The organism is Halomonas sp. 72, assembly GCF_052379785.1.
GTDB lineage: Bacteria > Pseudomonadota > Gammaproteobacteria > Pseudomonadales > Halomonadaceae > Vreelandella > Vreelandella citrativorans.
In genome coordinates, this window is sequence record NZ_JBQSYY010000012.1 from 1 (window position 1) to 57,671 (window position 57,671).

Sequence of the window (57,671 nt, forward strand, 5' to 3'; positions counted from 1 at the left end):
TGCCCGCTACACAACCTACTACTGTCTTACAGAGAGCCCCTCCCAATAAGACTTGACCACCGCCACCAACAACGGTAGCGGTACGTGTCAACACATCCATACCCTCGTCTCGGATGAAGCGAGGTATCATTTTAGAATGAAACTTGATGGCTTCCCAAGCATTTAACCCTAGCGGATCCACCATCCCTGTTGGATTCGCCACATATCCATACAAATTAATCCCACCCAACAACCCAGTCGGATCTTGGCTAATAAACCGCCCCTGTTGCGGGTCGTAATACCGGTGGCGGTTGTAGTAGAGCCCGCTCTCTTCATCGTGCCACTTTCCTTGGAAGCGAATCGGCTGGTTGGTATTGCCGCGCTGATGTTTCACCGCCGCCCAGTCGTCAGGCTGAGCCTGCCATTAAGTTTTACTGTTAGCATGACTGAGACAAGCATGGTTTTAGTAAGCTACTAGCTTATTAGGAACTCGCTAGACGAATTGTTGCACTGTGAAAATTATTTAATAGTAACGATTCATACGAATGAAACAGCATTCCAACTAGTCTTGAATATAATTTAATATCTTCTTCTATTGTAAATCCAAAAACCAATAATAGGTAAAGCAACTGACAATAGAGATAAAAAAACTGAGGCAGTAGTCTTTTCGAAAACAAGCTCATTATGTACCGCATCAGCATTCAAAGCGGCTGTTATGGTTATAACTATGAATATAAAAGCAATCTTTTTCCTTTTAATCCTTTTAATCCTTTTGCCATTTGCAAGTAAAAACTTTATCAGCAAAGCTGTAAATACGAAAAAAAACAATGAATAGTATAAACCCATAATTTAATCCTCTTGAAGTAAATTGAGTTGTTTGTTTGCAGCATCACGTAAGCCAATACTCGATGGGACCGTTTCAAGCAATAACGAGTTTCGAGTTGCATTTTGATATGCTGGTATGAAATCCTTAGGCAAACTACGAAACAGCTTAAATGTTCCGGGGCTTTGTACAGGCCTTAATAACCCGCCAACTGAGGTACCCAAATTCGCACCGTCAACAGCTAAATTACCCCATTGTTCTCCAAGTTGATTTACAGCAGCTTCGCGTGCAAACCCATTTCCATTTTCTGAAAAGCCTTCTTGAATATTACTAACGCCAAGGCCTGCAATAGGCGCACCCGCTACACAACCTACTACTGTCTTACAGAGCGCTCCTCCCAATAAGACTTGACCACCGCCACCAACAACGGTTACGGTACGTGTCAACACAGCCATACCCTCGTCTCGGATGAAGCGAGGTATCATTCTAGAATGAAACTTGATGGCTTCCCAAGCATTTAACCCTAGCGGATCCGCCATCCCTGTTGGATTCGCCACATATCCATACAAATTAATCCCACCCAACAACCCAATCGGATCCTGACTAATGTACCTGCCTTGCTGCGGGTCGTAGTACCGGTGGCGGTTGTAATAGAGTCCACTTTCCTCATCGTGCCACTGGCCCTGAAAGCGGATCGGCTGCGCTGTGCTGCCGCGCTGATGTTTCACCGCCACCCAATCATTAGGCTGCGCCTGCCATTTCATTTCGCCATTAGGCGCAACCAACTGCATGGGCGTACCCAGCGCATCCGTGACGAAAGCGCTAAGCACTTGGCCCTGCTGGGTATCATCAATATGCAGCATGGGCACAAAACTGCCCGGCTCATACACGACCGTGGTGCGCTGACCGTCGCTTTCCTCGCGCACGATGCGGTCACCGTCCCATCCGTAGTGGGTGGTGGCGGTGGTACCGTTGGTGTGGCGGACGGTCTTGTTGATCCGGCGGCCCAGGCCATCGTAGCGGTAGGAGGCCTCCGTGGTATGGCCGTAGGCGCTGGTGTGGGTGAGGTGTACCAGACGGTTGGCGCCGTCGTAGCCCATTGTCAGGCGCTCGCCGTCCAGTTGTTGTTGCCCGCGCCATCAAAAAGGTAGCGGGTGCCGTTGAGTTGGCCCAGGCGGTTGTCGGAAAGCGCCTGCTGGCCATCCAGGCGGTTACCGGCGGCGTCTACTGTGTAGCGGTGGGCCTGGTCGCCATGCTGGCTGTCGGTGAGGCGCCCGGCGGCATCATAGCTGTATGCAACCACTTTGGCTTGATCGCCTTGCAGGGCGCGGAAGTTTATGCGGCCCAGGGCGTCGTACTGGTACTGCTGGCCGCCGCCTTGGGGCGCGCCGCGCAGAGTGAGGTGGTCCAGCTGGCCCAGTTCGGTATAGCCGCGCTCTAGAATGAGCGGCTGAGCCTGGTTGCTGCTACCCAAGGCCAGGCGGCGCTGAGTCTCTCGGTGCAGAGCGCCGGGCGTGAGTTCAATCTCGAAGTTTAGCTCGGGCGCGCTCAGGCCGTGCAGGTGGCCACTGCCGTAGGTGTGCCAGTTGAGCGCGGGCAGCTCGCCGAACTGGCTTTGTTGGGGTGCGCCGTTGGCGGTCAGGGTGTGGCGCTGTTGCCACTGCCAACCGCTGTCTCCCTCCATACTGACATGGTGCTGATGTTCACCGACCAGCCGTTGGGCATGATCGTATTGGAACGTTACTTCCCCATGGTCGTTGGTCACACTGACCAGTTGACCGTTGGCGCCCCAGCGGTAGTGTTCGCTGCTGGCCGGGGCGTGTTCGGTGGCCGGTAGATGGCGAGCGGTCAGGCGGCCAGCAGTATCGTAGTCGTAGTGCGTAGCCAGCGGCTGGCCGTCCGGACCTGTGCGGTGGGTTTCGGTGCGCTCGACCAACTGGCCCGCGTCGTCATAGCGGTACTGCTGTTCACGACCATCCGGACCGGTCTCGCTGGCCAGGCGGTCCATGTCGTCATAGGCAAAGCGATAGACTGCACCGTTGCCCAGGGTGAGTTCGTTCAGACGGCCGATGTCGTCATAGGCGGTATATTGATGGCTGCCGTCGGCCTCGATGCGCTGCACCGGGCGGCCGTGATCGTCAAAGAAGAACTGCTGGCGGAAGCCTTGCGGGCCTTCCAGCTCGACCAGCCGGCCCTGCGGGTCATAGTGATGGTGCCATCGGGCTGTTGAGTGGCAATACGGCGCTCTAACTCGTCGTGCTGAGTGCGGGTGGTTTCCCCTAGGGCGTTAGTGACACTGGCGAGAAAACCGTGGCGGTCGTAATCGTACGCGGTGCGCTGCTGGGAGCAGTCGATCTCGGCGGTGACCTGGCCCAGGGCGTTCCATTCGCGCTGGTGCGTCGCGCCCACCGCATCGGTGACCGTGGTAGGGCGGTCGGGCAGGCGTTCATCGTCATAGGCGAAGGCGGTAGTGCCTTCCGGCCCGGTGATCTCCAACTGCTGGCCGCGTTTGTTGCGGGTAATCTGCCAGCGCTGGTGCTCGGGTCCTTCGATACGCACGGTGTTGCCTAACGCATCGCGCTCCATCGTCCAACGCTGCCCATCCGGCGTGACCTGACCGATCACCTGGCCGTTCTCGTCGCGCTCGAACAGCGTCTCGCGGCCCAGCGGGGTGAGGGTGGCGATCTTGCGTCCGGCGCGGTCGTAGCGGAATTCGATCCGCGAGCCGCCCGGCCGACTCATTACTATTGTTTTTTGTTTTTTAAATCTGGAAGTAAAGCTTTTCAAACCCCTTTTTTCAAGCTATGAAATTAGGTTTATAATCTTGATATCAGCCAAAAATTAATCTTATTAAAACCAAGAGGATTTAAAGATAAATATCCAAAAACATATAAAGAAAATAAACATAATAACCCTAATTGTATCGTGCTTTTCTTTTACCAAGCCTCCCGAGTAAGTTAGCATCGGCATTACCCAGCCAAATAAAAAGGCGATAATTTGATAGTTGGCAAATGCGGCCATATAAAAATATTGCCAATGATCGATCAGGACTCGAAGTAATTGATCTTAAATCTCCAATTAACAGAAGGTTTAATAAAAAAATAGAAGAAACCCTGCGGCTTTTTTGTTTTTAATTGTCATAATCTTGCTCAATGTTACGTTCAGGTAAGACAAAAACATCATTAATCTTTTGGTTTACAAAGCCAACTCCAACGCCAGCTGCGTTACTGATTGAATCGCGGAAGAAAATACTTTTTTCATCATCAAGTTTACTACCTCAGAACCAACGATTGAACTTATGCCTGCAGAAGTATGCGTGTAATTTTCATCAGTAAAATCAATGCTAGCTGCAAAAATGCCAGTTGCTATAGAGGTTGTACCACATACAGTAGTCAGTGGTGGAACTAACGAGCATGCAGCAGCAAAGTTACTGATAGTTTCAGCGCTTTCTCGGGCAGTTGCTTTATCTACTCGCAACATTGCATCAGCAGCTTCTGCTTGTCTTCTGACCATATTCGATTGACTATTAGGCCCTCCCCCCAATCCGTAAGGGCCTGCGCTTCTTAATCCTAGTGCATCCACCATGCCCGTCGGATTCGTCACATACCCATATAAATTCGTACCACCACTTAACCCAATCGGATCCTGGCTAATATATACCGCCCCTGCTGCGGATCATAGTACCGGTGACGGTTATAATAGAGCCCACTCTCGTCATCCTGCCACTGGCCTTGAAAGCGAATCGGCTGCGCTGTATTGCCGCGAACGTTCTTCACCGCCGCCCAATCATCAGGCTGCGCCTGCCATTTCGTTTCGCCATTAGGCGCCACCAGTTGCACGGGCGTACCCAGCGCATCCGTGACGAAAGTACTAAGCACTTGGCCCTGTTGGCTATCGTCAATACGCAGCATGGGCATGAAGCTGCCCGGCTCGTAGACAATGGTCGAGCGCTGACTATCGCTTTCTTCCCGCACGATGCGGTCGCCGTCCCAGCCGTAGTGGGTGTTGGCAGTAGTGCCGTTGGTGTGGCGCACGGTCTTGCTGATCCGGCGGCCCAGGCCATCGTAGCGGTAGGCAGCCTCCGTGGTATGGCCGTAGGCGCTGGTGTGGGTGAGCTGTACCAGACGGTTGGCGCCGTCGTAGCCCATCGTCAGGCGCTCGCCGTCCGGTTGTTGCCGCTCGATCATGTTGCCCGCACCGTCGTAACGATAGCGAGTGCCGTTGAGCTGGCTTAGGCGGTTGTCGGAGAGCGCCTGCTGGCCATCCAGGCGGTTACCGGCGGCGTCTACCGCGTAGCGGTGGGCCTGGTCGCCGTGCTGGCTGCCGGTCAGGCGGCCGACGGCATCATAGCTGTACGCAATCACTTTGGATCGTTCACCTTGCAGGGCGCGGAAGCTCATGCGGCCCAGGGCGTCGTACTGGTACTGCTGGCCGCCGTTGGCTTGCGCGCCGCGCAGGGTGAGGTGGTCCAGCTGGCCAAGGTTGGTATAGCCACGCTCCAGAATCAGCGGTTGGGTCTGGTCGCCACTGCCGAGGCTGACGCGGCGCTGAGTCTCGCGGTGCAGGGCGTCGGGTTCCAGGGCGATGTCCAGGTTGAGGTCCGGGGCGCTCAACCCGTGCAGGTGGCCGCTGCCGTAGGTGTGCCAGTTCAGGGCGGGCAGGTCGCCGAGCTGACTCTGCTGCGGCGCGCCATTGGCGGTGAGGGTGTGGCGCTGTTGCCACTGCTAGGCTGTGTTTTCACTGATAGTGCCCTCCGGCATGCCACTGTTGCTCGCGATCAGTCGCTGGGCGTAGTCGTACTGGAACGTTACGTCACCATGGTCGTTGGTCACGCTGGCTAATTGACCGTTGGCGCCTCAGCGGTATGCTCGGTGCCGATCTGTGGCGAGCGATCAGGCGGCCCGCGGCATCATTACGCGTAGCGCGTCACCAGCGGTTGACTATTGAAGAAAATCTCATTTTTGCAATTTGCCTTTCATTTGGCAACCACTCACGGGACTAAAAAGAAAAACCACAATGTTTTACAACTCCTTGTTTTTAAATATTCTAATTCCAATCTTAATGAGTATCCATACACCAAAAACAATCACTGCTGAAGCTGGGATTATCCTTTCACTTCCCAATTGCATATTCTTGATCTCACCAGTTGCTAGTATATATATACCAAACATTATGAGAATAATGCTTATAAAAGCATTTAAAGTATTATCCTTAAGGGTTTTGCTCATTTTCCCCATTCCTCAGGGCTAAACACAGAGCCCATAATATAACCAACAATACCAGACTTGTTTGGTGAAGGTGGGACAGGCAAAGAGCTGCCTAAAACATCTAACGCCGCCCCTTGCACAGCCGGATTAGCTATTCCCACAGCCGCCCCTGGCGATACAGTTGCAACGCTACACATAGCTCTTAAGCTGAGTTGGTTAGCGCCAGTCGCTAATGCACTACCAGCACTTGGCGCTGCTAAAGCGGCTGATGCGGCAGGAAGAGTAATATCACTACGTGTTGCGCCCTGATACCTTAGTGCTCTTCCATGATTGGCATCTTTAGATAACGCTGACATGCGTGTTGGAAATATCGAGCCTAAAATACCTGGATTATAATCTCCACCTGTTATTACTTGGCCGCCTTGGACTGGCGAAGGGGATGGTGCAGCGTGTGCTAACGCTTGTCGGCCATATGCGGAACTGAAACTGCCCATGGCTGATTGAAACAACCCCAACGGATCAACCGCACCCGCCGGATTGTCGGGTCCCGCATGATTAATTACGCGCTTCCAAAATAATTCGGGCCTATCAGCCTGCCACTGCTTCATTGCACCAATCGGGGACCGATGGTGCAAGGCCTTTTGATTGATGTGGTGGTTGTACAGCCAGTTATAACGTTTGAGCGTGGTTTCCAGGTCTTCCAGAGAGTCGAACCGGTGTGTGTTCAGGACGTCGCTTATACGGCCATTAAAGCGCTCGACCATGCCGTTCGTTTGAGGCCGATAGGGCGTGATCAGCCGATGATCAATGCCATGCTGGCGACAGAACTTATCGACTTTATGCTTGTCACTGGGCTCCCGTTCACCGCCGGAAGTAAAGCGATCAGTAAATGTCTTGCCGTTATCGGTGAGCAGCGTCTTGATCTTGAAGGGCGCACGCTGATGGACATGGCGTAGAAAAACGTCGGCATCTTGTGCGGACTGATGTTGACGTACCTCAAGATAGACCCAGCGGGTAGCGCGATCGATAGCCACGAAAAGGTAACGCTTGCGGTTCTCGTCGGGCATTTGAGGAGGTGTTTAACGTCGACATGGATATATCCCGGCGTATAGGCCTTGAAAGGCTTATGAGTCGGAGCTTGATCCGCTTTCTCCTGCTTTTTCAGGGCCGCGAGACTGGGTAAGCCACGACGTTTCAACAGGCGCTGTAGGGCGGAACGCGAGAGATCCGGGTGCAGGAATTCTCTGGCGACCACCAACAGATCGTCGACGCTCAGCCGCAGGTATTCCCGCAGGGCCACGACAATTTCTTCCTGGGCAGGAGATAGCGTCGTGAGCAAGTTGTGCCGTGTGTGAGGCAGATCATGTTGCGTCTCTCGATAGCGCCACCGGGCAATCGTGGGGCAAGAAACACGATAACGCGGCGCTAATTCACTATCGCTAATCGAGGCGGGAGCCTGTTGGATCTCGCGGCGAATGCGTGGGGTAGTGGTCGCTGTCTTATGTAGCTTAATGTCCATCTCGCTGCTCCTGAATAAAGTAAGCAATGAGGTCACGTGCTGCCAACAGAGGATAGCTCTTATGATTTAATCTATCATCCGGCCTCTTACACATACCTATTGTTTAAGATATCGGGAAAATTTAACTATAATAGTCAAGTATCACCGATGCAAAAGCAGAAAAATAAAGGCTTATAAAAAATATTACTTTTCAAAAGCTATCATTTATCGGTACTCCCATTACTTGAGGATATAAGAATAAGATTATCATCCATGCCGCGAAATACTCTCTGTATAGAAATAAACCTGACCATAAAAAGAAACAGAAAACTGAGACTAATATTTTCACAGGGGGTTTGGTTTCCATGAAACATTACCTAAAGAGCCCGGTAAACAACGTTCCTCTTGCCTTTATCATATGATCCAAAGAGCTAAATTGCTCCATTCGTTTAAACCTCAGGCTAAACATGATACCTGCCACTTAGTAGCATTAAAAGAGTTGCTAATATTACGAATAAAGAAATAGCTACACAGGTTTTTAAATAGATATTATATTCTCCATGGAAATGCCAATGTGTTGCAGTTATTAATGTTACTCCAACCATTATGTATAAGGCTGCTAAATTTTTATTGATATAAATAACATATGAAAATGAGTTGAATTTTATAGCAAACCACAACCAGTGGAAAAGTTTATCTAAACCAAAATAGCAATATAAAATTAGAGTTAAGCAAGTGAGCAAGTGCGCAAAGTACATATTAATCATTCCCCATCACTGTGATACGACCATATCTTCTTAGTTGCTCTTTTCTTGGGCCAAATGGATTACGACTCTTGGAGTTTACTGTTACTGAGTCAGTTGCTGTAGAAAGTACAGCTTCTCTCACTGTCAACCAGTTGCTAGCATCAGTCGCTGCTATACAACCAATAGTCATGCCCGGCCTATGAAGTCGAAATAAATCTCTACCAGACTCTTCGTGAATATCATCGCCATAATTTGAATCTCGGGATTCTAAACGAAAAAAATCTGGGTCAGGATGTTCTAGGATGTCATACTCTCCATCGGGTATAGGCTTACCAAAAGGCTTTCCTCCGGATTGGAATACTCCCCTTGTTTCTATGCCAGTATTGCTATCAATTAGAACTAAATCACCAGTTGAAACGTCAAATGTCCCAACAACTTCTAACCCCAGCGGATCCACCATCCCCGTCGGATTGGACACATACCCGTACAAGTTAGTGCCACCCCTCAACCCAATCGGATCCTGACTAATATACCGCCCCTGCTGCGGATCATAGTACCGGTGGCGATTGTAGTACAGCCCGCTTTCTTCATCATGCCACTGGCCCTGAAAGCGAATCGGCTGACTCGCACTGCCGCGAACGTTCTTTACCGCCGCCCAATCATCAGGCTGGCCCTGCCACTGAATGTCGCCGTTAGCAGCCACGAGCTGCATCGGTGTACCAATCGCATCCGTGACGAAGGCGCTGAGCGCCTGGCCTTGTTGGGTCTCATCAATACGCAGCAGGGGCACAAAACTACCCGGCTCGTAGACGATGGTCGAGCGCTGACTATCGCTTTCTTCCCGCACGATGCGGTCGCCGTCCCAGCCGTAGTGGGTGGTGGCGGTGGTGCCGTTGGTGTGGCGCACGGTCTTGCTGATCCGGCGGCCCAGGCCATCGTAGCGGTAGGCGGCCTCCGTGGTATGGCCGTAGGCGCTGGTGTGGGTGAGCTGTACCAGACGGTTGGCGCCGTCGTAGCCCATCGTCAGGCGCTCGCCGTCCGGTTGTTGCCGCTCGATCATGTTGCCCGCACCGTCGTAACGATAGCGAGTGCCGTTGAGCTGGCTTAGGCGGTTGTCGGAGAGCGCCTGCTGGCCATCCAGGCGGTTACCGGCGGCGTCTACCGCGTAGCGGTGGGCCTGGTCGCCGTGCTGGCTGCCGGTCAGGCGGCCGACGGCATCATAGCTGTACGCAATCACTTTGGATCGTTCACCTTGCAGGGCGCGGAAGCTCATGCGGCCCAGGGCGTCGTACTGGTACTGCTGGCCGCCGTTGGCTTGCGCGCCGCGCAGGGTGAGGTGATCCAGTTGGCCGAGGTTGGTGTAGCCGCGCTCCAGGATCAGCGGTTGAGTCTGGTCGCCACTGCCAAGGCTGACGCGGCGCTGAGTCTCGCGGTGCAGGGCGTCGGGTTCCAGGGCGATGTCAAGATTCAGGTCCGGCGCGCTCAATCCGTGCAGGTGGCCACTGCCGTAGGTATGCCAGTTCATTGCGGGCAGGTCGCCGAACTGACTCTGCTGCGGGGCGCCGTTGGCGGTCAGGGTATGCTGCTGTTGCCACTGCCAGGCTTGGCCGCCCTCAAGGGACGTATGGCGCTGCTGCTCGCCGACCAGCCGCTGGGCGTGGTCGTAAGCGAACGTGACCTCGCCGTGATCACTGGTCACGCTTGTGAGCTGACCGTTAACGCCCCACTGGTACTGCTCGGCGCTTGCCGGGGCAGACTCGGTGGCGGGCAGATGGCGCGCTACAAGTCGTCCGGCGGCGTCGTACTCATAGCGCGTAGCCAGCGGCTGACCATCCGGGCCTGCTCGGTTGGTTTCAATACGCTCGACCAACTGGCCCGCTTCATCGTAGCGGTACTGCTGCTCGCGGCCGTCCGGACCGGTCTCGCTGGCCAGGCGGTCCATGTCGTCATAGGCAAAGCGATAGACCGCGCCGTTGCCCAGGGTGAGTTCGTTCAGGCGGCCGATGTCGTCATAGGCGGTGAACTGGTGGCTGCCGTCGGCCTCGATGCGCTGGGCCGGGCGGCCGTGGTCGTCAAAGAAGAACTGCTGGCGGAAGCCTTGTGGGCCTTCCAGCTCGACCAGGCGACCTTGCGGGTCATAGTGGTGGTGCCAGTAGAGGCCATCGGGCTGTTGGGTGGCAATCCGCTGCCCCCGCTCGTCGTGCTGGGTGCGGGTGGTCTCGCCTAGCGCATTCGTGACGCTGGCCAGGTAGCCGTGGCGGTCGTAATCGTACTCGGTGCGCTGCTGGGAGCAGTCGATCTGGGCGGTGACCTGGCCCAGGGCGCTCCACTCGCGCTGGTGCGTCGCGCCCACCGCATCGGTGACCGTGGTGGGGCGGTCGGGCAGGCGCTCGTCGGTGTAGGCGAACGTGGTGGTGCCTTCGGGGCCGCTAACCGTCACGGGATTGCCGCGTTCGTCACGTTCAACCTGCCACTGTTGATCGGCGGGGCCTTCCATGCCCACGGTATTGCCTAGCGCATCGCGCTCCATGGTCCAGTGCTGACCATCCGGCGTGACCTGACCGATCACCTGACCATTGCTGTCGCGCTCGATCAGCGTCTCACGTCCCAGCGGGTCCACCGTGGCGACTTTTTGCCCGGCGCGGTCGTAGCGAAACTCGATGCGTGAGCCGTCAGCACGGGTGTGGGCAGTCCAGCGCTGGCCGGGGCCACTGCCCATGAAGTAGTACTGCTCTTCACGGCCCAGGCTGTCGGTGACCTGGGTGTGATCGACGTGATAGGTGTAGCGTCGGGCAAGGCCGCCCACTTCCTGCTGGCCGACCACGCGGCCGTCCGGGGCGTGGCGGTCCCAGGTGTAGCGGGCTTCCATACCGCCGGGCACGCGGTGAGCAATCAGCATGTGATCCTGCCACTCGAACTCGCGCACCACTTCGCCATGGCGGTGGCGTACGGCGAGCAGGTCACCGGCTGCGCTGAACGAGTAGCGCACCAGCCAGTCGTCCTGAGCGCTGCCGTCATGGTCCTGCACCAGTGTGACGCCGGTCAGGCGCTGGCCAGCATCGTCGGCCTGCCTGGGCAGCAGGGCATCGTAGACGAACTGATAATGACGCCCGGCGCTGTCGATGGCGCGTACCAACACGCCATTGTCCCACTGGTACGCCGTGGTATAGCCGTTGCGGTCGCGCTCTTCGATTAGCGGCCAGCGTGTGCTGGCCTCCTCGGGGCGGGCAAACACGTAGTAAAGACCGCTGGTATCGCTGAGCACGATGCGTTCGGGGTCGTCGCGCAGCGTCTCGTCCAGCGCCTGCCAGCGGGGATCGTTATCCACTGCGTGGTCTTGAGACACTACTGTGCCCCCACGGCGTATCCACAGCTGTTCGGTGGGCGAGAAGCGCGCCTGACCGGGGTCGAGGGGGCCAAAGGTAATTTGTCGCCCCTGGGCGTCGTGGATAATGCAGGCGTCATCTTCCAGGGTAATGGCCAGACTTTCGCCGGGCAATGACCAGCCCTGGCCGAGTACGCCGATCCGTGCGTTGCTGGAGAGGTACCCACGGCTGAACACAAAAGGGCGTGGTGCGGGCAGCGCAAAATCGGTTTCGGCGGGGAGCAGCTTGGCGCCTAACAGCGGGTTCACCGGGCTGCCGACGGCGGGTTCACAGGCGCTACAGTCGTCGGCCAGGCCATCGGTGATGTCGATGTCCTCCAGCGCCAGGGGCGTGGCCGCGGCAATGTCGCTGCTCAGCAGTGGCGTCTGGTGCGGCTCGAGGGTGACGTCGTCGCTCTCTTCCGGCTCCGCTTCGCCCGGTAGGCGGGGCAGCACGATCGCCTGCCCCTGGCCACGGCCCGGGCTGCCGCCGGAGTTGATTTTCACCTGCGAACCCACAATGGTCACACCACTGGGATCGAGTTTTACAAAACTGCCGCCGGCCTTGAGGGTGATCTCCGCCCCGGCTTCGATCACGACCTGAGAACCTGCCTTGTAGTGCACTTCACGGCCCACTTCCAACAGCTGCGAATCGCCGTAGAACTCGTGGCGGGTCTGATCCACCTGAAGATGGTCATCGCCTTTTACCTGGGTAAAGCGGTCGTTGTGTACCGTCAGGTGGTCGTCGTTGTGAATTTCGGTCAATCGATTGCGGTGCAGCTTCAGATGGCTGTCGCGGCGAATTTCTTCGGTGCGGTCGTTGAGTGTCAGAAGCTCCAGGTCTTTCTGGGCGTGGAGCCAGATCTGTTCCTCGCCCGCTTCATCTTCAAAGCGCAGTTCGTTGAAGCCGTCGGCCTTGTGGCTCTGGGTGCGCAGCACCGTGCGCGTCTTGTGCTCGGGCAGCGGGTAGGGGGCGGTGTTGACGGCGTGATAGGTACGCCCGGTGACCAGCGGCTGGTCCGGATCGCCTTCCAAAAAGGAAACGATCACCTCGTGGCCGATGCGCGGTATGGCAATGCTGCCGTAGCCGCCCCCTGCCCAGCCCTGAGCCACGCGCACCCAACAACTGGCGGTTTCGTTGGGTTCGGCGTAGCGGTCCCAGGGGAACTGTACTTTTACGCGGCCGTGTTCGTCGCAGTAAATTTCCTCGCCTTCGGGGCCGACCACAAACGCGACCTGGGGGCCGTCCACGCGGGGTTTGGGATTGGGCGTGGGGCGCCAGGTCTGGTCGCGGGGCATCAGCTCGACGCTGTTGTGGTAGCGGGTCATTTGCTCGCCCGCTTGATCCGAGGTGGCGCTACCGCGCGCCATGCCGTCCTCTTCCAGCGCCTGGGGCTGCTCGCCAACATGCACTACACCCAGTACCTGCCAGTCCTGATTGAGGCTCTCCACGTCGTGGTCGGTCAGGGTGAAGCAAATGCCCGGCGCCAGTTCGGGCAGGTCGCTCTCGGCCTCGGCCACCAGTGCATCGGCGCGTAGAGATTCCAGTCGGTGGCGGGTAAACGGCTTGCCGGAGCCATCCTTCTTGTAGCGGCCCGGGTAGTCGAAGTGTTCGTAATCCTCACGCTGAGCGTGCTTGCCTAGCCCTGGCGGCTGATGTTCATGCAATTGGGCGTAGGCCGGGTTTTGAAAGGTGTAGTCCTTGAGCATGGCAGACGCCGGGCGTACCCGGCTGACCTGGCGCAGCTTACGCAGATGGCGCCGGGGCGGCGTGCCGCCCGCGCGGCTGTGGTAGGTGCGCTCACCGACGCTTGGGAGCACCGCGGTGGCATCGGCAAACACCAGCCGGTGGGCGCCGCCTTCGGCGTTTTCGAACTCGTGAAAATAGAAGCAGCCCTCTTCGGCAGCCAGGCGTTCGATAAACGCCAGATCGGTTTCCCGGTACTGCACCAGGTACTCCCGCTCAAGCGGGGTACGCGTGGTGGCAAAGCCGATATCCGTCAGGCCGCGCTCGTCGGCAAGCGTTGTGATCGCATCGTAAGGGGCCGCGTTCTGAAAAAAACGCGAATTGTGGCGTAAAGAAAGCCGCCACAGCGCCGGGCGAATCACCACGTGATAAAACGAGCGCCGGTGGCCGCGGTCACCCTGGGCAAACTCACTCACAATGCCGTGAATACGGCGCAGCGGCTCGCCATCCTGCCAAATAGTCAGGGTAGCGGTCTTATCCAGGCAGTTGACAGGCGAAAGGTCGTGAGCGCGGCTGGCAAACTCGACAGAGAGCGAAAACGGTTCGGAAAGGGCTTCGCGGTGGGTAAAGCGGACAACGGCGGTGTCGTCTGCCCCGGGCAGGGCAAGAGTAAATTGAAGGCCTGTACCGTCTGCCATTGCACCGCTCCCTGGATTCTTCGCTACGTATAAGACGGCTTAGAGTAGCGACATGAGTGGAGAGGGCAACCCCTGAGAGGCAAGTGGCGTTGATCTCTTACAGGGTTGTAAGAGATTGCTTACAAAATTACAGATATTGCGGTACAGGAACGGGACATGAAAACGCCGCCGGATGGTGGGCAGCCAACCATAAAGCTGCCCAACAAGAGCGCACTTGTCAAAACGATAGAGCAGTAAGCGTGCCGGTTAACGCTCATGGCCACGAGGAATAACAGGTGTGAGTCCTTCGGCACGCATTTGCTCGCGCATTTCTATCGGAGAGAGCGGAGGAAATTCAACGCCACGTTCGATCATCATATCGCGAAGCTGAATAAATTGGTCACGCATAGGGCCAGGCTGAATATCTTGAATTTTTAAATGAACGCCCCAGGCAGGTGTAACCCCCGTTCTTAAACGGATATTAGGATCAGCGCCTTGCTCGAGTAAATACATGGCTATTTCAGGTTTAGTGCCTGTTGTACTGCTATCAAAGGGACTGCTGCCTTTTCCATCATTTAGCCGGTAATGTATGTCGGCACCACGTTCCACCAGTAATTTGATATGCTCCAACGTACCACTTGTAATGGTGCTGAATATAAGCGGGTAGCCTGTATCGTTTCCATCGTTACCCGCTGAATCATTGGGAGATAACCCGCCGTCCAGCATGGCGTTGAGATACTCAGTGCCTGGTTTTCGAAGGGCTTGACCAAGAGGCGTGCCGCCGCCCTCAACGGGGCTTTCATTGGGATGTACACCTAGCTCGACCAGCGTTCGGATAGCGTCGGTATTTTCCTGTAGTAGCGCAAACCACATCAAGGTAATTTGCCTGTCGCCGCGAGCGTGAAGGTCGATGCCCCGCTCGACCCCTTGGCGTAAGGCTTCCATATCATTGCGTTCAATGGCTTCGGCCATTGCTAATTGGGGGCCCTGAAAGAAGTCGGTAGCGGTATAGGAACGGGTCATAAAAACGCCGTTGGATGGTGGGTAGCCAAACGTGAAGCTGCCCAACAAGAGCACGCTTATCAAAACGATAGAGCCATAAGCGTACCGGCTAACGGTCATGACCAAAAGGCACAACAGGTGTGAGTCCTTCGGCACGCATTTGCTCACGTACCTCTAGCGGTGAGGGCGGAGGAAATTCAACGCCGCGTTCGATCATCATATCGCGGAGCTGAATAAAGTGGTCACGCATAGGACCAGGCTGAATATCCTGGATTTTTAAATGAACGCCCCAAGCTGGTGTAACCCCCGTGCTTAAACGGATAGTAGGGTCAGCGCCCTGCTCAAGTAAATACATGGCTACTTCAGGTTTCGTGCCTAGTGTACTGCTATCAAAGGGATTGCTGCCTTTTCCATCGTCCAGCCGATAATGTATGTCCGCGCCACGTTCCACCAGTAATTTAATATGCTCCAATGTACCACTTATAAGGGTGCTGAATATAAGTGGATAGCCGGTATCGCGGCCATCGTTACCCGCTGCATCATTGGGAGATAACCCGCCGTCCAGCATGGCGTTGAGATACTCAGTGCCGGGTTTTCGAAGAGCTTGACCAAGAGGCGTGCCGCCGCCCTCAACGGGGCTTTCATTGGGATGCACACCTAGTTCAACCAGCGTTCGGATAGCGTCGGTATTTTCCTGTAGCAGCGCAAACCACATCAAGGTGATCTGTTTGTCACCTCGAGCGTGAAGATCAATGCCGTGCTCGGCCCCTTGGCGCAAGGCTTCCATATCATTGCGTTCAATGGCTTCGGCCATTTCCAACTGAGGGCCCTGAAAGAAGTCGGTAGCGGTATAGGAACGGGTCATAAAAACGCCGCTGGATGGTGGGCAGCCAACCATGAAGCTGCCCAATAAGAGCAGGCTTATCAAAACGATAGAGCCATAAGCGTAATGGTTAACGTTCAAGGCCACTGGGCACAACAGGTGTGAGTCCTTCGGCACGCATTTGCTCACGTACCTCTAGCGGTGAGGGCGGAGGAAACTCAACGCCGCGTTCGATCATCATATCTCGGACCTGGGCGAACCCTTCACGTACAGGGCCACTTCGATTTGAAAGACGATTATGAATTCGCCAAGCTGTTGTGACACCTGTAGGTAGTCGGATGTTTGGTTCTGCGCCTTGTTTAAGTAGATACATGGCGATTTCGGGTTTAGTGCCTGTTGCGCTACTATCAAAAGGGCTGCTGTCCTTTCCATCATTAAGTCGGTAATTTATGTCGGCGCCACGTTCCACCAGTAATTTAATATGCTCCAACGTACCACTTGTAAGGGTTCTAAATATAAGCGGGTAGCCTGTATCGTTGCCATCGTTGCCCGCTGAATCATTGGGGGATAACCCACCGTCCAGCATGGCTTTGAGATACTCAGTGCCGGGTTTTCGAAGAGCTTGACCAAGAGGCGTGCCGCCGCCCTCAACGGGGCTTTCATTAGGATGTACACCTAGCTCGACCAGCGTTCGAATGGCGTCAGTATTTTCCTGTAGCAGCGCAAACCACATCAAGGTGATCTGTTTATCACCTCGAGCGTGAAGATCGATGCCCCGCTCGGCCCCTTGGCGTAAGGCTTCCATATCATTGCGTTCAATGGCTTCGGCCATTGCTAATTGGGGGCCCTGAAAGAAATCGGTAGCGGTATAGGAACGGGTCATGGAAACGCCGCTGGATGGTTGGCAGCCAAACATGAAGCAGCCCAGCAAGAGCACGCTTATCAAAACGATAGGGCCATAAGCGTACCGGCTAACGCTCATGACCAAAAGGCACAACAGGTGTTAAACCCTCGGCACGCATTTGTTCACGTACTTCAGCAGGCGAAGGTGGAGGAAACTTTACACCGCGCTCGATCATCATATCGCGTAGTTGAATAAATTGGTCACGTGTAGGCCCAGATTGAAGATCTTGAGTTTTTAAATAAACTCCCCAAGCAGTGGTAGCACCTGTGCTAAGGCGAATGTTCGGCTCTAAGCTCTGTTCAAGTAAGTAAATAGCGATTTCAGGTCTTGTGCCTAACGTACTATGATCAAATGCACTTTTACCATTTCCTTCGTGAAGCCTATAATTTATATCTGCTCCGTACTCAATCAGTAATTTTACATGTTCCAGCGTACCACTCGTAATGGTACTAAAAATCAGTGGATAGTCAGTATCGTTTCCCTCATTATCCACTGAATCATTGGATGATAATCCGCCGTCCAGCATGGCCTTAAGATACTTGGTGTCGGTCTTTTGAATAGCCTGGCCAAGAGGCGTGCCGCCGCCCTCAACGGGGCTTTCATTGGGATGTACACCTAGCTCGACCAGCGTTCGGATGGCGTCGGTATTCTCCTGTAGCAACGCAAACCACATCAAGGTGATCTGTTTGTCGCCGCGGGCGTGAAGGTCGATGCCTTGCTCGGCTCCTTGGCGCAAGGCTTCCATATCATTGCGTTCAATGGCCTCGGCCATTTCTAACTGAGGGCCCTGAAAGAAGTCAGTAGCGGTATAGGAACGAGACATGGAAGCTCCGTTGAATGATTGGTAGCTAGCTACAGCTAAACCGGTCAACAATAGTGTTACAAGTAATATGAAACCTGATCGTATATTTTGGCCTGTAATGCGCATATCACTGTTTCCTCCGATCAGCAGTGATGTCCAGTGGCTTCGGCAAGATTGCGCTGATCGAAAGACTTTTGCACTTCAAGCCCTTCAATCACTTGCGCCATGCTATGGCGGTCGATGCGATTGATGCCGCGTCCTGGTAATTCATGCGGGGTTCCAACAGCGTTCGGAAGATTTTCAGCAAGTTTTTCGTGAATCCATCCTACAGGGTTCGGTATGGCGAAACCTGAGCTCAACCTGTTTTCTTGTAAGGAAGTCAGAACCTCGCCTTTAACTCGATAAGCAGTGATATTTTCTTGCGCGGAGGTATGCAATGGCCCCCCATACCGTTCAACAGTATTGGGATGCAGGCCAGCAGCATTAAAAGTAGTAGCATCCATGCCACTTGTACGCGAAGCAGCTGATGCTGTACCACCACCTAAAGAATGTCCAGTAATATGAACCTTTGCGCCAGAGCGTTTGATTGTATCTCCTAGCTCGACAGCCCGCTTATAATAATCGGAATATTGGTCACGTCCTTGGGCAATATTGTTGAGCCAATCCTCTCTTGATGTAGTGCCTTTAAAAACCAGCGCTGGTTCAAATACGTTACCAAAAACTTCTGAGTTGGCTACGTACATGCCTGCCCGAAAGTCGCTGTTATCAGGCTTTAACTCTTTAAGGGAACTAATGTCTGCTCGTTTAAGCACTTGTACATTATTACTCACATCTTCCCAGCCCACTGGCGGGGGCTGGCTAGGGTCATATATATGCTGAGCCAGCCTGGCGTGTTCGACGGCCAGATTATTACGTTCAAAGCGTGCTGCACTTGCCAGCAGAGAACTACGCTGGTCATTACGTTCAGGCAATGCAGAGGCTTGCTCCCTTGCAGCCGTTATTTGACCCTGGCGGCATCGCCAGCGTTGAGCTTTTTCGTGAAGCGCGGCGTCTAGCGTGGCCTCTTCTTCAATCTCTTCGTTCCCTTTAAAACTTGTTTCAGGCTCCTCGTTTTCATTTAGCGCTTGATTGGCTGCCCAACCCACTGAAGCGACTACGGCGTCTTCTAGAAGGGGGCTTTGATGAGGTTCCAGGGTGGCATCATCGCTTACCTCAGGGGTTGTTTCACCAGGACTCATGGGCGCTTTTGACTGTTGTCCACTACCGTTGCCTGGGCTACCCCCCGAATTGACTCGCACCTCGGGTCCTACGATGGTGACGCCGCTGGCATCTAGTTTGATAAAGCTACTGCCTGCTTTCAGTGTGATTTCATCACTGGCTTCCAGCACGGCCTTTTGGCCTGATTTTATATGCAGCTCACGACCACTTTCGCTTAGCCAAGCCTGGCCTGTGTTCACATGCAGGGAGCCTTCAATGCTGAAGTACTGTGCGCCTTTAATCTGCGTATGGCGGTTGCTATGCACCGTCAGGTGGTCGTCGTTGTGAATTTCGGTCAAGCGATTGCGGTGCAGCTTCAGATGGCTATCGCGGCGGATCTCTTCAGTGCGGTCGTTGAGCGTCAGCAGTTCCAGGTCTTTCTGGGCGTGGAGCCAGATCTGTTCCTCACCCGCTTCATCTTCAAAGCGCAGTTCGTTGAAGCCGTCGGCCTTGTGGCTCTGGGTGCGAATGACCGTGCGCGTCTTGTGCTCGGGCAGCGGGTACGGGGCGGTGTTCACCGCGTGATAGGTACGCCCGGTGACCAGCGGCTGGTCCGGATCGCCTTCCAGAAAGGAAACGATCACCTCGTGGCCAATGCGCGGTATGGCAATACTGCCGTAGCCGCCGCCTGCCCAGCCCTGAGCCACGCGCACCCAGCAGCTGGCGGTTTCATTGGGTTCGGCGTAGCGGTCCCAGGGGAACTGTACTTTTACGCGGCCGTGTTCGTCACAGTAAATTTCCTCGCCTTCCGGGCCGACCACAAACGCCACCTGGGGGCCGTCCACGCGGGGTTTGGGGTTGGGCGTGGGGCGCCAGGTCTGGTCCCGGGGCATTAGCTCGATGCTGTTGTGGTAGCGGGTCATCTGCTCGCTAGCCTGGTCTGACGTCGCGCTACCGCGCGCCATGCCGTCCTCTTCCAGCGCCTGGGGCTGCTCGCCAACATGCACTACACCCAGTACCTGCCAGTCCTGGTTGAGGCTCTCCACGTCGTGGTCGGTCAGGGTGAAGCAGAGGCCCGGTGCCAGTTCGGGCAGGTCACTTTCGGCCTCGGCCACCAACGCATCGGCGCGCAGGGATTCCAGCCGGTGGCGGGTAAACGGCTTGCCGGAGCCATCTTTCTTATAGCGGCCCGGGTAGTCGAAGTGTTCGTAATCCTCACGCTGAGCGTGCTCACCTAGCCCCGGCGCCTGATGTTCATGCAATTGGGCGTAGGCCGGGTTTTGAAAGGTGTAGTCCTTGAGCATGGCAGACGCCGGGCGTACCCGGCTGACCTGGCGCAGCTTACGCAGATGGCGCCGGGGCGGCGTGCCGCCCGCGCGACCGTGGTAGGTGCGCTCACCGACGCTTGGGAGCACCACGGTGGCATCGGCAAACGCCAGCCGGTGGGTGCCACCTTCGGCGTTTTCGAACTCGTGAAAGTAGAAGCAGCCCTCTTCGGCGGCCAGGCGTTCGATAAACGCCAGATCGGTTTCCCGGTACTGCACCAGGTACTCCCGCTCGAGCGGGGTACGTGTGGTGGCAAAGCCGATATCCGTCAGGCCACGCTCGTCGGCAAGTGTTGTGATCGCATCGTAAGGGGCCGCGTTCTGAAAAATACGCGAATTGTGGCGTAAAGAAAGCCGCCACAACGCCGGGCGAATCACCACGTGATAAAACGAGCGCCGATGGCCCCGGCCGCCCTGGGCAAACTCACTCACAATGCCGTGAATACGGCGCAGCGGCTCGCCATCCTGCCAAATAGTCAGGGTAGCGGTCTTATCCAGGCAGTTGACAGGCGAAAGGTCGTGAGCGCGGCTGGCAAACTCGACAGAGAGCGAAAACGGCTCAGAAAGGGCTTCACGGTGGGTAAAGCGGACAACGGCGGTGTCGTCTGCCCCGGGCAGGGCAAGAGTAAATTGAAGACCTGTACCATCTGCCATTGCACCGCTCCCTGGATTCTTCGCTACGTATAAGACGGCTTAGAGTAGCGATATGAGTGGAGAGGGCAACCCCTGAGAGGTATGTGGCGTTGATCTCTTACAGGGTTGTAAGACATGGCTTACAAAGCTCAAGATGCAATTGACGATCAGGATTGTGGAAAAACAACCTATAAAAAGAGCAATCGCCCCTAAAACGGCAAATGCAGCGAGGCGCTGAGTTGATTGAGATGGCTTAGCGTCGGCGCATCTACGCGCTCATATTCCAAGCGCGTGACCATCTGGTTAAGCGTCATGGTGGCACCAAAGCCTTGAAGCCAGGCGGTGCCGCCTTCGTCTGCACCCTGAAGCTCATGGGTGTCGCCGCGCCACTCGGTCAGGCCAGATTTAGCGTACATGCTAAAAGCGCCCATACGTACGCCCGCTACAATGGCACCGCCTAAACTAAGCGTATCCATAATCATTGGTGACATGCTGGAGGCAATCGGAACTTCTTCGCTTTCGCGGTAGGCGATTTCAGCGCCAAGATCCAATTGAGGGAGTTGCCAAGGGCTAAAACCAGCGGTTACTCGAAAGCCTGATGTGTAGGTGTCCAGGCTGCTTAAGTCGCTGCCTTCCAGCACCACACCATTGTCCAGTTGCAGGAGTTCACTGTTGGGTGAGGCATACGCGATCACCGGCAACGTGTCATTGGCGGTAGCGGTGAGTAAAGGTAGGGTTGAACCAACAACGCTGTACAGGAGTACCCCAGCCAAGCGTTTCATTGATGTTCCTCATCCTTGGTCTTGATTGTTATCTTAGGGTTTGTACGAAAAGTCGCTGAGCGAAGGCCAGACAAGGCAAAAATCAGCGAAAAAACGGAGTTTACATGAGTAAATGAGTATTTTGAGCTGATTTTTAACGCCGTATGGTCGAGCGCAAGCAGTTTTCGTACAAAGCCTAACCAGCATAGCAAGAGGCTTTAACTTCTACCAAATTAATTGCGCGGTTTTGGAGGTTAAACACCAGATTTTTGCCCATTTCTATAAAGCGCTCACCAAAGACCCATTGGGGGGACAAGACAGATGCCCGGGGCGTTTGCTCCTTTCTTCTCTGGCGTTCACGCCACTCCAGCGCTCTATCACTCCAGTCAACGTTATGCTCGACAATAAAACCACAGCAGCTTAATTGCTCAATGAGCGTTTCATGGCTAAGCAGGCAGGAGTGAACGGGCGTTGCCGCCCAGGGAACAGGGTAGCGCAAGGCCTCTGCATTTTGGCCGCTAACGACTTCGTGCATTACCAACTGCCCACCGGGGCGCAGTACACGGTAGCTCTCGGTAAGTGCCTCGTTAACGTTGGGCATGTTCAACAGGCTGTGCTGAAACACAAGCGCATCAAAGCTGTTATCGGCAAAGGGGAGGGCGCAAGCATCACCGGTTACCCAATTTAGCGAGGCGCTCTGAGAAGATGCCAGCGTGCTAAGCGTTTTATTAAGTGCGTTAAAACGGTGGGTGATGTCCAGGCCGGTCATGTGAAAACCTAACGCCGACCCTTGGCGCATTAATCCTCCCAGCCCCGAGCCAATATCCAATACCCGTAGATGAAGGGCTGGGTCCAGCAGGGCGAGCAGCCGGGCGGAGGCCGTTACGCCGCCTATATGAAGTTGGTCCAGCGGTGCTAACTGATGCAGAGTAGGCCCCGCAGGGTAATAGCGTTGAATCTGCGCTAGCACCTCGGCATCGCGTAGCCCTTGCTGATAATGCGCCGCTAAAGACATTGTCACAATGATGACTCGTCGCCCAACCCCAATTCCTGAATCGAGATTTCGCGCATCTTGAATTTCTGGATTTTGCCGGTCACGGTCATGGGGAATTCATCGACGAATTTAAAGTAGCGGGGGATCTTGAAGTGGGTGATCTTGCCTTTACAGAACTCACGTAGATCTTCACCGCTAATCTCTCCCGCCGTGGCGTTGGGTTTTACCCAGGCAACCAACTCCTCACCATACTTTTTGTCGGGTACGCCGGTGACCTGCACATCGGAAATCGCCGGGTGGGTATACAGAAACTCTTCGATTTCTTTGGGGTAGACGTTTTCGCCCCCGCGAATCACCATGTCTTTAATGCGCCCTACGATCTGAATATAACCCTCTTCATCCATGGTGGCCAGGTCGCCGGTATGCATCCAGCCGGATTCGTCGATGGCCTCACGCGTAGCTTGCTCGTTGTTCCAGTATTTAAGCATGACGCTATAGCCCCGGGTACACAGCTCGCCGATTTCACCGCGAGGTAAGATGGCACCATTGCCGGGATCAACGATTTTGCTTTCCAGGTGCGGCTGGGTACGACCCACGGTGGAAACCCGCTTTTCAATAGTGTCATTGGCACCCGTTTGGGTAGAGACCGGGCTGGTTTCAGTCATTCCGTAGGCGATCTGTACGCCCTTCATGTTCATCTTGTTGATGACTTGTTTCATGATTTCGGCCGGGCAAATCGAGCCTGCCATGATGCCGGTACGCAGTGAAGAGAGGTCGGTGTTGGCAAACTCGGGGTGGTCCAGCTCGGCGATAAACATGGTGGGCACGCCATAAAGCGCAGTGGCTTTTTGTTCGTGTACGGCTTTGAGTACTTTGCCGGGGTCAAAGCCTTCATCGGGGTAAATCATCGCCGCGCCATGGGTCATACAGCCCAGGTTGCCCATGACCATGCCGAAGCAGTGATAAAGCGGCACCGGGATGACCAAGCGATCTTCGCTGGTAAAGCCCATGCTTTCGGCCACAAAAAAGCCGTTATTGAGAATATTGTGGTGGGAAAGCGTGGCGCCTTTCGGAAAGCCAGTGGTGCCCGAGGTGTATTGAATATTGATCGGGTCATCAAACTGAAGGGTGCTTTGCAGATCGTTGACGTCGGTTTGGCTAACCTTGGCCGACTCCAGCATCAAATCTGACCAGCGCCACATGCCGGGATGCTTGTCGACGCTTAAGTTAATCACGCACTCAAGCTGGGGCAGCTTTAGCGATTTAAGCGCGCCTTCCGTACTGGTTTTAAGCTCCGGCGCCAGTTCATAGAGCATGTCGCGATAGTTAGAGTTTTTAAAGCTATCCGCGCTGACCAAAAAGCGCGCGCCGGATTGGTTAAGTGCATACTCAAGCTCATGAGTGCGGTAGGCCGGGTTGATGTTGACTAAAATGGCACCGATTTTGGCGGTGGCGAATTGGGTTAATGTCCACTCGCTGCAGTTAGGCGCCCACATACCGACCCGATCACCACACTTCACGCCAATGGCAAGCAACGCGCGGGCGCAGCGGTTCACCTCTTCGTGAAGCTCGCGATATCGCCAATGAATGTTCTGGTGCAGCACAATCAGAGCGTCGTTATCGGGATATTGCGCGGCGATTTGGTCAAATTTATCGCCGATAGTCATGCCAATCAGCGGTTTGTCAGCGGTACTGCTGGCATAGCTGGGCAGGGCTTGGGTAGATAGGCTGGGGTCATGTAGCGCCATGATGTCTCTCCGTATTTTTTATTGTCTGATCGAACAGGTCGCGTTGATTGGTGTTAGGTTGAGTGTCTGCCTCTGGCCAAGGCAACGTTTGAGGTCGGCTTGCGGCCCAGGGCCTGGGTAATCCAATTGCCGGTATCCAGCACGGCCTGCAAATCAATCCCCGTTTCAATACCTAAACCTTCCAGCAGGTAGAGCACGTCTTCGGTAGCGACGTTGCCGGAGGCACCTTTGGCATAGGGGCAGCCGCCCAAACCGCCGGTCGCGGCATCAATCACGCTAATGCCTTCTTCCATCACCGCGTAAAGGTTGGCAATAGCCATACCGTAGGTGTCGTGAAAATGTGCCGCCAGCTGATCGATCGGCACCTGCACGGATACGGCTTCAATCATTCGTTTGGCCGCCAGCGGCGTACCCACCCCGATGGTGTCGCCGAGGGAAATTTCATAGCAGCCCATGTCATAAAGGGCCTTGGCTACCTGAGCGACTTTCTCAGCAGGAATATCGCCTTCATAAGGGCAGCCCAGCACGCAGGACACGTAGCCACGCACACGCACATTGGCTTCCTGGGCACGCTTGAGTACAGGCTCGAAGCGCTCTAGGGATTCAGCAATCGAGCAGTTGATGTTCTTCTGCGAAAACGCCTCAGAGGCCGCGCCAAATACCGCGACTTCATCAACACCTGCGGCCAACGCATTTTCAAGCCCCTTGAGATTAGGGGTAAGGGCCGAGTAAACCACGCCGGGAGTGCGCTTAATGCCGTGCATTACGTCGGCCGCATCGCCCATTTGCGGCACCCATTTGGGCGATACAAAGCTTGCCGCTTCAATATGGCGGATACCGGCATTGGCAAGCCGCTCAATCAGCTCGATTTTAGTTGCGGTAGGCACCATGGCCCCCGGCTCGTTTTGCAGGCCGTCTCGGGGGGCCATTTCGAACAGGCGTACGCGCTGGGGTAGGCTGGATGGGCGCAGTGCCATGGTAAAGCTCCTTATTCGCCAGGGGCGAAATCGAGTAATACATCGCCCTGGCTAACGGTATCGCCTGCCTGAAAGCGGAAACCTTCCACGCGGCCGTTAGTCGGCGCGGTTATGGTGTGTTCCATCTTCATGGCTTCCATAACCATCAGGGGAATGCCTTTTTCAACGCTCGTCCCGGCTTCAACCAATAGCGCTACCACCGTGCCATGCATGGGAGCGGTAAAGCTCGCCTGCACTTCGTGCTGGCCGTGATCAATCGCATCGATGCGCTGCCAGTAAAGGCGGGTTTCGCCCTGCGGATCGACCATGATTAGCACATTGCCATCGCGCTGGGCCTGCAGGCGGCGGCGGTGTCCGTTAAGGGTAATTGCCACGGCATTGCCGATAAGCGGTTGAAGGCTGGCGCTAAAGGTTTGCCCATTAACGGCGTCGCCATTAACGGTTAGGTGCCACTCCTGATCACCGGGGTGTCGTTTACCTTCTACAATCACCAGAGGACTTGCGTCCTCCAATGCCTGAGAATGCTTGGGATCATGCAAGGCAATACGCACCGTGCGCGGCGCGTTAAGCCGAAATCCATCATGACGATCCCAGGGCGAGTTGCTTTCGCACTCCTGAGCCAGCTGGTGTAACGCCAGTAACGCGGCGCTGGCATAGTCTTCAGGCTGGTAGTGGTGCGCGGCAAACAGGGTAGCCTCGTGGCGCTCGATAAACCGCGTATCCAGCTCTACGTTCTTAAACGCGGGGTGAGTCGCCAGGCGCTGCAAGAAAGCCCGGTTGGTGACCACGCCCTGTATGTCGAGGGCCGCTAGCGCACGGTTAAGCGTAGCCAGGGCGGCGTCCCGGTCACTGCCATGCACAATCAGCTTGGCAAGCATGGGGTCGTAGTGCATGGAAACCGTATCACCGCTTTCCACACCGCTATCCAGGCGCACCTGCTCGGCCTTTAAGTCGGTACCCGCTAAATCGAGCGCAAAGCGAGTAAGCTGCCCCGTGGCGGGTAAAAAGTCCTGATCAGGGTCTTCGGCATAAAGGCGTGCTTCAAAGCTATGCCCGGTGATCGTCAATTGATCCTGCGTGCAAGGCAGCGACTCACCCATTGCCACCCGCAACTGCCATTCAACCAGATCCTGGCCGGTGATCATTTCGGTCACCGGGTGCTCGACCTGCAGGCGGGTGTTCATCTCCATAAAGTAGAACGCCTCGCCTTGGCCTGGCGAAGCATCCAATAGAAACTCAACCGTGCCCGCGCCCACATAGCCAATTTCCTGAGCGGCACGCACAGCAGCATTCCCCATCGCTGTGCGTAGTTCCGGCGTCATGCCGGGGGCGGGAGCTTCTTCGAGGACTTTCTGGTGGCGGCGTTGAACGCTGCAGTCGCGCTCGAACAGGTACACGCCGTGGCCATGGCGATCACAAAACACCTGTACTTCCACATGACGTGGCTGCACCAGGTATTTTTCAATCAGCATACGATCATCGCCGAAGGCGGCCTTGGATTCACGGCGACAGCCTTCCAGCGCCGCCTGAAAGGCCTCGCTTTTTTCGACCACGCGCATACCTTTGCCACCACCACCGGCGCTGGCTTTGAGCATGACCGGGTAACCGATGTTATCGGCCTCGGCCCGGAGCAGGTCATTGTCTTGGTTATCGCCGTGGTAGCCCGGCACCAGCGGTACATCCGCATTGGCCATACGCGCCTTGGCGGCCGATTTATCCCCCATGGCGGCAATGGCTGACGCGGGTGGCCCGATAAAGGTAATCCCTGCTTCTTCGAGCGCTTTTACAAAGGCGCCGTTTTCCGAAAGAAAGCCGTAGCCAGGGTGAATGGCGCCACTGCCGGTGCGCTTGGCGGCGTCAATCACCGCTTCGATATTTAGATAACTTTCGCGCGCGGCGGCAGGGCCAATACGAATGGCTTCATCGGCTTCACGCACATGGCGGGCGTTGGCATCGGCATCGGAATACACGGCAACGGTTTTAAGCCCCATACGGCGTGCGGTGCGCATTACCCGGCAGGCAATTTCACCCCGGTTGGCGATCAGCAGCGTGTCAAAGGGCGTGGTACGCAGGTTAGGTTCAGACGACGTTAGATGGCTCATGAGCGGCGCTCCTTGGCATTGCCGGATAGAGGCGTTTCAGCCCAGGCGGGGCGACGCTTTTCAAAGAATCCAGCCAGTCCTTCCTGGCCTTCCTCGCTAACCCGTAGCTTGGCGATTACCTGGCAGGTTTGTTCGCGCGTGGCGTCACAATCAGGCGACTGGCTGACCGTTTGGAGCAGCGCTTTGGTAGCCTGCTGCGCCTGCGGCGAACCGGCGAGCAGGGTTTCCAGCATGGCATCTACTGCGCTATCCAGTGCGCCGTGTTCAACGACCTGATGGGCCAAGCCCAGGCTGAGCGCCGTAGACGCGTCGATGACTTCAGCGCTCAACGCGTAGCGGCGCATCTGGCGTGCGCCGAGTGCACGCTGCACATAGGGGCTGATAACTGCAGGCGAGAGGCCAATCTTGACTTCCGAAAGGCAGAACCTGGCTTTATCGGAGGCAATAACGATATCGCAGCAGGCGGCCAAACCTACAGCGCCGCCAAAGGCCGCACCCTGAACCCGGCACAGCGTGGGGCAGGGCAGCGTATCCAGGCCATGCATCAGCGTGGCGAGTTTGCGCGAATCGGCCAGATTGTCGTCAACGTCGTAGTTGACCATGCGCTTCATCCAGTTCAAATCCGCGCCCGCTGAGAAGCTGTTGCCTTCAGAGCCCAGCACCACCACGCGTACCTCACCGCTTTTAATCTGCGGCTGAAGCTTGTCGAGGTGTGCATTCAGCTCGGCAATCAACTGGTCATCAAAGGCGTTATGAACGTCCGGACGATTAAGGGTTAAGCGGGCAACACCTGCATCCATGGTTAACGTTGAATTCGTCATGATAGGCCCCTTACATCCGGAACACGCCGAAGCGTGTCTCTTCAATCTCAGCATTCATGGCCGCGGCCAGCGCTAAACCCAGCACATCACGGGTTTGTAGCGGGTCGATCACGCCGTCATCCCATAGCCGGGCACTGGCGTAGTAAGGGTGGCCCTGGTGCTCATATTGTTCGCGGGTGGGCTGCTTGAACGCCTCTTCGTCATCGGCAGTCCATTCGCTGCCTTCGCGCTCATACTGCTCGCGCTTAACCTGGGCCAGTACACCAGCGGCCTGCTCGCCACCCATGACGGAAATACGCGCATTGGGCCACATGAATAGCAGGTTAGGGTCAAAAGCGCGGCCGCACATACCGTAGTTGCCCGCCCCGAAGCTTCCGCCAATCAGCACGGTGAACTTGGGCACCTTAGCGCACGCCACGGCGGTGACCAGCTTGGCGCCGTGCTTGGCGATACCTTCATGCTCGTACCTGGAACCCACCATAAAGCCGGTGATGTTTTGCAGGAAGACCAGCGGAATCTTGCGCTGGGCGCACAGCTCAATAAAGTGGGCGCCTTTGACGGCACTCTCTGAAAACAGCACGCCGTTATTGGCCACAATGCCCACCGGATGGCCATGAATATGCGCAAACCCGGTGACTAAGGTGTCGCCGTAGTAGCGTTTGAATTCATCAAAATCAGAGCTGTCGACGATGCGCCCGATAACTTCGCGAACATCAAAGGGCTTTTTAAGGTCGGTGCCCACAATGCCGTAAAGCTCCAATGGGTCGAGCTTGGGCGGCTCGGGTGCCTGCATGGCAAGCTTGCCGCGCTTTTGCCAGTTCAGACGCGAGATACAGGCGCGGGCAAGCTGCAGGGCATGCATATCGTTTTCGGCATAATGGTCTGCCACACCACTGACTTTGGCATGCACATCAGCGCCGCCCAACGCCTCGGCACTGATGCTTTCACCGGTGGCTGCTTTGACGAGCGGCGGGCCGCCCAGAAAGATGGTGCCTTGCTCTTTAACGATGATCGATTCGTCGGCCATGGCGGGCACATACGCACCGCCTGCCGTGCAGGAACCCATCACCACGGCAATTTGCGGGATGCCTTCGGCCGATAGGATGGCCTGGTTATAGAAAATGCGCCCGAAGTGGTCGCGGTCAGGGAAGACTTCATCCTGACGGGGTAGAAAGGCACCGCCGGAATCGACCAGATAAATACACGGCAGGCGATGCTTACGGGCGATTTCCTGGGCGCGAATATGCTTTTTGACCGTCAGCGGAAAGTAGGTGCCGCCTTTTACCGTGGCATCGTTGGCCACAATCACGCATTCAACGCCTGATACGCGCCCAATGCCGGTCACCACACCGGCGGCCGGTACATCGCTTTCATACACCTTGTGAGCGGCAAGCGCTGAAAATTCTAAAAAGGGCGAGCCTTCGTCGATCAGGTGATCGATGCGGTCACGCACAAACAGCTTGCCACGGCTCTCATGACGCTCACGCGATTTGGTGCCGCCGCCCTGGGCAACGGCGGCGGTGAGTTCATGTAGCTGGGTAACCACGCCGCGCATTGACTGCTCATTGGTCTGGAAGAGCTCGCTACGCGGATTAATCTGAGTGCTGAGAATGCTCATGGCGCGCCTCTACTGGCTTTCGGTGAAGAGTTCGCGGCCAATCAACATCCGCCGAATTTCACTGGTGCCCGCGCCGATTTCATACAGCTTCGCGTCCCGCAGCAGGCGGCCGGTGGGGTATTCGTTGATATAGCCGTTACCGCCTAACAGTTGAATGGAATCCAGCGCTACCTGAGTGGCTTTTTCGGCGCAGTAGAGGATGACGCCAGCGGCATCCTTGCGCGAGGTCTGGTCGCGATCACACGCGGCCGCGACGGCATACAGGTAGGCGCGGCAGGCATTCAGCGTGGTGTACATATCCGCCACTTTGCCTTGCACCAGCTGGAACTCGCCAATCGACTGATTAAACTGTTTGCGCTCATGGATATAAGGCATCACGACATCCATGGCGGCCTGCATAATGCCGACCGGCCCGGCAGCCAGCACGGTGCGCTCGTAGTCCAGCCCGCTCATCAGTACGCGCACACCTTTGCCTTCTTCACCCAGCACGTTTTCAGCGGGGACCTCGCAATCCTGAAACACCAACTCGCAGGTGTTGGAGCCGCGCATGCCCAGCTTGTCGAGCTTCTGCGCCGTGGAGAACCCCGGCATGCCTTTTTCGATCAAGAAAGTGGTAATACCTTTGGAGCCAGCGTCTGGATCCGTCTTGGCGTAGACCACCAGCACATCGGCATCGGGGCCGTTGGTGATCCACATTTTGTTGCCGTTTAAAATGTATTTGTCGCCGACTTTTTTAGCCCGCAGCTGCATGGAGACTACATCGGAGCCAGCGCCGGGTTCGGACATGGCAAGCGCGCCGACGTGCTCGCCGCTGATCAATTTGGGCAGATACTTGGCCTTCTGTTCGGCGGAGGCGTTGCGCTTGATCTGGTTCACACACAGATTGGAGTGCGCACCGTAAGACAGCGCGACAGAGGCGCTCGCCCGGGAGATCTCTTCCATGGCGATGCAGTGGGCAAGGTAGCCCATACCGCTGCCGCCATCCTCTTCAGACACAGTGATGCCTAAAAGGCCCATGTCGCCAAACTTCTTCCATAAGTCGTTGGGGAATTCATTATTGCGGTCGATTTCCGCAGCGCGTGGGGCAATTTCGTTGGCGGCGAAGGCATTGACCTGCTCGCGCAGCATGTTCATTTCGTCATCAAGACCGAAATTCAGTTCTGAGTAGAGAGAATGCATGGTCAATCACCTGTTTATTAGAAATTGTTGATTAGAAACCGTTTATTGAAAAGATTGTTGGGTAGGTAATGAGGCGCCACTAAATCTTAAGTAGACGATGAAGCCTGATTGCGTTCTTCATCGGCTTGTTTTTCGTGTAACTCCTCAAGCGCCTGACGGCAGCGAATCTCGGCACTTTCAAGCTCCAGCTGTACCATGGTGATATCTTTCATCTGCTGTTCAAGCGCTGCCCGGCGCTCGCCGATCTTGTTCAACATAAGCTGCAGCTGTTTTTCACTACCGCTGCGGGTCTCATCCCAAAGCTCAAATAATTCTCGGATCTCCGCTAGTGAAAGCCCCAGCCGTTTGCCCCGTAGGGTCAATTTAAGCCGTACTCGATCCTTACTGCTGTAAATGCGTGTTTGGCCCCGTCGTGCCGGGTGAAGCAGTTCCTGATCTTCGTAAAACCGAATGCTACGGGTGGTGACGTCAAACTCGCTGGCCAGTTCGCTGATCGAGTAGGTTTTGCTCATGGGTTTAATTCTCTTCAAAAGGGGCTGTTCCTATGGAACACTGCTGATGAGGCTAAAACAAGTTTACGTTAACGTAAAGAAGTCATTGCCTAGGTCAATAGTTTAATAACATGTTATAACTCTATGTAAAATAATCGTTTATTGTTTCATTAGCATCTAACGTTATTTTTTGTAGACCAAAGTTGTAATTGTAATTGCCTGCTAGAGATTGCTAGTTTGCACTTAAACCTTACGTATAGGTAAAGATGCATTGCCAGCTAACAATAATAACGAACCTACCTCATTAAAGCGGTAAGGAGCTGGTGAAACGTCAGCACGAGAATCGCTCAGCATAAGAACAACAAGAGGCTTATTGCTCTATGAGTGCAGACAGTACTTCCGCAAACAGTACTTCGACAACAAGCACTTCCCAAGCGCCAGTTCTCGAAACGCGAGGGCTGACAAAAGCGTTCCGTGGCTTTACGGCGGTGGATAACGTTAATCTCAGCGTTCAGGAAGGCCATATTCATGCCCTAATCGGGCCTAACGGTGCCGGTAAGACCACCGTATTTAACTTACTCACCAAGTTTCTTCCGCCAACGCGGGGCGAGATTCTGTATCGCGGTAAACCGATTACCGCGCTTAAATCCAACCAGATTGCCCGGCTGGGTTTAGTGCGTTCATTTCAGATTTCTGCGGTGTTTGCCCATATGACGGCGCTTGAGAACGTACGCGTTGCGCTTCAGCGCCAGCTCGGCACATCCTTTCATTTCTGGAAATCGGAAAAATCCCTGGATCACCTTAACGAGCGTGCCTTGGCACTGCTTGAAGAAGTGGGGCTGCGCGAGTATGCCGACACGTTAACGGTGGAGATGCCCTACGGGCGCAAACGGGCGCTGGAAGTCGCGACGACGCTGGCGCTAGACCCTGTGATGATGCTGCTGGATGAGCCAACCCAGGGCATGGGCGCTGAAGACGTTGACCGCATCGTGGCGCTGATCAAACGCGTTTCCAAAGGGCGGACGGTCCTGATGGTCGAGCACAACCTGAGCGTGGTGAGCCGCCTGTGCGATCAAATCACGGTGCTTGCTCGAGGCGCTGTACTTGCCGAAGGCGATTATCAAAGCGTGTCGCGTAATCCACTGGTGCGTGAGGCGTATATGGGCAGTGACGCCGCTGAACAAGAGAGGGCCAGCGCATGAGTATTGCCGATGCCGCAACCGTTGATACGCAAGCCGCCACGCCCAGCACCCACGCGCAGTCACGCGAGATACTTAGGATAAAAGACCTACACGCCTTTTATGGCGAATCGCACATTCTTCACGGGGTGAATGTTGACGTAAAGCAGGGCGAGCTTGTCACCCTGTTAGGCCGCAACGGCGCCGGGCGAAGCACCACACTCAAGGCCATTATGAACATGGTAGGGCGGCGGACTGGCTCTATCGTCATTAATGGCCAGGAAACGCTGGCGATGAAGCCACACCATATTCCTCGCCTGGGTATTGGCTATTGCCCTGAGGAGCGGGGGATTTTCTCAAGCCTGGATGTTCATGAAAACCTACTGCTGCCGCCCACGGTCAGCTCGGGCGGCATGAGCCTGGACGATATTTATGCCATGTTTCCCAACTTGTATGAACGGCGCAAAAGTCAGGGAACGCGGCTTTCCGGCGGCGAGCAGCAGATGCTGGCCATGGCGCGCATTTTACGTACCGGCGCACGCCTTTTGCTGCTGGATGAAATTACCGAAGGGCTGGCACCGGTCATTGTGCAAAAACTTGGCGAGGTGTTGGTGCTGCTCAAGGCCCAGGGAATGACCATTGTGCTGGTAGAACAGAACTTCCGCTTTGCCGCACCGCTTGCCGACCGCCACTTTGTGATGGATCACGGCCAGATTGTAGAAGAGATTAGCGCGGCACAGTTGCCCGCGCGGCGGGAGCATCTCAATTCGATGTTAGGGGTATAACCAGGTTACGTCGCAACACAACAACAAAGGCCGAAGGGCCAGGAGACGAACATGACGTTGATGAAAAAAACATTGGCTGCCAGCATTGCCGTAGCAGCTGCCTCCAGTATGGCAATAGCGACAGCGCAGGCCGAGATCAGTGACGGCGAAGTACGGATTGGCTACTTGGCCGATATGTCGGGGACCTACCGCGACCTGGCCGGCCCCGGTGGCTTAGCGGCGCTTGAGATGGCGATTGAAGACTTCGGCGGCAGTGTTAATGGCTCGCCCATTGTGGTATTCAGCGCCGACGACCGTAACAGCGCAGACGTCGGTGCCAATACGGTGCGTGAATGGATCGACCAGCGCAACGTGGATATGGTGGCGGGTCTGGTGGCATCCTCCGTCACTATTGCCGTTACCAAAGTGCTCGAAGAGAACAATAGCCTGGGCCTTGTGTCGGGTTCCGCCGCCTCAAGCGTTACCAACGAACACTGCACGCCCAACCATATCCACTGGGTTTACGATACCTACCCGCTGGCCAACGGTACCGCGAAAGCGGTCGTTGAACAGGGCGGCGACAGCTGGTTCTTGCTCACCGCTGATTATGCGTTCGGCCATGCGCTGGAAGCGGATGTCACCAGTGTAGTGGAAGCCAACGGCGGTGAAATTGTGGACGGTGTTCGTCATCCATTCCCTACCAACGATTTCTCCTCGTATATTCTCCAGGCTCAGGGTTCTGGCGCCAAAATTGTCGGCCTGGCCAATGCCGGCGCAGATACGGTTAACGCGATTACCACCGCCAGCCAGTTTGGTTTGACGCAAAGCGGCCAACAGCTGGCGGGCCTGCTGATATTTTTGAATGACGTGCATGCGCTGGGCCTTGAAGCCACCCAAAGCCTGCTGTTAACCACCGGCTGGTACTGGGATATGGACGACCAGGCTCGCGAGTGGTCTGAGCGCTACTTTGAAGAAGTTGGCCGCATGCCCACCATGGTGCAGGCGGGTATCTATTCGAGCACCATGCATTACCTGAAAGCGGTGGAAGCGGCGGGTACCGATGACCCTGAAACCGTGCGTGCCCAGATGGCTGAAGCGCCCATCAATGACTTCTTCGCCCGTAACGGTCGCATCCGCGAAGATGGTCGCATGGTGCACGATATGTACCTGGCGCAGGTGAAAACCCCGGAAGAGTCCACCGGTGAGTGGGATCTTTACGAAATCCTCAGCACCATTCCTGCCGAAGAAGCCTACCGCCCGCTGTCTGAAAGCCAGTGCAAACTGGTACAGAACTAAGCCCCGACTTGGTCATTATTAAGCGTTACCGCTTGGTCGCCGGGTAAGGCGGCTTAAGCGGCGAGGAGATTCGTGCTATGACGATGATATTCGGTGTGCCCATGGCGGTGTTCATGGGGCAGCTTACCCTGGGGCTGGTCAACGGTGCGTTTTACGCACTGTTAAGCCTGGGGCTTGCCGTCATTTTTGGCCTTTTAAAAATCGTCAACTTTGCGCATGGTGCCCAGTACATGCTGGGCGCATTTACGGCCCTTTTGGGGTTTCGCTATCTGGGGATTAACTACTGGCTGGCGCTGATTCTGGTGCCGCTGGTGATTGGTGGGCTAGGCATGCTGGTAGAACGTTTTCTACTACGCCGTATTGCCCATTTGGATCACCTATACGGGCTTTTATTAACCTTCGGGCTGGCGCTTATTTTTGAGGGCACGCTGGTTAACTTCTTTGGCGTGTCAGGTGCCCGCTATGCGACGCCTGAGATACTCCAGGGAGGGTTGGATCTGGGCTTTATGTTCCTGCCCACATACCGAGCATGGGTCTTGGTGGCCGCGCTCAGCATGTGCCTGTTTACCTGGTTTATGATCGAGCGCACTCGGCTAGGCGCCTACTTGCGCGCGGGTACCGAGAACTCGCAGCTGATGCAGGCATTCGGCGTCAATGTGCCGCTGTTGATCACTCTTACCTATGGCTTTGGCGTAGGGCTGGCGGCATTTGCCGGGGTATTGGCGGCACCGCTTTATCCGGTTTCGCCGACCATGGGGTCAAGTCTTTTGATTGTGGTGTTTGCCGTGGTCGTTATCGGTGGGATGGGGTCGATTCTAGGCGCTATTCTCACCGGGCTGGGGATGGGCATTATTGAAGGGTTAACCAAGGTCTACTATCCGGAAGCTGCCAACACGGTGATTTTCCTGGTGATGATTTTAGTGCTCATGTTGCGCCCAGCTGGGCTGTTTGGGAAGGAGGCATAGCTATGACCGAATCACACACCTTGAAAGCGCCTTCCGTGGTGGCAAAACGCCAGCGCCGGGCCAGCCAGCGTCGCACGCTCTTCTATATTGCACTGATAGTGGTGGGATTGGTGGCGCCGTTTTTGGCTTACCCCGTTTTCTTGATGAAAATACTCTGCTTTGCGCTGTTTGCCTGCGCCTTCAACCTGCTACTGGGTTACGCAGGATTGCTGTCGTTTGGCCATGCGGCGTTTTTGGCAACCGGTGGCTATGTAACGGGGTATTTGCTGGCAAGCTACCCGGGGCTTACTCCTGAGCTTGGAATTATTGCCGGTACGCTAGTGGCAACACTGCTAGGCGTGCTGTTCGGCGTGTTATCTATTCGCCGCCAGGGCATCTACTTTGCCATGGTGACGCTGGCGCTGGCGCAACTGATGTTCTTTGTGTTTATCCAGGCACCGTTTACCGGTGGGGAAGATGGCCTGCACGGCGTGCCGCGGGGCTATCTGTTTGGGTTTATTAGCCTGAGCAATAACCTGACGATGTACTACTTCGTGTTTGCGGTTTTTCTGTTTGGGTATGCGCTTATCCAGCGCACCGTGCATTCTCCGTTTGGCCAAGTACTTAAAGCCATTCGTGAGAACGAGCCGCGGGCCATTTCGCTGGGTTACAACGTGGATGCCTATAAGCTGGTGGCATTTGTTATCTCTGCGGCGTTGGCGGGGCTTGCCGGTTCAACCAAAACTGTGGTGTTCCAGTTGGCGTCCCTTACCGATGCTCACTGGCATATGTCGGGCGAGGTCATCCTGATGACGCTGTTAGGCGGGGTGGGCACATTGCTGGGGCCGGTCATGGGCGCCGGGCTGGTTGTCAGCTTGCAGCATATTCTGTCCCAGTCGCCGCTGGGTAACTGGGTGAGCGTGTTGCTGGGGCTGATCTTTGTGGTCTGCGTACTAAGCTTTCGAAGCGGTATCGTGGGGGCGCTTAGCAATATGTATCGTAAAAACTTCAAGTAACTTCAGGCGGTGTAAAGCCGCGCTGTTTTGGTTGAGCAGGCCTTTGAATAGGGCGCCCTTGAGGTGCCTTTTTTGTACATGTAAACGCGCCACTCTACACCGAAGGTCGTGGGCGCCAAATGGTTGCGCAGCACTGGCTTAGGCGATAAGTTAACGTAAACGTCAATTACAACGACAACATCTAATGTGTGCGCACATTAGCGGAGATTGGCCATGAACTTTGAGTTGAGTGAAGACCAGGTAGCCTTTGCCGATATGGCGCGAGCCTTCGCCCAAAATGAGCTTGAGCCCCATGCTGCACAATGGGACGCCGAAGCTATTTTTCCCGTAGATGTTATTCGTAAGGCCGGTGAGCTGGGCTTCTGTTCGCTTTACGCGCCGGAAAGCGTCGGAGGGCTTGGTCTCTCACGGCTGGATGCCAGCATTATCTTCGAGCAGCTTTCAATGGGCTGTACCTCCACCACGGCGTATCTCACCATCCATAACATGGTGACCTGGATGCTCGCGGACTTCGGCCAGCCAGAGGTGGTTAAGCAGTGGGGCGCAAAGCTTGCGACTGGCGAGCTGCTGGGGTCGTACTGTTTAACAGAACCCAATGCGGGCTCCGATGCGGCCTCGCTTAAAACCTCGGCCAGGCGTGAGGGCGATGTGTATGTGCTCAACGGCAGCAAAATATTTATTTCCGGCGCGGGCAGCACTGATTTTCTGGTAGTGATGGCACGTACCGGTAGCGAGGGTGCGGGTGGAGTCTCGGCATTTGCCGTGGATGCCAAGACCGAAGGCATCAGCTATGGGCGCAAGGAAGACAAGATGGGTTGGAACAGCCAGCCCACCCGAATGATTACCTTTGAAGACGTGCGCGTACCCGCGAATCATCTGCTGGGCAACGAAGGCGACGGCTTTAAAATCGCCATGAAGGGGCTGGACGGCGGACGAATCAATATCGCCACCTGTTCTATTGGCACCGCCCAGCAGGCGCTCAATAACGCGCGTGATTACCTGCTGGAACGCCAGCAGTTCGGCAAGCGTTTAGCGGATTTTCAAGCGCTACAGTTTCGCCTAGCGGATATGGTCACCGAGCTGGTCGCCGCCCGCCAACTGGTAAGAATGGCCGCTGCCAAACTGGATGCCGGTCATGCTGACGCTACCACCTACTGCGCCATGGCCAAGCGCTTTGCCACCGATGTAGGCTTTAAAGTATGCGATGAGGCGCTACAGCTTTATGGCGGCAATGGCTACATTAAGGAGTACCCCATGGAACGCTATGTGCGCGATACCCGCGTACACCGCATTCTGGAAGGCACCAATGAAATCATGCGCCTGATCATTTCGCGCCGGGTACTCGCCGAAGGTGCCGCTGAGCTGTAAAAAAACAGGGTTGCCGACATGATCGCGGTCGCCATTTGAGCCGATACGTAAGGATGCTGAATGAGTAGCGTACTGTTTACCGAACACGCCACCCAGGATGGCCACACGGTGGTTGAAATCAAGCTTAATGCTGAGCGTTCGCTCAACGCGTTAACGCTGGACATGATCGACGCCATTCTGCCGCAGGTGGATGCCTGGGAGGCGGACGAGCGGGTTGTTGCCATACTGTTGGATAGCGCTGGTGAAAAAGCCTTTTGCGCCGGTGGTGATGTGGTCACGCTGTATAAAGCGATTAACGGGGAAGCTGACCCGAGCTTTCCCGAGCGCTTTTTTGAAAGAGAGTACCGCCTGGATTACCGGCTACACACTTACCGCAAACCAATTATTTGCTGGGGCAGCGGCATTGTAATGGGCGGCGGTATGGGCCTGCTCAGCGCCAGTAGTCATCGTGTGGTGACTGAAACCTCCCGGCTGGCCATGCCGGAAGTGACGATTGGCCTGTATCCGGATGTGGGTGCCAGCTGGTTTTTAAACCGTCTGCCGAACGGCATGGGGCGTTTTCTGGCCATGACCGGCGCGCAGATCAATGCATCAGATGCTCTTTACCTGGGCCTTGCCGACCGTGGCATTGCCAGCCATCGACGGGAAGAATTGCTTCAGCAACTGACCAGTGCCACTTGGGGAAGCGGTGAGAAGACCGATGCCCATGGCGTGGTCAATCAAGCGCTGCGCGAGCTTGAGCAAGCCTCTAAAGCAGAGTTTGCCGCGCTGGAAACCCCCATACGACACTTCGCGCCATTAATTCGCGAGCTGATGGACCACGATACCGTCGAGCAAAGGGTGGCCGCCGTACTGGCGGTAGAAAGTGAGGATAAATGGTTCAGCAAAGCACAAAAGACGCTGGCGCATGGTAGTCCGGTCTCCATTCGGCTTATCCATGAGCAGCTAACGCGTGCCCGGCACATGTCGCTTGCCGAGGTGTTCCAGGCAGAGCTGGCGCTTTCCGTGCAGTGCTGTCGCCATCGGGAGTTTCCAGAAGGCGTACGCGCATTACTGGTGGATAAAGATGGTTTGCCAGGCTGGACGTATTCAGCGGTAGGGGAAGTGGAAGATCACTTTATGGATGCGCTGTTAGCATCACCGTGGCCCGATAGCCCACTCGCGGACCTGAAGTAAATAAGCCGTACCGCCGGGGTGCTAAAACGGACACTGCCAACATTTCATGATCAATGGTTATTACCAGCAGCTCGTTACTCGCCGTTTGTTATTAGCTGCTTTTATTAACTGTTTGTTATTAACAATAAGGACAATCGTTATGGCTACTGTGGCATTTATTGGTTTAGGCAATATGGGCGGCCCGATGGCGGCTAACCTGGCGAAAGAGGGTTATACCGTGCGTGCGTATGACCTTTCTGAACAAGCGCTTGAAGCTGCTAAAGATCACGGCTGTGAAGTGGTAGGCTCGGCACGTGAAGCGGCTGCCGAGGCTGACTTTGTTATCTCCATGTTGCCTGCAGGCAAGCACGTGAAGGCGCTTTACGTTGATGGCGATGAGGCGTTGTTCGAGGTGATCAAACCAGGCGCTTTGGTGATTGACTGCTCCACCATTGATGCCGACACGGCGCGTAGTGTCGCGGCCATTGGCGAACAGCGCGGGATCGACTTTGTCGATGCTCCGGTATCGGGTGGGGTGAGCGGTGCGCTGGCGGGTACGCTGACGTTTATTGTCGGCGGGTCAAAGGCCCAGTTTGAAAAAGTGACGCCTGTGCTAGGCGTAATGGGCAGAAACATTTTCCACGCGGGCGACCATGGGGCAGGGCAAGTGGCCAAGGCGTGTAACAACATGCTGCTTTCGGTGTTGATGGCGGGTACCTGCGAAGCGATCAACATGGGCGTCAAAAATGGCCTCGACCCTGCGGTGCTTTCTGACATTATGCGAAAAAGCTCCGGCGGCAACTGGGTGCTCAATGTTTACAACCCCTACCCAGGCGTAATGGAGGATGTGCCCGCTGCCAACGCGTATCAGGGCGGGTTCCTGGTGGACCTGATGATGAAAGACTTGGGCCTTGCCATGGATATCAGCCAGCAAAGCGCCTCCCCCGTGCCGATGGGGTCCGCCGCCCGCACGCTGTTTACTCAGCATAAGGCAAACGGCAACGGCCAGCTCGACTTCTCAAGCCTGATACAGTTCTATCAGGATAAAGAGGGTGAGGGGTGAGGGGTGAGGGGTAAGGTGTTGTAGCGCGCGGTAACGCATCTTGTGAGGAACGAACAAATGCGGCACCCGCAGCGGCGGCCCGGCGCGAAAGGGCGGCGAAGCCTCCTCACACCCAAGCTACCTTTATCTCATGGCGTGATCAGGTAAACTCTTAAAAAACCAACCAATAAGGAACATTATGATTACGCTTTGGGGCCGCGATAACTCTACCAATGTTAAAAAAGTGCGCTGGGTGCTTAACGAGCTGGAAGTGCCGTTTGAACAAATTCAGGCGGGGCTCCAGTTCGGGGTCAACAACACACCCGAATACCAGGCCATGAATCCTAATGGGTTGGTGCCGTTACTCAAGGACGACGCCACCGACAGCCTATTGTGGGAATCCAACACCATCATCCGCTACCTGGCCGCGCAGTATGGCCAAGGCAATTTGTGGATTGAGCAGCCTGCCAAGCGCGCCCAGGCAGAAAAATGGATGGACTGGGCCAACAGTACGCTTTCCCCTGCGCACCGAGTAATTTTAATGGGCTATGTGAGAACGCCCGAAGCGCAGCGCGATAACGCCGCCATTGAAGCAGGCATGCAAGCCTGCGAAAAGCTGTTTGAACTGCTGGATAACGCACTCGCCAACCAGGCATGGTTCTCTGGCGAAGCGTTTGGCCTGGGCGACATTGCCGTTGCGCCCTTCGTTTATAACCTATGGAACATCGGCCTCACCTGGCAACCGCGCCCCCACTTGGAACGCTGGTATCAGCAGCTAACCGAGCGCCCCGTGTTCCGCGACGTGGTGATGATCCCGGTTACCTAAACCTAAACCGCCTCATACGAATAGCCGCACCCTTCGCGGGTGCGCTAACGCTTACACCGCGCTACAAAATCTAAAACATGTGAAATCTCAAACCTGTAGCGCGCGGTAACAAGTAGCGAGCGCAGCGAGAAACGCGACACCCGCAGCGGCGGCCCGGCGCGAAAGGGCGGCGCAGCCGCCCCAACTCGAAGTGGCTAAAAACTCGCCTCCAACACCGCCAACTCACCATCCAGCCTCTGCAATACTTCACAATCTATCCCACACCGCTCGGCACGCTCAATCAACTACAAAATCTGAAATATGTGAAATTTCAAACGTGTAGCGCGTAGTAACAAGTAGCGAGCGCAGCGAGAAACACGGCACCCGCAGCGGCGGCCCGGCGCGAAAGGGCGGTGCAGCCGCCCCAGGCCCGCGCAAAGCTTCACAACCCACCCCATACCGTTCGCCACTCTCAATCAACTACAAAATCTGAAATATGTGAAATTTCAAACCTGTAGCGCATGGTAACAAGTAGCGAGCGCAGCGAGAAACGCGGCACCCGCAGCGGCGGCCCGGCGCGAAAGGGCGGCGCAGCCGCCCCAAGCCCGAGCAAGCCTAAAACCCCGCCTCCAACACCGCCAACTCACGATCCAGCCCGAGCAACGCTTCACAACCCATCCCATGCCGCTCGGCCCGCTCAATCAAAGGCCCCAAAATAGCACCACGCTCGGTAAGCCGCTTGGCCTCAACATCCTGCAACATCGACGCCTTGTTATTCGCCGTCTTCTCAATAACATTCCACACCAACGCCAACCACGCGTCCAAACCGCTCCCCCCGCTGGGCGCTTGAATACCTTCGGCCAACATAATCGCCGCCACTTCCTCAGCAACCGCCTCAACACAGCCTGCGTAAGCAGCGCCACGCAACTCGCCATTATAAATCCCATTTAACGCCACCAACGGATTAATCGCCGCATTCACCGCCAGCTTCTGCCACAGGCGGCTACGAATATCATCCACCGCCGTGGCCGCAAGCCCCGCTTGGCTAAGCTGATGCGCTAACTGCTGTGCCAACGCGCCGTGGCGATTCTCCAGATCCCCCACAAACGTATGCCCACGCCCCGCATGCACCACGCCATCATCACCGGTTAGATAAGCGCCCTCCGTCGTGGTCGCGCACAACACCGGCCCCGGCCAACGTTCAGTCAGCCTCGGCTGAGCCAAAAAACCGTTTTGCCACAACACCAGCGGGGTAGTTGCGGGAATAATGCCCGCCACGCTTTCCAGCGCCGCTTCAGCAGCCATCGCCTTGGTGGTGATATGTACAAAAGCAGGCGGCGCTGGCGCATTGGCTACTAGTTGCGAGGTGGTTACCACATTTAAATGCTGGCTACGCGCCTCGCCTTCGGGTGTTGTTATTGTTTGTTGCTCAGGTAGCGCACGGCGGCCGACTAAGGTGATGTCAGCAAGAGGAGAGAGCGAATGGGCTAACAGGCGACCGATGGCGCCAGGGCCGAGAATCCAGTGTGAAGTCATCGAGTGCGTACTCAGGGGCGGTGTTGCCGATCAGCTTACCCTTTTTGTTGCAAGGAAATGAAGGCGAGTAAAAGTGATGGTATGTAAGGCTAATTTCTAGTGACGTGCGGGCGTGCAATCTGCTAGCGTTAGGGCTAATTAGATTTGGTCCTTGTGGCGTGTTGAGTGGGTTAATTGTGGTTTTTGATGCTGCAGTGAATAGCGGCTGACTGCCTGCTTTGACCCAAAGCGGACTTCGCTGAAACCGGATGTTCATAAGTGCCTTTGGCTCACAATGCGCGTTTTTCTGGTAGGATTCGAAATATGAATGCTTGTTTTTCTGGAGCGACTTCTTCAAAGTTTTTATGAAACAAGGTGTTAGGGGAAAGCTATTGACGTTTATGTGCAATATCCAAAGGATGGTGAAAATGTTAACGCACATGCGCATTTTCTGGCAAAGCGCATCGCGTAGGCGGCATTTATTTCACTAAATTTCAATGCATTATAACTATATGGCCAGGATGGTGGTGGCCAGAAAAACATGCATGCGCACTAATAAACTGTTAACACTCTCAAGGAGTGCTGAGTGATATCAAAGAAAGAGCTGAAAGACCTAGCAATCGCTCTTGGTAAAAAGTATTTGTTCCCAGACTTTACTAACAAGCTCACGTGGTTTGTTGTTACAGTTGGTGGAACAATTATTTTGACCCCAACCGCTTTTAAACAGATATTTTATAACTGGCTAGTCGCAAACTTTAACTTGAATTATGGAGCGAAATTCACGTTTTCAGAGCTAGAATCAAGTGCAGCTGACTATACTTTGGGTTTTTCTCTCATCGCATTAGCATTAATTCATAACGTCGCAAACAGGTACTTTATTTATAAAACCGGTGACATCGCAGCAACCGAAGCAAAGGAACTAGAGGCTGTAGATCGTGCGTTGTTTGAGCGATTTCTAGCAGAGTTTCCCTCTAACTCAAGATCGGTGGTTCTTCTAAAAGAGCATGACTTCGGTAATTCCTACCATGACAATAATACCGACGAAATTGATCGCTTCGTAGACACATGGAATACCGCAGAAACAGAGTTTTTAGATCAGGAGCTTGAGGCTGCTCGCAAGGAGCTATACCAAAAAATGCATGGATTTATATATAAGCTAGCGCAAAGCTCTGGGTATATTCACGCAGGCCCTATGCTGTCCGCTGTTCCCGATGCCTTCCGGGGAGCTTGGGATTGGCCTGAACATGTCGATTTACGAATTAAAGAACTTAATGAGGAAAGTACCGAGTGCTATGAACTTCATCAGCAGTTCGTCATGCTTGGGCGGCGTAAACTAAAGTGCTAACACCTATGACGATATTATCTCGAACCTGCCGTCCTAACAAAAAAGCGTCAACGCGGGCCGGCTTCTCCGCCCGATTGCGCTCCGAAGCCGGTCGGTTACGCTAATCGTTATATGAGGAAGTTATGAAGGACCGCTTCTGGTCGAAATAAGTATGATCGAGCATATAGGTGCTATCGACCCAAAGCGGCCCTCCCGGAGAAAGCAGTATGCTAATTCAGCGGTGTTATGCTGCCAGCACGATAATCTATGTTAAACCTCGCCGAGAAAATATTCGCGACTTATGAGAAGAATTTCTGATTTTCTATCAAGAAAGGAATGGGCCGGTATAGGCGTCATTGTGGCTATAATAGGGATTGCTGTAGCGATATGGTTGGCGCCGATCCCAAAGGTTGAACCAAAGATCGAGGAGAAGCCTCAAACAACGGCTGTCCAGAATTCCGTAGCTAACCTGTCTAGTTTAAATTCGATAGTTAATGCAATAAATGCATCGAGCCAAGACAACCTTGATAAAATTTACGAAGGGCTGATTGCTTTACTTGCTGAATCTAATGCAAGTAATAATCTAATGAGCATCGTTGAGCGTTGGAAGGAACCGCTAGCGGCTAAGATTTTAGGTGATATGGTAGTTATATCTACGATAGACCAATATAAAATTGACGGATTTATTCTTTTTTTTGGTTTGGATACCGAATCCCTTATATCGGCCTCTTATGACTTTGGGGTAGGGATTCAAGCAATAAAAGTTTTTGAAACAAAGCAATCATCACCTGAGTATTTAGTAAGCGTAAAATACATGACCCAAAGTGGTACTGGATTATATGGTGAGTCAGTCAGAATTTACGCATTAGGTAACCAGATAGTCACTGAAGCACTTGACAAACCATACTATGAATACATAGATGGTTCGTGGGGGGCTTATAAGTCAGATGTCAAATTCGAACAAAACAATAAAATAATAATGGATGGTGTTTTTCCAAAATTGACCACTATAGGGCGAGTTACGTATACAAAAACAGATAATCAAGAAATGCAGGTTGAACTACCAAAAGAAGAATATACGTGGGATTCTAATAGATCGATATTTAAGCAAGTATCTGGAAGACAAGCAGCAAACCGAAAAACGATGTCAGGGATGTATGCCGACTATGCTGAGCCGAATGGTGATTGGTATGAGGTGCCTCGTGATTCCAATGAAACCGATTTTAGCCCGGAGCAATGGTAGGTAAATTGGGATTTAACAAAGCGCTGCTGTCGGACCAATTTTCCGTTGTGCTCCAAATTATCCGCAGAGCGCAGTGTTAGGCAGCGTCAATAACGGAGATGATTATGAGTGAAACTGCCTCAACAATAATTAAACTTCTTTCAGCATTAACTTCACCGAAAGCGGCAGTGAAGTACCTTTCAGTTTCTGTGTCCATTGTCATATCTTGGAAATACTTTAGTGAGCTTGCGAAGTCCTTAGGAACGCCAGAGGAAAATATCTCTATCGTAGTCTTACTTGCAGGCGTAGGTTTAGGATCAATAGTCGGGCAAATCATTATCTGGTTAGGTGAGATGGTCTGGAGCTTTGTGTCAGGAAAGCTGGAGGCTAGAAAAAATACTCAGAAAGAAATTAAGGAAAAAGCTGAAAGCGACCTAAAAACGGCCAATGATAACGAGGCCCTTTTGCGAAAATATACAGGGTCATTTGAACATTTGGGTTGGGAATCAAAAGAAAAACTGCGCGAATTGACTCTACGGGACATCACGCTAGATTTTTCAAATTTGGCTTTTAAAGCGTTACTCGAAAATAAATACGTCAAACTTATTTCACAAATATCAAATAGAAATTATCTAGTTGCTCTTAATCCAGTTATTGTTGAGGTAACGAAGGCCACCTGGGAGCAAGAGATTAAAGCGAACGTAGATGACTATTTCCTTGAAATGACGTCAGAAAAGAGCAAGGTTTTGGAACTCATGGAATTCAGGAAAGCAGATGATAATTCGCTAATAGATTTCGACATTAGCTCTACGATCTTTCCGTATTATTCTTGCATCAGGAGAGAGGCTGAAGATGAGAACGGGTTCTGGTTGTGCTTCCGTTCATATTATCTCGATGAGTTCTCAAACAGAACGGGAAAGGAGTACCAAGAAGAAACTTGGATCGACAAGGGTAGAATTTTGCCCTCAGCAGAAAGCGAGGCTGAAAGTGCCTAACAAAGCCAGTCAGAGGAACCAAAAAACCGTCGCTTGCTGTGGTCTTTCGGCACCTGCTGGCGGCGATATATCAGCATTCCCTCAATGGCCGCTTTTGGCCGATACCAGAAGCTAGCCAGAAACCCTGCCTAGCTTCCATCCAACCTAAATCCCTAGTCAGCCCACCCCGCAGACAACACCGGCAGCCAAAGCGCCAAGGCAACCAGCGTTGCCAATAGCACCGGCGGCGTAATCAGCAGGCCGATTTTCATATACTGGCCCCAGCCAATTTTGTATCCCTTGCCCGCTAGTACGTGTAGCCAGAGCAGGGTGGCGAGGCTGCCAATGGGGGTGAACTTGGGTCCCAGGTCATTACCAATCACGTTGGCGTAGACCATCAATTCCTGAGTGACGGCAGGCACGTTCGCTTGATCAATTGCCAGCGCGCCGACCAGTGTCGAGGGCATATTGTTCATTACCGAGGCGACGATGGCGGAAAGGAAGCCGGTGCCCAGCGTGGCAATAAAGTCACCCTGTTGTGCCAGCCACTCAAGCGCCAGCGCGCCATAATTTGTCAGCCCTGCATTACCCAGCCCGTAAACGACGAGATACATGCCGATTGAGAACAGCACTATCTGCCAGGGGGCGCCACGTAACGCATCTGATACGGAGACGATGGCGCCACGGCCTGCTTGCCACCAGCGTCCGGCAATTGCCATTAGCAGCACGGCGGCTGTTCCCGTTACAAAGGCGATGGGAATGCCCAGCGGAGCGGTCACGAAGTAGGCGATCAGCAGCGTTGCCAGCAACGGAAACGCCACTCGAAAGATTAGCGGGTCCTTTATAGCTGAGCGCGGTGGGTCGAGGTTTTCGACAGCGTAGTGTTTAGGAATGCGGCGGCCAAAGGCTATCCAGAGCACGGCAAGCGTGGCCGCTACTGACACCAGATTCACCGGCACCATGACCGCCGCATAGCGATCAAAACCAATATCAAAATAATTAGCACTGACGATATTAACGAGGTTAGAGATCACCAGGGGCAGGCTGGCCGTATCGGCAATGAACCCTGTGGCGATGATGAAGGCCAGCGCCGCAGGCGGCTCAAACTTCAGGCGCAACAGAATAGCGATCACAATGGGCGTTAGCAGTAGGGCGGCGCCATCGTTAGCGAAGAAGGCGGCAATGACCGCGCCGAGTAACACGACCAGCGGGAAAAGCAGATGCCCGCGTCCGTTGCCCCAGCGCGTCACGTGCAGCGCGGCCCAGGCGAAGAACCCCGCTTCGTCTAAAATCAGGGAAATAATGATCAGGGCAACGAACGTAAAGGTGGCATCCCAGACGATATCCCACACCACAACGATATCAGCCAAATGCACCACGCCCATAAGCAATGCTACTAAAGCGCCGCCCAGTGCGCTCCAACCGATACCCAAACCTTTAGGCTGCCAGATCACCAGCACCAGGGTGACGACAAAAATGGCCAGTGCCAACATGAAAAGACCTTACGTCAGTGAGTGTTTTGGTTAACGCGGCGAGAGAGTTCTTCAGCACTCTCGACACGCTCTGAATAGCGATCGGTAAGATAAGCGGACTTGTCGCGCGTCAACCAGGTGAATTTCACCAGTTCCTCACACACATCGACGAGACGCATATAAAGAGGTGAGGGCTTCATGCGCCCGGCATCGTCAAATTCGGTGAACGCTTTAGGTACAGAGGATTGGTTAGGGATGGTGATCATGCGCATCCAGCGCCCGAGGATTCGCATCTGGTTAACGGCGTTAAAACTCTGGCTGCCGCCAGACACTTCCATCACCGCCAGCGTTTTGCCCTGAGTAGGGCGAACACCGCCGAGCGATAGCGGTATCCAGTCGATTTGCGTTTTCATAATGCCCGTCATCGCACCATGCCGTTCGGGGCTGACCCACAGCATGCCTTCGGACCACTGAGCAAGGTCGCGCAGCTCTTTTACCTTCGGGTGATCGGCCTCTGAATCATCTGGCAGCGGTAAGCCCGAAGGGTTAAAGGTGCGTACTTCACAGCCGTACCAGCGCAGCAACCTCGCCGCTTCTTCGGAGGCCAAGCGTGAAAAAGAGCGTTCGCGCAGAGAGCCGTAAAGCACCAGAATCCTGGGGGAATGACGCGGCGCATCGGGCCCCGTCAATACGTCCACGTCAATCGGCTGAAGCTTTTGGAGATCAATGTTGGGCAGGTCGTTGAAACTGATAGGTTCGCTCACGGGTGGCTGCCCTTAAGGTGCACTACCTCACCATCTTCTTTGGTAAACGTCGTTACGGGGTTGGCCAATAATTCGAGTACACGCTCTGAAGGGCGGCACAGGCGTGCGCCTTTTTCCGTTACCACAATGGGGCGATTGATCAGGATGGGGTGCGCGATCATGGCGTCTATCAGTTGATCATCGCTTAATGCTGGATCATCGAGATTGAGCTCTTCAAAGGGCGTGCCCTTGCGGCGCAGTAGCTCTCTTGGGGTAATCGCCATCATCGAGATCAGTTCGACCAACCGCTCGCGGCTGGGTGGTGTTTTCAAGTACTCGATGACGTGCGGTGTCTCACCGGACGCTTCGATAATCGCTAGCGTATTACGCGAGGTGCCGCAGGCTGGGTTGTGATAAATCGTCGTTTTCAAAAGGGTTATTCCTTCTCGGTAGTGAGAGAACAGTCAGTAAAGGCCGTCAGAAGCGGCTCACAAATCTCTGGGTGCCCCGCACAACAATCGCGAACCATAAAGCCCAGGATTTGTTGCATATGGCCGAGATTAGCGCGATAGATAATGGAACGACTCTGCCGATGGGAGCTGACCCATCCTGCCCGTGAAAGCACTGAAAGATGCGCCGACATCGTGTTATGGGGCACCGATAACTGGCGCGCAATTTCCCCCGCAGGAAGGCCTTCGGGCTCATGGCGTACCAAAAGCCGAAAGGCTTCAAGACGCGTTTCCTGAGAAAGGGCACTAAAACTGGCCGTGACGTTTTTAATTTCCATATGTCCAGTATTATAGACATATTGGAAAATAGCAATCACATTAGCTTGTGTGCAGTGTTTGGAATGTTAGATCTAAGCGTTGGTCGTCAGGCGTTGCCACCGAAGGTTTTGCGCCAATCGCGTGGACTAACTTGATGGCGCTGCCGGAAATGTTGGCGGAAAGACGTCGCTGTATGAAAGCCCGCCTTTTCTGCAATCGCTTCTACCGACAACGAGGTGGTTTCCAAAAGCTCACGCCCACGCCGTAACCGCTCGCTCACCAGCCACGCCACGACGGTCATGCCGGTGGCTTTTTGGAAGTTTCGCGTAAAGGTACGGCGGCTCATGGCGGTGCGCTCAGCAAGCTCGTCAATCGTGTGCGATGCCGATAAGTTTTCTCGTAGGTAGTCGAGCAGGCGATTGATATGCGCATCTTGGGTTGAGGCGGCAACCGGCTGCTCTATGAACTGCGCTTGTCCACCTTCCCGATGGGGCGGAACGATCATGGCACGGGCCACCTTGTTGGCAACCTGCGCGCCATAGTATTCGCGTACCAGGAATAAGCAGCAATCCAGGCCAGCAGCGGTACCGGCCGACGTCACTAGACGGTCTTCCTCCACATAGAGCGCATTGGTGTCCAGCGTAACGTTGGGAAAGCGGCCACTAAAATCCTGCTCGGCCATCCAGTGGGTCGACGCCCGCCTGCCATCCAACAGCCCGGCGTAAGCCAGCGCATAGGTACCGTAACACAGCCCCACGACGTGAGCGCCACGCTCATGACAGCGGACGAGCGCCTCACATAACTCTGGCGGCGGTGCTTCATTCAGGTCGTGCCATCCAGGCACTATCGCAATATCCATGTTATCCAACAGTTCTAAACCGCCATCGGGCTTCACTGTCATCGACCGTTCGCCTTCGATGGAATTTCCCCCAGGTGCCACAATGGAAAGATTGAACAGCGTGCGATCAGACAACGCTATACCAAACACCATATAGGGCACGGAGAAGTGGAAGGGGCTGAAGTGTGGGTGAAGGATCAGGCCGACATTGGGTAGAGACAAAGCGTGACTCCTGCTATGCGTTTTATAACCTGCTATGCGTTTTATAAACAGTAGCATCATGGCCCAAAAGTTTCGATAAATGTCTTTCAGGCCAATTCTTTTGTTGATTGAGCCTCTCTAAACTACTTGCCATTACCCGTAACGAATTTAAGGAAGTACACAGATGCTCATCAAGACCCTCGCTAGTTCTCTCGCCATCGCCACGGCCCTTATCGCTCATAGCGCATCCGCGGACTCGCTCTCTCAGGAGGCAACACAGCAGGTGCAGCAGATCCGCAATGCGACGGTGAAGATTACCTATGGGGATACCACTTTCCTGATTGACCCTATGCTGGCCGAGCAGGGGGCCTATGCGGGCTTTGAAGATACCTACCGTAGCGAGTTGCGTAATCCGCTGGTTGGGCTGCCAATGCCGGTGGAAGATGTGATCGGCGATATAGACGCTGTCATCGTCACTCACACGCACCTCGACCACTGGGATGCCGCCGCGCAGGAGCAATTGCCGAAGGACATTCCCTTGTTCGCTCAGAATACCGCTGATGCCGAGCTGATTCGCTCACAGGGATTCAGAGATGTGCGCATTCTTGAGGCCAGCGCCGAGTTCGGCGGCGTACAGCTTCATAAGACGGGCGGCCAGCATGGCTCCGATGCTCTCTATGCTGTTCCTGAGCTGGCGCAATCACTAGGTGAGATCATGGGTGTCGTCTTCGAAGCTCCGGGGCAGAAAACGACGTATTTAGTCGGCGATAGCGTATGGCGCGATGAGGTCGAACAGGCAATGGAGCGCTACAACCCAGAGATGATCGTGCTGAATACCGGTGCTGCCGAGGTAGACGGTTTCGAAGGTGATCCCATCATTATGGGCAAGGAAGATACCCTGCGTACCCACCAGAAAGCCCCGGATGCCACCATCATCGCGGTGCATATGGATGCCGTAAACCATATGACGCTAAGCCGTGACGAACTGGCCGATTACGTGCAAAAAGAGGGAATTCAGGAACACGTACTTATTCCTGCCGATGGTGAGGTCATTTCCTTCTAATCCCAAGGCCGCTTCTTTATATAGCGGCCTACTTCTTCTTGCCAGCCTATTGGCAAACGCTACTGAAAAGGATTGATAATATGAGTCATCGCGCAATCATTGTCGTCGATATCCAAAATGAGTATTTCCCCGGCGGCAAGCTGCTGTTGAACGGTATTGAAGAGGCTGCCACGAACGCAGCTAACGTCATTGAACATGCCCGGTCGGCAAACGATCTTGTCGTCTATTTTCAGCATGAATCTGCCGATCCAGACATTCCTTTTTTCACCCCTGGTACGCAAGGGGTAGCGATCCATCCCATGGTCGCGCCGTTGGGCGAGGAAACGGTACTAGTGAAGCATTTTCCTAACTCGTTTCGTGAGACCGGTTTGCAAGAGCTATTGGACCAGCAAAATATTGAGGAGGTCGTCATTATTGGCGCAATGAGCCACATGTGTATCGATGCCACCAGCCGTGCAGCGTCGGATTTGGGTTACAAGACGACGATTATCCACGATGCCTGTGCCACGCTGGATCTTGAATTCGATGGCGTGACGGTGCCAGCGCCTCAGGTTCACGCAACGATAATGGCAGCCTTGGCCTTTGCTTACGGTACGGTCACTACAACAAAGCAGTATATTGGCTAACGCCATCGCGTTGTGCGACGTGGCCGCCTCATCGCCGCCTTCGAAGCCTTACGGGTGGAAGGCGGCTTTTGATTCTTGCTCGTCATAAAAGCGGACGGCTAGCAAGTTCAAGGCCTAGTACTATCAAAAAGAGCAAAAAGCACTGACGAAACCGCTGTGGGCTAATCCGCATCCGTATATATTGACCCGCCCACATTCCGATCAGCGCAGGAATAATCGCCAAGGCGGACGTACCTAGTTGCGAGACCTGGAAAGCATCATGGGCGAACAGTCCTAATGCTAGTGCAAGCGTGGAAATGGTGAACGATAAGCCCAGGGCTTGCACGAATTCTTCCCGGCTCATATTAAGCGAGGCAAGGTACGGCACTGCTGGCATCACGAATACACCTGTTGCGCCAGTGACGACTCCTGTTATCAAGCCGATAACCGGAGAAAGCCACCGCTCCAGGAACGTGGAAACGGAGAAGGCGGGGACAAGCAGCGTATAACCGGCATAGACAATCAAAGCGACGCCGAGCCCAAACCCAGACCAGAGTGGGTCTACGCGGACTAATAAGGCAGCACCAGCGATGGTGCCCAAGCAGATACACAGCATCATTGGCCAGAGCCGCTGCATCAGCTGTGTAATCGATGGGCCAGAAAACAGCTGCCAGACATTGGTCACTAAAGAGGGCAGAACGAGAAGGGCAGCAGCGCTCGCCGGTGGCATCGCTATAACAAGTAAACCCATCGCGACGGTTGGCAGCCCCATTCCAGTGACACCTTTCACCACGCCAGCAATCAAAAAAGTGCCAATCAGGAGCAAAAGATACAGCATGAGATCGTGCATAGAAGGCTCGTGTTAAGGAACGGCTGAGAGCTAAACTGAAGCTCAGGATAATACCCGGCACAATGCGGAATTATTAGATCACCTTTCGGATAACCCGACTGACTGAGTTTCTGCCAAGCAGGCTTGGCTTAGGGGAGAGTGCACTACAGGATCATATTAACGAACAGGCATGTGCCGCAGGTCGCCTGCTTGATCTGCGAATTCGCATGAAAACATACGAAGGTGTGTGCGAGATGTTTTTTCACAGGGTGGGCATCGACCTATTGCACGGTTCTCCTGCTAACTGTTCAGCACCTGTTAACCGTGCGGGTTAACCAGACTTGCCCGCTAACGTCGTTAAAACATTTGGCGCAAGAATTTGTGAAAGGACTTCAGGCTCTTTTTGGTCTGGCGTGTACCACAAGTAGAGAGGTACCCCTGAGCGGCCGTGTTGCTCCAAAAAAGCGGTGATGGCTGGGTCACCATTGGTCCAGTCACCTTTCATGGTGATCACATCCGCCTGCGCAAATGCTTGTTGCGTGCTGGCTGTATCAATGGCTCGCTGTTCGTTCATATGGCAAGTGACGCACCAGTCTGCGGAAAAGTAGACAAAGATGGTTTGCTCCTGTTGCCGAAGTTCGGCCAAGCGGTCCGCGTCAAAGTCGAGTGTGCGTGTGGTGGGTGAATTTGCGGCGGCATTAATGGGCGCCTCGTGGCCCGCAAAGGAGCCGGGAACGAGGATGCTTCCCGCCAGCGCGAGTACGGCCGCGAGTGCTGCCGGTATCCAGACCAAGCGCTTGCCGTTGCGTTGGCGCAGGCCGGTGAACCAAAGTCCTATCGCCAGTAGTAAGATCAGAGCGAGGCTTGCAATCATGCCGTTATTGCTGAGCTGGCGGCCAAGCACCCAAGCTAACGCTAAAGCGGTTAGGAACATTGGGATGGCCATGATATGCCGAAAGGTCGCAAGCCAAGGGCCCGGCCGAGGAAGGCGGCGACGAAGCATTGGTATGAAACCAAGCAGCAAAAACGGTAAGGCAATGCCCAAGCCCAAGCCCACGAAAACCGTCAGTGCGGCAACCGTAGGGAGTACCAGGGCGGCGCCAAGCGCTGTGGCCATAAATGGGCCGGAGCAAGGTGTTGCGACGAAAGCGGCAAGTACGCCCGTCCAGAAAGCACCGGCCATGCCCTCCTGGCTAGCCAGTTTGGAGCCAGCATTGATGGAGCCTAGTTCAAAAAGGCCTGCCAGGTTAAAGCCAATCGCGGCAGTCAACAGTGTAAGCACCACAATGACCCGTGGGTCTTGCAACTGGAATGCCCAGCCAACGTGAGTACCGGCTGCGCGCAGAGCAATAATCGTTGCGCCCAGGATCAAGCAAACGAGGACCACACCGGCGGTATAGGCTAGCGCCTCACGCCGGGCTTCGCGTTGACCACCGGACAGGCGTGCAAGGCTAAGAACCTTAAGGCTGAGAATAGGGAAAACGCAGGGCATGATATTGAGCAGAACGCCGCCCAGTACGGCGCCGAGAAATGCGGTCAGTAGTAATGTAGAACTACTTTGTACGCCAGCTGTGCTTGTGTTTGGTGTTGGCGCACCATCACTACGGCTAACCAATGCTAAACCGGTTCCATTGCCCAGCGACAGAAGTGCTTCGAACTTGTCAGGTGGATTGTCTGTCTGCCAGTATTTTGCCAACTGGGTTTCAATAATCAATGTGTCGCCTTCACGACTAAAAACCTGCTCAGACGCGGGATCAGCCACGTTATCGGTGGCAACAAACAAGTGTGGATCGTTGAGTTCCACGCTGGTGGGTAAGGGGATGCTTAAGCGCAGTTGGTTATCATCGGTCGTCACAAAGCTGGCTTGCGAACCGAGAGGCCTGGGAAGCTCGCGCCGCCATTCATCGAAGCGTGCTTTGCGCTCAGGCGTAATGTGGCCATCGCCTGCGACCAGCGTAGTGGCAAGCGATGCCTCCTCCGGAATGCAGGCATCAGCGCGGCAAGCCAAGTAGTTGAAGTCAACGCTAATCGGCAGAGAGGTCCCTGCGGGCACAGAGGCGTCTATTTCAATGGGCAGCAATAGTACATAAGGGTGCTCGTAGACATGGTTCATCAGATCGCCAGTCATTAGCGTCTGCGGTACTGGGTAAGCGGCATCGCCTACGCTGACACCTTCCGGCAATTGCCAATTGAACTGCGGTGGTAGGCCAATACTACCCGGCTGTTTCCAATACCCATGCCAACCTGATTGCGGCTCCATGAAAACGGCTAAGGTGCTGGAGGAACCAGGTGCCGGTTGATCTGTTTCCGCTATCAGAGTGCTCTTAATCAGTACTTCGCCCGAGATGCCGGGAAATTCTTGCGCAGCGCCAATCTGGGGAGTCAGCATTACAACCAGGCAAAAAAGGACAAAATAGCGATAAAGGAACGTGGGCATTGGTTATCAGCCCGCGTGAGGCGGGCTGCTCCAGTAAAAAAAGGGGGGCCGCGCTATGGCTTGCGCGGAGTGGCTTACGCTTATTGGCTGAGGCGCTCGACAGCTTCGCCTAATGCGGTGTCTTGTGGTCCAAGCTTGTCGGTTATCTTGCCGTCAGCATCAATTAATACAACGGTGGGTATCTGCTGAACGCCGAATGCACGGTGTATATCGCCCTCGGCGTCAAGCAACACCGGTATCGCCGTCTCGGTGGTATCAAGATAACTTTCGACATCGGACTCTTGGGTCCAAAGACCAGAAATAATGCCTACCCACTGTACGCTTTGGTCTTCGCTCAGCTGGTTGACGGTTTCGCGTACGCGGCGGCAGGCGGTGGAGGTTTCTGGCTGGCTCTTGGCAAGATAAGGCTCACACCAGGTGGCAAAAAACACCACACCCAGTGGCTTGTCTGTCGTCTTCCGAGTCAGGTCGATGGTAGTGCCGTCACGCGTGGTGACATCAAGGTGAGTCACCGTATCGCCCACCGTTAAAGCGTTGGCGTCGATATCCTTGACGGCGGCTCCTTCGGTCGCTGCTGAGTTGGGATCAGCGGGTTCAAGCACGGCCTGTAGCGCCTGTTCCAGGGCTTGATCGTCACGATGACCAATGTGAGTGATGTGACCACTGCGATCAATCAGAACGTGCTGCGGGGTAACGCGTAGATTCAGCGCTTCGGCTAGCGTGCCGTCATCTACCGTGATGGGCATGGTCAGGCCCATTTCCTCGCGATAGACACGTGCGGACTCTTCGGTGTCAGCGTAGCCGGTGTTCACGGCGATGACTTGGATATCATCACCATGCGCTTCTTGAAATGCCTGGAACCCGGGCATCTGCTGGCGGCAGGGCACGCACCAGGTTGCCCAGAACTTTATATACACGGGTTTTTCGCCATATAGCGCGCCTAGATCAATAGTCTCACCATCCAGCGTGGTAATGCTCAGCTCGGGGCCTGGCTGACCAATTAAGGACTCGCCAGCCGCTCTGGCACGCTGTTCACCATCGGCATCTTGATCATAGGCTTGATCGGCGTCTGGTTGCTCAGTGGTCTCGGTGGCGTGTGCCGAACCGAAGCAGCCGACCAACATGGCGAGCAGTATCGCCGCTGAACATTTCGTGTTTACTATACGCATTGGTTTCATCCTTTTGGCAAATCGTTCTGAGCTAACGTAAAGAGCTAAGGTAAAGAGCTAACTCAAGAACCGGCATAAAGAACTAGCTCGAGAACTGGCACAAAGATTTAGAACGGTAAAAGTGTAGAGTAGATAGTGATTGTGAAAGGCTTCATGGTCTAAAAAAAGCACCAAGACTGATAGGTTTCTATGTACCATGGAGGGATGAGTAAACTTCGTTTTTCACTTAATCGCCAAGGCGAGCAGTCTTTGTCAGAGCAGGTGCGTTCGAGCATTGCTGATGCCATTCGACAAGGGCATTTATATGAGGGCGCACGGCTGCCTTCATGGCGTGATCTTGCCACGCAACTGGGCGTTTCACGAGGCACTATTAAAACGGCTTATGATCGGCTGAGCGATGATCAGTTAGTCATCTCAAAAGGGGCCGCCGGTACGTTCGTTAGCGCCGTGCTACCCGCGGCACCAAAAGTGGTGGTTGAGGCCTCTCGGCTGCCACTGCCTGATCTCTATCAGGACTTGGAAAGCGCGCCCAAGCTTTTTCAAGTGGGGGTGCCTGCGCAAGATGGCTTTCCCTTTAAGCAGTGGTCTCGCATCATGCAGCGCGGTTCACGCCAGGCGGTGGCCGAGTCACTGCGTTACCCTGACCCACGCGGAGAGCAGACACTACGCAAGGAAATTGCTGCCTATCTGGCCGTGGCTCGCGGGCTGCTTTGCTCTGCAGACCAGATCATCATCACCAATGGATATGCGGGTGCGCTGGGCTTGGCATTGCACTTGTTGCGCCCGGATTCAAAGCGGGTGTGGGTTGAAGACCCTTGTTATCCACTCAATAGGCACGCTTTGTCTTTGGCAGGCTTTACCTCGGTTCCTGTTCCGGTCGATGACCAAGGGATTTGTGTGGAGCAAGGGATAGCGCTTGCTGCGGAGGCGCGGTTGGCGATTGTGACGCCAAGCCAACAAGCACCGCTGGGTATGCAGTTGTCGCTGGCTCGCCGTCAGGCGTTGTTAGCATGGGCTAAAGAAAACGATAGCTGGATCATCGAAGATGACTATTTAAGTGAGCTGCAGTTAAGCGGCCAGGCAACGCCCGCACTGGCCTCGCTGGACCATGACGAAAGAGTGATTCACATGGGTACTTTCAGTAAAACCATCAGCCCACGATTGCGGCTTGGTTTCATTGTGGTGCCTGCGAGGTTGTCGGAGCGCGCGGGAGATACGGCCGCTGCATTGTCACCCGCGTCTGCACTGCCTAGCCAGCTAGCCGTTGCGGAGTTTTTGCGCGACGGGCATTACTTGCGCCATATTCGGCGTATGAAGCGTTTGTATATACAGCGCCGGAATGCGCTGCTTGCACTCATGGACAGCACGGTTTCAGTCAATCATATGGCGGGCTTGTCGCTGTTGCTTGCCCTGGCTGATGACACCGACGATGTTGGCATTGCCGAAGCGGCGGCGGCCTTTAACCTTGCCCCGGCGCCGTTGTCTCCCTGGTACGCCACGCCAGCCAATGCGCGAAAAGGATTGCTCTTAGGCGTCACTAATCTATCGAGCCCTGCGCTTGAAGAAGGCTATCAACCGTTGGCGGC

Annotated in this window: 46 protein-coding genes and 3 pseudogenes (1 of these 49 running past the window's edge); 16 read left to right on the forward strand and 33 right to left on the reverse strand. The window is 54.7% G+C overall.

Translation table 11 applies throughout. The annotated features are described in order from the left end of the window. The 6 genes from ACT3T6_RS11660 to ACT3T6_RS11685 all read right to left on the reverse strand — a co-directional run. The coding region (locus ACT3T6_RS11660) for an RHS repeat-associated core domain-containing protein (RefSeq protein ID WP_444614687.1) at nt 1-373 on the reverse strand (373 nt) is incomplete at its 3' end. Between the two features lie 455 nt (nt 374-828). Further along, nucleotides 829-1,902 (reverse strand): RHS repeat-associated core domain-containing protein, encoded by a 1,074-nt coding sequence (locus ACT3T6_RS11665; protein ID WP_193056309.1) that lies wholly within the window; start codon nt 1,900-1,902, stop codon nt 829-831. A gap of 2 nt (nt 1,903-1,904) precedes the next feature. Then, nucleotides 1,905-2,810: a hypothetical protein gene (locus ACT3T6_RS11670; protein WP_444625948.1), complete on the reverse strand. Its 906-nt coding sequence runs from the start codon at nt 2,808-2,810 to the stop codon at nt 1,905-1,907. Nucleotides 2,811-2,860: 50 nt separating this feature from the next. Continuing rightward, a complete protein-coding gene (locus ACT3T6_RS11675) occupies nt 2,861-3,589 on the reverse strand; it encodes a hypothetical protein (protein WP_444625949.1) in 729 nt (242 codons plus the stop codon). A gap of 408 nt (nt 3,590-3,997) precedes the next feature. After that, nucleotides 3,998-4,387 (reverse strand): hypothetical protein, encoded by a 390-nt coding sequence (locus tag ACT3T6_RS11680; protein ID WP_226911984.1) that lies wholly within the window; start codon nt 4,385-4,387, stop codon nt 3,998-4,000. 44 nt (nt 4,388-4,431) lie between these two features. Further along, nucleotides 4,432-5,415, reverse strand: coding sequence for an RHS repeat-associated core domain-containing protein (locus ACT3T6_RS11685; protein WP_226911985.1), 984 nt, complete (start codon nt 5,413-5,415; stop codon nt 4,432-4,434). A gap of 3 nt (nt 5,416-5,418) precedes the next feature. Between ACT3T6_RS11685 and ACT3T6_RS11690 the strand changes: the two genes are divergently transcribed. Next, nucleotides 5,419-5,643, forward strand: a complete 225-nt coding sequence (locus tag ACT3T6_RS11690; protein ID WP_264299219.1) for a hypothetical protein — start codon at nt 5,419-5,421, stop codon at nt 5,641-5,643. A 180-nt stretch (nt 5,644-5,823) separates the two neighbouring features. Here ACT3T6_RS11690 and ACT3T6_RS11695 read toward each other — a convergent pair whose 3' ends face one another. The 18 genes and pseudogenes from ACT3T6_RS11695 to ACT3T6_RS11780 all read right to left on the reverse strand — a co-directional run bounded on the left by ACT3T6_RS11695 (nt 5,824) and on the right by ACT3T6_RS11780 (nt 31,379). Next, nucleotides 5,824-6,030 carry a hypothetical protein gene (locus ACT3T6_RS11695; RefSeq protein WP_193054022.1) on the reverse strand — a complete coding sequence of 69 codons (207 nt, stop codon included), beginning with the start codon at nt 6,028-6,030 and terminating at the stop codon, nt 5,824-5,826. Nucleotides 6,031-6,548: 518 nt separating this feature from the next. Next, nucleotides 6,549-7,528, reverse strand: a pseudogene (locus ACT3T6_RS11700) (DDE-type integrase/transposase/recombinase); the annotation flags it as partial. A gap of 738 nt (nt 7,529-8,266) precedes the next feature. Next, entirely contained in the window at nt 8,267-11,887 is a 3,621-nt protein-coding gene (locus ACT3T6_RS11705) for an RHS repeat-associated core domain-containing protein (protein WP_319643841.1), read from the reverse strand. Between the two features lie 105 nt (nt 11,888-11,992). Next, nucleotides 11,993-14,002: pseudogene (locus ACT3T6_RS11710) on the reverse strand (type VI secretion system Vgr family protein); the annotation flags it as partial. Nucleotides 14,003-14,248: 246 nt separating this feature from the next. After that, a complete protein-coding gene (locus tag ACT3T6_RS11715; protein ID WP_193054938.1) occupies nt 14,249-15,004 on the reverse strand; it encodes an ankyrin repeat domain-containing protein in 756 nt (251 codons plus the stop codon). Between the two features lie 88 nt (nt 15,005-15,092). Further along, nucleotides 15,093-15,848 carry an ankyrin repeat domain-containing protein gene (locus tag ACT3T6_RS11720; protein WP_193054939.1) on the reverse strand — a complete coding sequence of 252 codons (756 nt, stop codon included), beginning with the start codon at nt 15,846-15,848 and terminating at the stop codon, nt 15,093-15,095. Nucleotides 15,849-15,936: 88 nt separating this feature from the next. After that, the gene (locus tag ACT3T6_RS11725; protein ID WP_193054940.1) at nt 15,937-16,689 is read right to left on the reverse strand and encodes an ankyrin repeat domain-containing protein; all 753 of its coding nucleotides are present in this window, start codon (nt 16,687-16,689) and stop codon (nt 15,937-15,939) included. 88 nt (nt 16,690-16,777) lie between these two features. After that, nucleotides 16,778-17,533 (reverse strand): ankyrin repeat domain-containing protein, encoded by a 756-nt coding sequence (locus ACT3T6_RS11730; RefSeq protein ID WP_193054941.1) that lies wholly within the window; start codon nt 17,531-17,533, stop codon nt 16,778-16,780. Between the two features lie 1,145 nt (nt 17,534-18,678). Further along, nucleotides 18,679-20,688: pseudogene (locus tag ACT3T6_RS11735) on the reverse strand (type VI secretion system Vgr family protein); the annotation flags it as partial. Between the two features lie 188 nt (nt 20,689-20,876). Continuing rightward, nucleotides 20,877-21,449, reverse strand: coding sequence for a hypothetical protein (locus ACT3T6_RS11740; protein WP_193054109.1), 573 nt, complete (start codon nt 21,447-21,449; stop codon nt 20,877-20,879). Between the two features lie 175 nt (nt 21,450-21,624). Further along, complete coding sequence (locus ACT3T6_RS11745) at nt 21,625-22,443, reverse strand: class I SAM-dependent methyltransferase (protein ID WP_193054164.1); 819 nt, start codon at nt 22,441-22,443, stop codon at nt 21,625-21,627. 2 nt (nt 22,444-22,445) lie between these two features. After that, on the reverse strand, nt 22,446-24,170 hold the full coding sequence (locus ACT3T6_RS11750) for an AMP-binding protein (RefSeq protein ID WP_193054110.1): 1,725 nt from the start codon (nt 24,168-24,170) through the stop codon (nt 22,446-22,448). 53 nt (nt 24,171-24,223) lie between these two features. Continuing rightward, nucleotides 24,224-25,147, reverse strand: coding sequence for a hydroxymethylglutaryl-CoA lyase (locus ACT3T6_RS11755; protein ID WP_193054111.1), 924 nt, complete (start codon nt 25,145-25,147; stop codon nt 24,224-24,226). 11 nt (nt 25,148-25,158) lie between these two features. Continuing rightward, complete coding sequence (locus ACT3T6_RS11760) at nt 25,159-27,249, reverse strand: acetyl/propionyl/methylcrotonyl-CoA carboxylase subunit alpha (protein ID WP_193054112.1); 2,091 nt, start codon at nt 27,247-27,249, stop codon at nt 25,159-25,161. Beyond that, entirely contained in the window at nt 27,246-28,070 is an 825-nt protein-coding gene (locus tag ACT3T6_RS11765; protein ID WP_193054113.1) for an enoyl-CoA hydratase/isomerase family protein, read from the reverse strand. Before ACT3T6_RS11765 ends, ACT3T6_RS11760 begins: the two co-directional genes overlap by 4 nt. 10 nt (nt 28,071-28,080) lie before the next feature. After that, nucleotides 28,081-29,688, reverse strand: a complete 1,608-nt coding sequence (locus tag ACT3T6_RS11770) for a carboxyl transferase domain-containing protein (protein WP_193054114.1) — start codon at nt 29,686-29,688, stop codon at nt 28,081-28,083. Nucleotides 29,689-29,697: 9 nt separating this feature from the next. Next, nucleotides 29,698-30,867 carry an isovaleryl-CoA dehydrogenase gene (locus ACT3T6_RS11775; RefSeq protein ID WP_193054115.1) on the reverse strand — a complete coding sequence of 390 codons (1,170 nt, stop codon included), beginning with the start codon at nt 30,865-30,867 and terminating at the stop codon, nt 29,698-29,700. 86 nt (nt 30,868-30,953) lie between these two features. Next, entirely contained in the window at nt 30,954-31,379 is a 426-nt protein-coding gene (locus ACT3T6_RS11780; protein WP_172116430.1) for a MerR family transcriptional regulator, read from the reverse strand. Between the two features lie 359 nt (nt 31,380-31,738). Between ACT3T6_RS11780 and ACT3T6_RS11785 the strand changes: the two genes are divergently transcribed. The 9 genes from ACT3T6_RS11785 (at nt 31,739) to ACT3T6_RS11825 (ending at nt 40,947) form a co-directional block, all read left to right on the forward strand. After that, complete coding sequence (locus tag ACT3T6_RS11785; protein ID WP_172116431.1) at nt 31,739-32,560, forward strand: ABC transporter ATP-binding protein; 822 nt, start codon at nt 31,739-31,741, stop codon at nt 32,558-32,560. Beyond that, nucleotides 32,557-33,321, forward strand: a complete 765-nt coding sequence (locus tag ACT3T6_RS11790; RefSeq protein WP_226911986.1) for an ABC transporter ATP-binding protein — start codon at nt 32,557-32,559, stop codon at nt 33,319-33,321. The genes ACT3T6_RS11785 and ACT3T6_RS11790 overlap by 4 nt, the downstream gene beginning before the upstream one ends. A 51-nt stretch (nt 33,322-33,372) precedes the next feature. Further along, nucleotides 33,373-34,596 carry an ABC transporter substrate-binding protein gene (locus ACT3T6_RS11795; protein WP_172116432.1) on the forward strand — a complete coding sequence of 408 codons (1,224 nt, stop codon included), beginning with the start codon at nt 33,373-33,375 and terminating at the stop codon, nt 34,594-34,596. Nucleotides 34,597-34,673: 77 nt separating this feature from the next. Beyond that, on the forward strand, nt 34,674-35,561 hold the full coding sequence (locus ACT3T6_RS11800) for a branched-chain amino acid ABC transporter permease (RefSeq protein ID WP_172116433.1): 888 nt from the start codon (nt 34,674-34,676) through the stop codon (nt 35,559-35,561). 2 nt (nt 35,562-35,563) lie between these two features. Then, the gene (locus tag ACT3T6_RS11805; protein WP_193054116.1) at nt 35,564-36,556 is read left to right on the forward strand and encodes a branched-chain amino acid ABC transporter permease; all 993 of its coding nucleotides are present in this window, start codon (nt 35,564-35,566) and stop codon (nt 36,554-36,556) included. A gap of 213 nt (nt 36,557-36,769) precedes the next feature. Next, nucleotides 36,770-37,924 (forward strand): acyl-CoA dehydrogenase family protein, encoded by a 1,155-nt coding sequence (locus ACT3T6_RS11810; protein ID WP_193054117.1) that lies wholly within the window; start codon nt 36,770-36,772, stop codon nt 37,922-37,924. A 60-nt stretch (nt 37,925-37,984) separates the two neighbouring features. Then, nucleotides 37,985-39,100, forward strand: coding sequence for an enoyl-CoA hydratase/isomerase family protein (locus tag ACT3T6_RS11815; RefSeq protein ID WP_193054118.1), 1,116 nt, complete (start codon nt 37,985-37,987; stop codon nt 39,098-39,100). Nucleotides 39,101-39,239: 139 nt separating this feature from the next. Further along, nucleotides 39,240-40,142: a 3-hydroxyisobutyrate dehydrogenase gene (gene mmsB / locus ACT3T6_RS11820; protein WP_193054119.1), complete on the forward strand. Its 903-nt coding sequence runs from the start codon at nt 39,240-39,242 to the stop codon at nt 40,140-40,142. A 178-nt stretch (nt 40,143-40,320) separates the two neighbouring features. Continuing rightward, nucleotides 40,321-40,947: a glutathione S-transferase family protein gene (locus ACT3T6_RS11825; protein ID WP_172116438.1), complete on the forward strand. Its 627-nt coding sequence runs from the start codon at nt 40,321-40,323 to the stop codon at nt 40,945-40,947. Between the two features lie 594 nt (nt 40,948-41,541). Here the strand turns inward: ACT3T6_RS11825 and ACT3T6_RS11830 are convergent. After that, nucleotides 41,542-42,462, reverse strand: a complete 921-nt coding sequence (locus ACT3T6_RS11830) for a ketopantoate reductase family protein (RefSeq protein WP_193054120.1) — start codon at nt 42,460-42,462, stop codon at nt 41,542-41,544. A 565-nt stretch (nt 42,463-43,027) separates the two neighbouring features. Here ACT3T6_RS11830 and ACT3T6_RS11835 point away from each other — a divergent pair. The 3 genes from ACT3T6_RS11835 (at nt 43,028) to ACT3T6_RS11845 (ending at nt 45,982) form a co-directional block, all read left to right on the forward strand. Then, the gene (locus ACT3T6_RS11835; RefSeq protein ID WP_193054121.1) at nt 43,028-43,786 is read left to right on the forward strand and encodes a hypothetical protein; all 759 of its coding nucleotides are present in this window, start codon (nt 43,028-43,030) and stop codon (nt 43,784-43,786) included. Between the two features lie 280 nt (nt 43,787-44,066). Then, nucleotides 44,067-45,008, forward strand: a complete 942-nt coding sequence (locus ACT3T6_RS11840) for a hypothetical protein (protein ID WP_193054122.1) — start codon at nt 44,067-44,069, stop codon at nt 45,006-45,008. A gap of 104 nt (nt 45,009-45,112) precedes the next feature. Further along, complete coding sequence (locus ACT3T6_RS11845; RefSeq protein ID WP_193054123.1) at nt 45,113-45,982, forward strand: hypothetical protein; 870 nt, start codon at nt 45,113-45,115, stop codon at nt 45,980-45,982. 152 nt (nt 45,983-46,134) lie between these two features. On the opposite strand, the gene ACT3T6_RS11850 is transcribed toward ACT3T6_RS11845, so the two are convergent. The 5 genes from ACT3T6_RS11850 to ACT3T6_RS11870 form a co-directional block, all read right to left on the reverse strand. After that, nucleotides 46,135-47,454, reverse strand: a complete 1,320-nt coding sequence (locus ACT3T6_RS11850; protein ID WP_193054124.1) for an arsenic transporter — start codon at nt 47,452-47,454, stop codon at nt 46,135-46,137. A gap of 14 nt (nt 47,455-47,468) precedes the next feature. Next, nucleotides 47,469-48,197: an arsenical resistance protein ArsH gene (gene arsH / locus ACT3T6_RS11855; RefSeq protein WP_287076765.1), complete on the reverse strand. Its 729-nt coding sequence runs from the start codon at nt 48,195-48,197 to the stop codon at nt 47,469-47,471. Further along, the gene (arsC, locus tag ACT3T6_RS11860) at nt 48,194-48,607 is read right to left on the reverse strand and encodes an arsenate reductase (glutaredoxin) (protein WP_193054125.1); all 414 of its coding nucleotides are present in this window, start codon (nt 48,605-48,607) and stop codon (nt 48,194-48,196) included. Before arsC ends, arsH begins: the two co-directional genes overlap by 4 nt. Before the next feature lie 5 nt (nt 48,608-48,612). Further along, complete coding sequence (locus ACT3T6_RS11865) at nt 48,613-48,963, reverse strand: ArsR/SmtB family transcription factor (protein WP_193054126.1); 351 nt, start codon at nt 48,961-48,963, stop codon at nt 48,613-48,615. Nucleotides 48,964-49,049: 86 nt separating this feature from the next. Further along, on the reverse strand, nt 49,050-50,003 hold the full coding sequence (locus tag ACT3T6_RS11870) for a GlxA family transcriptional regulator (RefSeq protein WP_193054127.1): 954 nt from the start codon (nt 50,001-50,003) through the stop codon (nt 49,050-49,052). Nucleotides 50,004-50,166: 163 nt separating this feature from the next. Here ACT3T6_RS11870 and ACT3T6_RS11875 point away from each other — a divergent pair, with 163 nt between their 5' ends. Further along, a complete protein-coding gene (locus ACT3T6_RS11875) occupies nt 50,167-51,045 on the forward strand; it encodes an MBL fold metallo-hydrolase (protein ID WP_193054128.1) in 879 nt (292 codons plus the stop codon). Between the two features lie 80 nt (nt 51,046-51,125). After that, complete coding sequence (locus ACT3T6_RS11880; protein ID WP_193054129.1) at nt 51,126-51,671, forward strand: cysteine hydrolase family protein; 546 nt, start codon at nt 51,126-51,128, stop codon at nt 51,669-51,671. 82 nt (nt 51,672-51,753) lie between these two features. Here ACT3T6_RS11880 and ACT3T6_RS11885 read toward each other — a convergent pair whose 3' ends face one another. The 3 genes from ACT3T6_RS11885 to ACT3T6_RS11895 form a co-directional block, all read right to left on the reverse strand. Beyond that, complete coding sequence (locus ACT3T6_RS11885) at nt 51,754-52,500, reverse strand: sulfite exporter TauE/SafE family protein (RefSeq protein ID WP_193054130.1); 747 nt, start codon at nt 52,498-52,500, stop codon at nt 51,754-51,756. Nucleotides 52,501-52,810: 310 nt separating this feature from the next. After that, nucleotides 52,811-54,868: a protein-disulfide reductase DsbD family protein gene (locus ACT3T6_RS11890; protein WP_193054131.1), complete on the reverse strand. Its 2,058-nt coding sequence runs from the start codon at nt 54,866-54,868 to the stop codon at nt 52,811-52,813. 128 nt (nt 54,869-54,996) lie between these two features. Then, the gene (locus ACT3T6_RS11895) at nt 54,997-56,085 is read right to left on the reverse strand and encodes a TlpA family protein disulfide reductase (RefSeq protein WP_193054132.1); all 1,089 of its coding nucleotides are present in this window, start codon (nt 56,083-56,085) and stop codon (nt 54,997-54,999) included. A gap of 204 nt (nt 56,086-56,289) precedes the next feature. On the opposite strand from ACT3T6_RS11895, the gene pdxR reads away from it, so the two are divergent. Continuing rightward, nucleotides 56,290-57,671, forward strand: partial view of a MocR-like pyridoxine biosynthesis transcription factor PdxR gene (gene pdxR / locus ACT3T6_RS11900; protein WP_193054133.1) — the 5' portion only. The gene runs 25 nt beyond the window's last position; 1,382 of the gene's 1,407 nt are visible here — the first part of the coding sequence; its start codon is at nt 56,290-56,292; the stop codon falls past the right edge of the window.

Excerpts from the sequence above, each read along its gene's own strand:
- ACT3T6_RS11725 (WP_193054940.1), bottom strand. The coding sequence starts at position 16,689 with ATGACCCGTTCCTATACCGCTACCGATTTCTTTCAGGGCCCCCAATTA.
- ACT3T6_RS11885 (WP_193054130.1), bottom strand. The coding sequence starts at position 52,500 with ATGCACGATCTCATGCTGTATCTTTTGCTCCTGATTGGCACTTTTTTG.
- ACT3T6_RS11895 (WP_193054132.1), bottom strand. The coding sequence starts at position 56,085 with ATGCGTATAGTAAACACGAAATGTTCAGCGGCGATACTGCTCGCCATG.
- ACT3T6_RS11800 (WP_172116433.1), top strand. The coding sequence starts at position 34,674 with ATGACGATGATATTCGGTGTGCCCATGGCGGTGTTCATGGGGCAGCTT.
- ACT3T6_RS11730 (WP_193054941.1), bottom strand. The coding sequence starts at position 17,533 with ATGTCTCGTTCCTATACCGCTACTGACTTCTTTCAGGGCCCTCAGTTA.
- ACT3T6_RS11875 (WP_193054128.1), top strand. The coding sequence starts at position 50,167 with ATGCTCATCAAGACCCTCGCTAGTTCTCTCGCCATCGCCACGGCCCTT.
- ACT3T6_RS11715 (WP_193054938.1), bottom strand. The coding sequence starts at position 15,004 with ATGACCCGTTCCTATACCGCTACCGACTTCTTTCAGGGCCCCCAATTA.
- ACT3T6_RS11810 (WP_193054117.1), top strand. The coding sequence starts at position 36,770 with ATGAACTTTGAGTTGAGTGAAGACCAGGTAGCCTTTGCCGATATGGCG.
- ACT3T6_RS11890 (WP_193054131.1), bottom strand. The coding sequence starts at position 54,868 with ATGCTGACTCCCCAGATTGGCGCTGCGCAAGAATTTCCCGGCATCTCG.
- ACT3T6_RS11850 (WP_193054124.1), bottom strand. The coding sequence starts at position 47,454 with ATGTTGGCACTGGCCATTTTTGTCGTCACCCTGGTGCTGGTGATCTGG.
- ACT3T6_RS11665 (WP_193056309.1), bottom strand. The coding sequence starts at position 1,902 with ATGGGCTACGACGGCGCCAACCGTCTGGTACACCTCACCCACACCAGC.
- ACT3T6_RS11775 (WP_193054115.1), bottom strand. The coding sequence starts at position 30,867 with ATGCATTCTCTCTACTCAGAACTGAATTTCGGTCTTGATGACGAAATG.
- ACT3T6_RS11790 (WP_226911986.1), top strand. The coding sequence starts at position 32,557 with ATGAGTATTGCCGATGCCGCAACCGTTGATACGCAAGCCGCCACGCCC.
- ACT3T6_RS11755 (WP_193054111.1), bottom strand. The coding sequence starts at position 25,147 with ATGGCACTGCGCCCATCCAGCCTACCCCAGCGCGTACGCCTGTTCGAA.
- ACT3T6_RS11785 (WP_172116431.1), top strand. The coding sequence starts at position 31,739 with ATGAGTGCAGACAGTACTTCCGCAAACAGTACTTCGACAACAAGCACT.
- ACT3T6_RS11760 (WP_193054112.1), bottom strand. The coding sequence starts at position 27,249 with ATGAGCCATCTAACGTCGTCTGAACCTAACCTGCGTACCACGCCCTTT.
- ACT3T6_RS11680 (WP_226911984.1), bottom strand. The coding sequence starts at position 4,387 with ATGGTGGATGCACTAGGATTAAGAAGCGCAGGCCCTTACGGATTGGGG.
- ACT3T6_RS11880 (WP_193054129.1), top strand. The coding sequence starts at position 51,126 with ATGAGTCATCGCGCAATCATTGTCGTCGATATCCAAAATGAGTATTTC.
- ACT3T6_RS11670 (WP_444625948.1), bottom strand. The coding sequence starts at position 2,810 with ATGGACCGCCTGGCCAGCGAGACCGGTCCGGATGGTCGTGAACAGCAG.
- ACT3T6_RS11805 (WP_193054116.1), top strand. The coding sequence starts at position 35,564 with ATGACCGAATCACACACCTTGAAAGCGCCTTCCGTGGTGGCAAAACGC.
- ACT3T6_RS11795 (WP_172116432.1), top strand. The coding sequence starts at position 33,373 with ATGACGTTGATGAAAAAAACATTGGCTGCCAGCATTGCCGTAGCAGCT.
- ACT3T6_RS11845 (WP_193054123.1), top strand. The coding sequence starts at position 45,113 with ATGAGTGAAACTGCCTCAACAATAATTAAACTTCTTTCAGCATTAACT.
- ACT3T6_RS11770 (WP_193054114.1), bottom strand. The coding sequence starts at position 29,688 with ATGAGCATTCTCAGCACTCAGATTAATCCGCGTAGCGAGCTCTTCCAG.
- ACT3T6_RS11740 (WP_193054109.1), bottom strand. The coding sequence starts at position 21,449 with ATGAAACGCTTGGCTGGGGTACTCCTGTACAGCGTTGTTGGTTCAACC.
- ACT3T6_RS11695 (WP_193054022.1), bottom strand. The coding sequence starts at position 6,030 with ATGAGCAAAACCCTTAAGGATAATACTTTAAATGCTTTTATAAGCATT.
- ACT3T6_RS11780 (WP_172116430.1), bottom strand. The coding sequence starts at position 31,379 with ATGAGCAAAACCTACTCGATCAGCGAACTGGCCAGCGAGTTTGACGTC.
- ACT3T6_RS11825 (WP_172116438.1), top strand. The coding sequence starts at position 40,321 with ATGATTACGCTTTGGGGCCGCGATAACTCTACCAATGTTAAAAAAGTG.
- ACT3T6_RS11720 (WP_193054939.1), bottom strand. The coding sequence starts at position 15,848 with ATGACCCGTTCCTATACCGCTACCGACTTCTTTCAGGGCCCTCAGTTG.
- ACT3T6_RS11745 (WP_193054164.1), bottom strand. The coding sequence starts at position 22,443 with ATGTCTTTAGCGGCGCATTATCAGCAAGGGCTACGCGATGCCGAGGTG.
- ACT3T6_RS11750 (WP_193054110.1), bottom strand. The coding sequence starts at position 24,170 with ATGGCGCTACATGACCCCAGCCTATCTACCCAAGCCCTGCCCAGCTAT.
- ACT3T6_RS11840 (WP_193054122.1), top strand. The coding sequence starts at position 44,067 with ATGAGAAGAATTTCTGATTTTCTATCAAGAAAGGAATGGGCCGGTATA.
- ACT3T6_RS11765 (WP_193054113.1), bottom strand. The coding sequence starts at position 28,070 with ATGACGAATTCAACGTTAACCATGGATGCAGGTGTTGCCCGCTTAACC.
- ACT3T6_RS11815 (WP_193054118.1), top strand. The coding sequence starts at position 37,985 with ATGAGTAGCGTACTGTTTACCGAACACGCCACCCAGGATGGCCACACG.
- mmsB (WP_193054119.1), top strand. The coding sequence starts at position 39,240 with ATGGCTACTGTGGCATTTATTGGTTTAGGCAATATGGGCGGCCCGATG.
- ACT3T6_RS11865 (WP_193054126.1), bottom strand. The coding sequence starts at position 48,963 with ATGGAAATTAAAAACGTCACGGCCAGTTTTAGTGCCCTTTCTCAGGAA.
- ACT3T6_RS11830 (WP_193054120.1), bottom strand. The coding sequence starts at position 42,462 with ATGACTTCACACTGGATTCTCGGCCCTGGCGCCATCGGTCGCCTGTTA.